Origin of the sequence: Affinundibacterium baiyunense (assembly GCF_018139645.1) — a bacterium.
Taxonomy (GTDB): Bacteria; Pseudomonadota; Gammaproteobacteria; order Burkholderiales; family Burkholderiaceae_D; genus Undibacterium; species Undibacterium baiyunense.
This window is the reverse complement of the sequence record NZ_JAGSPM010000010.1, coordinates 1-57,671: the sequence shown is the minus strand read 5'-3', so window position 1 is coordinate 57,671 and position 57,671 is coordinate 1. Positions and strand designations below refer to the sequence as shown.

The following is a 57,671-nucleotide window of genomic DNA, read 5'->3' as shown; positions in this document are numbered from 1 at the left end:
ATGCCCGGCTTGTCTGGGATTGAGGTCGCGCGTCGAATTGGCAAGGCTGCGCATATCATCTTTATCACCGCGTATGATCAATATGCGATCGAAGCTTTTGATGCTGGCGCGATTGATTATGTACTGAAACCTGTACAAGAAGATCGTTTGCGAAAAGCACTCGACAGAGTACAAGAGAAATTGCAAGCCACACCTACTGATTTGCAGGCGATCTTGAAGAGTCTGCAAGCGGCCACTGCTTCTGCTAAACCAGAAAAAATGAAGTGGATCAAAGCCAGTGTGGGTAAACAAATTAAGTTAATCGACGTCGATGATGTGTTGTTCTTTCAATCTGATACCAAATACACCCGCGTTGTGTTGGCTGAATATGAAGCCTTGCTGCGGACACCATTGAAGGACTTGCTCGACGGGCTCGATAGCGACAAGTTTTGGCAAGTGCATCGATCTACCGTGGTCAATGCCAAAGCGATTGCAGCAGCAGAAAGAGTTGATGCCGAACGTATGCAGTTGTTAATAAAAGGACACAATGAAAAGCTGTTGGTGAGCCGAAATTTTACTTATTTATTTCGCGAGTAAATTCTTTCTCTTGCAAAGTTATGTAAAGCGCTTTTATTGAGGTCAGGCATTGAAACTTACGTCTCAATGCCTACAGCTTTTTATGACAAGTTTTACTTTCTATGCTCTAGATCTTAAAGGTAATCTACCTAATCATTGGTGTATAGAACTTACTCTTGCTAAGAGAATAGTTTAGATCGTTTTTTTCTCTACGTATTAATTTACTTTGGTAAGAAACTCGTCGATTTTCTGTAGCATCCATTGTGGCGCATCCGCCATAATAAAATGCTTCGCGTCTTGCGCAAACGCCATGTTGTTGAAGTCTTTAGGAATGTTTGCTAATTGTTTTTCGTAGGTCGCTTGTACTTGTGCCGCAGGTGTGTACGGTGCGCCATTTTGGAGTGCACCTAAACTGAGTACTGGCACTTGAATGTTCTTTAATGCTGGACGTAAGTCTTTACTTGCCAGTTCACTCATCGCGCGACCCGAAGTCATCGGATCTGAGCGCATCATGTCTTTCGCAATTTGTGCGTGCCAGTCAGCATTGTTTGCCATATTTTTTGCCATTGCCATTGGATCAAAACCAGTATTTTGTGGCGGTGGTGTATTGCCTGACTTTTGCATATTCGCTTGCGCTTCTGCATACATCGCGCCCAAGGCAGGTAAGCCGTCCACATTAATCGCTGCTGCTATTTTGTCGGAGTGATTCGATGCGAGCGAGAGCGCTAGAAAACCTCCTAAAGAATGTCCGATGATGATGGGCTTTTGCAATTTCTGCGCGGCGATATAGTCAATAATCGCTTGTTCTTGAGTCGCGATAAAACCTTTGCTGATCGCAGTGTTCGGTAACGCCTTGGTGCCAGCGAAGCCCGCTAAAGTGAGTACATGCAGTTGATACTTAGATTGAAGATGAGCAACCGTGTCTTTCCAAACCGCGGATGATGAAGCGAGACCTGGAATCAAAATGATCGGGCTACCTGTGCCGCTTACTTCGACGGTGAATGGTGCTACCGCACTGACTGGTGAGCTTGCTGTCTCGCTAGCTTTTTTGTTGGCGTCTAGTGGTGTACCTTGTTGCGCGGTCGCGGGAAGATTGATACTAAGCGCTGTGGTGAGAACGATTGCACTACTGCACAAGATGCGGCGCATGTTTGTGAGTCTTGATGTTGTTTGCATTTGGTAAGTGCAGAATGTTGGCGTATTCATTGTATGTCCTTGTGTTTGTTTTTTAATCTGAATGGCGATTGAAGTGCATTGTAAAGATCAAACAAACACGAAACCAGTGACAAATGTCACCAGTTTTTATGACGATTTACCTCATCACAAAACCTGTCTACGTATATGCAATTTTGTGATGATCGTTATGGACAAGATTTCACGCACTTGAAATTACATACTACCTGAGCGAGGTTTCAAGTAAGTACCCGCTGCGCGACTTGTAAGTACAAGGGAATTCCAAACAATAAATTTAATGGGAAAGTAAGGGCGAGCGACATCCCGATGTATAAAGAAGGATTCGCCTCAGGAATCGCATAGCGCACCACGGCCGGTACAGCGATATAGGAAGCACTCGATGCAAGTACCATCAACAACACCGTATTCCCCAACGAAAGCTGGAAAATCACGCCCATACCGAGCGCCAAGCCTGCATGACAAAGGGGTGCGATGACACCGAACGCAAATACCAGTGGCGATTGTTTTTTTAGGCCTGGCACATTGCGTGCAGCTAACAGACCCATATCGAGTAAGAAGAATGCGAGTAAGCCCTTAAATAAATCGACCGAGAAAGGTCGCATCATATTTTGTCCAGCTTCGCCACTGATCATGCCGATTATGAGTGAGCCTAGCAAAAGTAATTGAGCGCCATCGGTAAAAGATTCATGGAGTAATTTTTTTGCCGAGAGCGAAGGTGGCGTGCCTTGCTTGGCTGGGTTTGCATGGGCTTGCTGACTACGTACGCGATTCGCAATAAAAATCGCAATGATGATGGCGGGCGATTCCATCAGCGCCATCGCTGCTGCCATATGTCCACCATACGTGATCGATTGATGATCGAGTATCTGCGTTGCAGTGATAAATGTCACCGCGCTGACTGAGCCATAAGTTGCTGCTAATGCCGCAGCATCGAAATGCGTAATAAAGCGTTTTAGCAATTGAAACGCGAGTAAAGGGACGATGATCGCTAAGCTGACTGCGCAAGCCAAGCTGATCAATACTTCGCTGGTAAAACCGGTTTTTTCAAGGGCAAATCCGCCTTTTAAGCCAAGTGCCATCAATAAATAGAGCGATAAAAAGCGTGAAATTTGTTGTGGAATTTCTAGATTGGATTTGAAAAATCCAGCCAATAGACCGAATAAGAAAAAGAGAATGGCCGGGTCGCTAAACGTCATCATAAACAAAAGATCCTAGTGTGGTGCGCGTACGGAGCGCAATAGGGCGGCATTGTAGTGATTGCTTGCTATAGAGTAAAATCAATAATGATTATGTAAATCATCGATAACAATCTATGAATATTAGTTTTCGCCAATTAAAGCTTTTACTCGCGGTAGCCGACCATCGCAGTATTACCGCAGCGGCCGATGCTTGCTACATCACGCAACCGACGGTATCAATGCAACTGAAAGCGATGTCGGATGAAGTCGGTTTGCCTTTGTACGAAGTGATTGGTAAACAGGTTTTTTTGACAGCAGCGGGAGAAGCGGTAGCGCAATCAGCGCGCATGATTCGTGACGAGTTTGATTATTTGCAGCAGACTATTAGCGCAATGAAAGGACACACAGAAGGGCGCTTACGCGTAGCAATTGCTAGTACCGCAAAGTATTTTGTGCCACGTATGTTGGGGAATTTTTATAAACAGTTTCCGAATATTGATATTGCATTCGAAGTCTTAAATCGTGACGGTGTCGTCAATCGTTTAAAGTCGAATGCGGATGACCTATACATCATGTCGATTCCACCTGCTGATTTAGATTTAGAGCAGCATCGATTTTTAGAAAATCCGCTAGTAGTAATCGCGCCTATCGATCATCCGCTCGGTGCAAAAAAGCGTATTAAACGCAAGGAGTTAATCGATGAATTATTTGTCTTGCGTGAAGCGGGTTCAGGCACGCGATTAGCGTGTAACGCCTATTTCGCAGAACATCAGTTTCAACCCAAAGTACGTTTAGAGCTTGGCAGTAACGAGGCCATCAAACAAGCAGTCGCAGGCGGTCTAGGTCTCGCTATTATTTCCAAACATGCATTAAGTCAAAATCTCGCATCAGAAGGTTTGCAAATTTTAAAGGTCGACAATTTTCCGATTCATTCTAACTGGTGGATTATCTATCCTAAAGGCAAACGATTATCTCCAATCGCGAAAGTGTTTTTCGAGCATTTACAAGATTGGGCATAATGCGTTTAAGCTTACGCGCTTTCCTTCAGTAAACGTAACAACGCCGCAGTATCCATACGCGCAGCAGCATCGCCACCATCTAATAAACTGTCCGCAAGATCACGTTTTTCGGCATGTAGTGCGAGGATTTTTTCTTCTATCGTGTCTTGCGTTACCAATCGATAAATCGTGACTGGGCGTTGTTGTCCCATGCGGTGCGCACGGTCTGAGGCTTGGTCTTCTACTGCAGGGTTCCACCATGGGTCAAGGTGAATCACGTAATCAGCAGCAGTTAGATTGAGACCAGTGCCGCCAGCTTTTAAGCTGATTAAGAAGATATCGCCGTGACCTGCTTGAAATGCATCAACACGTTTTTTACGTTCTTGTGCTGGTGTGCTACCGTCTAGATATTGATAGGTGATCCCTTGTTGATCTAGCCAATCACGAACTAATGCTAGATGATCGACGAATTGGCTAAACACCAAAGCCTTGTGGCGATTGTCGAGTAATTCTTCAACGGTATGTTGCAAGACCGCGAGTTTGCTGCCACTGATGTTGGCGTTTTTCATTACTAGCTTTGGGTGGCAGCAGAAGCGGCGTAGCTTGGTAATTTCAGCCAGTACTTGCATCGATTGACCTGAAGTCGGATCAATCTGTGCGATTTTATCGATTGCTTCTTGCCTTAATGCCTCATACAGATGGCGTTCTTCGTCGTTGAGTTCAACTTGCAGATTGATTTCTGTGCGTGGTGGCAGTTCGCTTAAGACTTGTGTCTTAGTACGACGTAAGATAAATGCTTGAATTAGTTTTTTCAAATGGGCGCGCGCCGCTTTGTCGCCGCGTTCGATCGGGGCGCTAAATTTATCGATGAAGTGTTCTTTCGATCCTAATAAGCCTGGATTGATGAAGCGGAACAGATTCCACAATTCACCTAAATGATTTTCTACCGGTGTTCCGCTAGCAATCATCTTGAAATCTGCGCTCAAGGCCATGGCAGCTTGGCTGCGTTTGGTCGCGGCATTCTTAATGACTTGTGCTTCGTCTAGCACAATGCTGTGCCAATGCTGTGCTGCAAAGCTTGCTGCATCTTGTTGTAGCATGCCGTAACTAGCAATCACGATATCAAAAGCGCCCAAATCTTGTAGTGAGCGTTCTTGTTGATAAGCGCGAATTTTCAGTGTGGGCGCAAAGCGTGCCACTTCGCTTTGCCAATTCATCGCAACCGAAATCGGCGCGACCACTAAAGCCGGGCCATTTGGTGCGCGATCGATTAACAGTGCTAGCGTTTGTACTGTCTTACCTAAACCCATATCATCCGCCAAGCACGCGCCAACACCCCATTTGGCCAGCCTAGCTAACCATTGGAAACCTTCTAATTGATAGTCGCGTAATTGTGCTTGCAATGTGGATGGCACTTGTGGCGTAAAGTTGGCGAGGGCATCAAGTTTTTCGACTTGCTCACGCCAAGCTTTATCGACTTTGAGTTCGCCAACTTCATCGGCTAGTTCTGCCAGCGCAGGAGCCGCTAAAGAATTGATGCGTATGCCATCTTTTCCACTCAGTTCTGCGAAGTGGCGTAATTCATCCAAGCGTTTACGGAAGCTTTCGGTTAAGGCGATAAAGTCATGTTCACCGATTTTTAAGAAACGTCCCTTAGTTGTTTCTGCCATTTGCATCAATTCTCGCAGCGCCAGCACACGGCCATCATCGAGGGTGACTTCACCACCTGCGACAAACCATTCGCCCTGCTTCTTAATGCTCAAGCGCATATTGCCAAGCGAGCGTTGTCCTTGTAGACGGAAGCGCTCACCTTCAGGCCATACCAATTGCAATTGCTGTTCGGGAATTGCTTTGAGTTGGCTTAATAATTCCAGACATTGCTCCGGCGTTTGCCATTGCCATTCGCGATTGCTTTCTTCTACGCTATCTGCTTCTGCAAAAGCAGGACAGCTAGCGAGGATGTTTTGTAAGGCGGTATTTTCTGCGGCCAAATCACGGCTTGCCTGTACCGTTTTTCCATCAATTTCGCCCAGTACATTGCTAGCACCTTTTGCTGGCATCAACCATGCACCCTGCGCTAAGGGACGCACTAATAATTGCAAACGTAGACCTTCTTTGAGCGGTAGTAAGTGCGCATACAAAGTGGCATCGGCAGCCACCGTATGAATGTGCTGCGCTAATTCTGGCAGATCAGAATGAATCGCTAGATGTGGTGCAATCGCCGCGATCACATCAACCAATTGCGATTTGGCTGCGCTTGGCACCGTCAGTCCAGAACCGAGGATGCTCGCAATTTGTTTGATCTCGGGACTAGAGCTATAAATCGCCAAGCGCGTTGGTGTTTCTTTGCGCGCGACGTAAGCTTGTTGAGCCGTGATTGGCGGTTCTAATTGCAAGCTAATGTGATCGTTCTTTTCTTTGAGAAAAAGAGTCAGCTCGCCTTTGACGATATCGACACGAATATCCGGTGCATCGCTCCAATATACTTGTGGATGATTGATCAGCAAAGGCAAGGCTTTGTCGATGTCGAGAGCATATTCGGCGTGACCGTAGTAGCCATCCAAAGTCTTGCGTACGCAGTCGATCACTTGCTTATCTTGTTCGCTAAGATAAGTCAGGCCTTCTTGCTCCTGCACTAGACGCTTGAGCGCAATTGGTCGGCCCTTACTCCACACACCTTTGGCACTGACTTTTTGTTCGCGCGGTTCGATTATTGCGTGATCACGCAATACGCTTAGCTGCCAGACTAAGCGCGTTTCGGTAGGGGCTTTGTGATTGTCGTTGTTCGTAGTCAGATTTAATTGACTTAAGGCAGTCAGTGCACGTTGCCAAGATTCTTCGCGTTGGAAGCAGCTATACAGCGGTGGTAGTTGGTGCTGCGCATGCCAATCCGCCATCTGCGGCGCATCGCCATAGTGTTTGGCTAATAAAGCATCAGCTTCTGCGGCTAACCACTGGTAACCATGAGTAGCATAGCGTTGATACGCAGCACGCAATCGTTGATGTGCATCCTCTCTGATCGGTTCGCTTTCCCAAAACAAAGCTAAACATTCGAATAAAGTTTCAACCCCAAGTTCACGTTGCAAGACAAAGCGCTTGCTCGTGAGCGGTGTTCCTTTGGCGATATGGTTAGTGAGTGATTCTAATAGATAGTAGGTGAAAGCATCGTTTTGTTTGATGCCATCATCAACTTGCTCTTTCAGCTTTTTGCGATTGTCTGTGCTATCGACCGCGAATAAGCAAACCGTGTATAACAGACCAAGCAGGTCACCCAAATGAACTTTGCGCTTACCTGTGTTTTTCTTGATGATTTTGGTGATCGCTTCGATCTGTTCTAAAGCTAACGCATAGTTGCCACGGCTGATTGCGACCGCGAATGCATGTGTGCTTTGATGCTCATCCAAGCAGTACGCTGTTAATTTTTTCAATGTAGCGAAATCGGCACGCAGCAGTGTTTGCCAGATTAATTGCTCCAGGACTAGTGGAATACCTTCACCCAACTGCGCTAAATTTTCTAGTGCATATTGATAAGCAGCTTGGATGTCACCGGCAGTCCAATTGTTTTGGTAAAACAAATCAGACAGCAAAATACCTTTACTGAACGCGGAGAATTGATTAAAGATCAGTTGACCTGCATTGGTCTTAAACAGTTGCTCAGCTAGTACAGTTTTGTCACCGGTGCGTGCTTCGAAAAATTCATTGCGCCAATAAGCGATTCCATCGATTTCATTAATCAAACAGGAAAAGAATAATTCACGTCGACAAAAAGCCGCGTTTTGCACCTTCCAATGTTTGTATTCTTCCCGCTTACTGAGAATCACGCGAATGCTACTAATCCAAGCATGGATGTCGCTGTATTCCAATAGATGTGCAATCAACGGCATCTGCAAGCCTTCATTCAGCACATAGCCTTTACCGCTTACAGGCGAGACTAATTGCTTTTCATGTAGCACGGCCAATTGATCGCGCACCGCGATCACTCCCGGTACTTCACCCGCTTTTCCAAAAGATTCGCGCCGCTGCAATAATAATTCCAGCATGACATTTTGGCTGAGCGGCGAGTCAAGTAGCGCGAGTGCATACAGAAATGCAAATTCCTGCGCTTTCAGATGATCAAATTGGTGCATTGGCTGAGTGGTTTTGAGGAATTCTGAAAGCAGGATTTTACCTGATTTGTGATTTAAATAAGTTTTGGATCAGCCGAATCATTGGATAGTCATTCAGTAAATGTCATAAGAAAAACATCGTCAAACTTTGTTAAAAAAAATTTTCCTTGTGGAAACTTGACTATACTAACTTGTGATTCAAATTCACGGTAATTGATTCGGTAAGCCATTGAAAACTAATCAGGTAAGAACCTTGAGGCGTTTGCCGTTGAAGGTATCGAGCAATGCTGGAGTCTGCGCATCGTACTGTGGGTGGCGGTGACTCTGTCATGCATGAGGAGGAAATAATCATGAAGCTGAATAACTTAAAAATTCGTTATAAATTAGGATTAAGTTTTGCTGTTGTGATCGCCTTAATGCTGATCGTCTCGGTAGATTCATTTTCTGGCATGAAAAAATTATCTGCTGATATTGAATTGGTCGGGAATGATCGTCTTCCAAAAGTGAAGTTGGCACAAGCCATCAAGAATGCTTTAAATGAGAATGCGCGGAACATGCGTAACATTCTTCTGCTACGAGACGTCGAATCTCAAAAAAACGAATACGATGGTATCGAGAAGAGCAACACGATTATTTCTAATTCAATTGTCGAATTGGAACGTAGAATTACCTCAAAAAGAGGGCAAGGACTGATTAAAAATTTAATGGAAGCGAGTTCTGCATTCAGTGAATCGACAAGCAAGTTTCTCAATCACACGCGCGCCGGCGAATATGACGCGGCCTTGCAATTAATGCAATCCGACATATTGAACAAGCAAGCTCACTATTTCAATACGCTCGATGCGCTAATCGAATATCAAGAGCATTTAATTGCAGATGCGATACAAGAAGGGGAAGCGATTTTTATACGGGAATCGCGTGCCTTGATTTTTATTTCTGTACTAGCGGTCGCGATTGCGACAGTATTGGGTTGGCTATTGAGTCATACTTTGACGACTCAACTTGGCAAGGCGGTTAATTTAGCAAACAAAGTCGCGAACGGTGATTTAAGAACCAACATACAAGTTAACTCTACCGACGAGATTGGTCAATTGTCGTTGGCTTTGCGAGAAATGAACGAAGGCCTTATTAAAATTGTTCAGCAAGTGCGTTCTGGGACGCACACGATTGCGTCAGCTTCGAGTCAGATTGCAGTTGGAAATATGGACCTATCTTCTCGCACCGAAGAACAAGCGAGCTCACTTGAAGAAACTGCATCCTCGATGGAGACGTTGACCAGTATTGTGAAGAAAAATGCAGAGAATGCGTATCAAGCGAGTCAGTTGGCGGATTCTGCATCGGCGGTCGCCACCCGTGGTGGTAAGGTGGTAAGCAAAGTTGTCGATACCATGGACGCGATTAATCAATCATCAAAAAAAATCGTTGACATTATTGGCGTGATCGATGGTATCGCATTTCAAACCAATATTTTGGCATTGAACGCGGCGGTTGAAGCTGCTCGTGCGGGCGAACAAGGGCGTGGATTTGCGGTAGTGGCATCTGAAGTGCGTACGCTTGCCCAACGCTCAGCCACAGCCGCCAAAGAAATTAAAGCGCTGATTGACGATTCTGTTAGTAAAGTCACTGATGGCACGCAGTTGGTCGATGAGGCTGGAAAAACCATGCAAGAAATTGTTACTAGCGTCAAGCGTGTAAATGATGTCATTGGTGAGATTTCAATAGCGAGTAATGAACAAACTGCTGGAATTGAGCAGATAAATATGGCGATATTAAAGATGGACGAAGTCACGCAGCAAAATGCCTCTTTGGTTGAAGAGGCTGCAGCAGCAGCGGAATCAATGCAAAACCAAGCACAGAGTTTGGAGTCAGCAGTGAGCGTATTTAAGCTCGAACAGCAACAAGCGATTGCCGCAAGTAGTGCAAATAGTGCACATACGCCGGCAATAAAACATCATCGCTCACATCCAGCTACAAGTAAGAAGACGACTCTGCGAGGTAAATCGACTTTGCAACTACGATATAGTTGATCGCTGCTATCTTGCGGGTTGATCGTCGATGCGCTGCCATCTGATGTCATTAGTTTATTGTTGATTCGAATAAACTCTCTAAGCCTAGTCATTAACAAGTAACAAAGCATTCATAGTATCAAGGCCTTCATCACTCGGAGGTCGTATATGAATTCTCAACATAGTCGTCGTCAGTTTATTCGTCAATTCGCCGCTAGCACTGCGGTTGCTTCAACTAGTCTCGCTTTAAGTGCATGTGGCGGTGCCGGAATTGCGCCGGTGTATGCGACTTTTGAGCATGGTGTCGCTAGTGGCGATCCCTTGAGTGATCGCGTTATTATTTGGACGCGGGTGACGCCATCGAGCAACTACGATGGCCGAGATTTTGAATTGACCTGGCAGCTTGCAAGTGACGAGCAGTTTTCTAAGGTGATTAAGTCAGGTTCGATTGTGACCAACGCGAGTCGTGATTTCACTGCAAAAATTGACGTGACCGGCTTGAGCGCTAACACCAATTACTTTTATCGCTTCAACTTTGATAGCCGCTTATCGCCAGTGGGTCGTACCAAGACTTTGCCGATTGGTAGCGTGCAACAAGTTAAGCTCGCAGTCGTTTCTTGTTCGAATTATCCGGCCGGATATTTTCATGTCTATGCAGAGATTGCCAAATTAACCGATCTTGATGCAGTGCTACATCTTGGCGACTATATTTATGAATATCCACGCGATGGTTACGCTTCGCAAGATGCGGCGAGTTTGAATCGTCAAGTTGAACCAAAAACCGAGATCGTTACCTTGACGGATTACCGTACCCGCTATGCGATTTATCGTAGCGATACCGATCTGCAAGCGGTGCACGCGAAGCATCCTTTTATTGCGGTTTGGGATGATCACGAGTTTGCCAACGATACTTGGAATGGTGGCGCAGAAAATCACGATCCTGCCAAAGAAGGCCCATTTAGCGCACGTCGTGCTGCGGCGCTGCAGGCCTATCATGAATGGATGCCAATTCGCTTGCCGGATGCGAGTAAAAATGATCGTATCTACCGCTCATTCGATTTTGGTAATCTAGCTTCCTTGCACATGTTGGATACACGACTAATTGGTCGTGATAAGCAGTTATCTTATGCTACGTATATGGGAGCTGGTGGTGCGTTTGATGCGGTAAAATTTAGTGCAGACATGAGTAATCCAAACCGTCAATTGATGGGGGCGGAACAAACCACATGGTTGCAAGCGCAAATGAGTAAATCAACTGCTACTTGGCAGATTTTAGGTCAGCAGATTTTAATGGCGCGTATGAATATTCCAGCACCATTGGTGTTGGGACAAATTAGCTTTTCGGATTACACCACGCTATTAGGAAAAGCCCAACTAGCACCCGCAACCTTAACGTCGAGCGAAACAGCGATACTGGCGCAACCCGCGATTCCATACAATCTTGATGCTTGGGATGGCTACGTAGTGGCCCGCGAGACTGTATTTGCGACCGCCAAAGCATTGGATAAAAACCTTATCTCTTTGGCTGGAGATACGCATAATTCATGGGCGAGTGATTTGCTTGATTTGAATGCAAATGCGATCGGTGTGGAGTTTGGTGTTTCGTCCGTGAGTTCACCAGGTTTTGAAGAATACTTTGCGAAAGAAGATCCGGCGAAAGTAGCAGCAGGATTAGAGCAAATCATTGCGCCATTGGTCTACGCAGAAACGAAAAGTCGAGGCTATATGTTGGTTACGGCCACACCGTCTGAAGCGCGTTGTGAATGGCGCTATGTGAGCACGGTGAAGTCAAAAACATATACCGCTGTGAGTGGTAAAACTCTCAAGGTCTTACCCGGCAAAGCGAACCGTAAATTGTTGTCGACTTGAGTTGCGCACTGAGATAAGTCGTATATGAAGAAGGAAGCGCGGCGGTGGCGATGCTTCCTTCTTTGTACAAGCTGAATTACTTTAGCTTGTAGCCTCGCAGTTTGCCAACAATGCCGGTTGGAAAAAAGTAGACCGACAGAATAAACAAAACACCCAGCCACAGCATCCAACGATCAGGATGAAATATTTGTGCCAAGATAGGAAAATCGACTAGCGATTCAGCGCCTTGTGCCATCAAATTCTTTAAGTAATTTTGTGCAACGATAAATAATGCAGCGCCGATCACTGCACCATATAAAGTACCCATACCACCGATCACGACGATCAATAAAATATCTGTCATCACTTCAAAACTTAACATGGTCTTGGGTCCAACATAACGCAGCCACAGCGCCATTAAAGCACCTGCTAACGCAGCAAGTAAGGCGGCTAAGCAATTCGCCAGCACGCGATACACAACGGTACGATAACCAAGCGCTTCGGCGCGGAATTCATTTTCTCGTATTGCCTGTAAGACGCGACCGAACGGCGAATTGACGACGCGCAGCAAGAATAAAAACAATAATACGCAAACGCTAAATACGATGTAATAGGTAATGATCTTGCCGTCGATGGTACGTCCCCATAAATCATTTTCAAATAGCTGAAAGCCGGGTGTCAGAATTTCTGGAACGCGAAAGGTAATGCCATCTTCGCCACCGGTGAGATCAGACAGTTGTGACGCCAATACAGCAAATGAGGATGCTACTGCCAAAGTAATCATCGAGTAAAAAATAGCACGTACGCGTAAGGCAAATAAACCGATCATCAATGCGAGTGCCACTGTCAAGATCAAAGCGAGTAATACACCGATCATGATGATGCCCCAGCCTGGTGTGCCGGATGATAGTGCTAAGCCAACGCCGTAAGCACCGATGCCAAAAAACATCGTATGTGCGAATGAAACGATGCCGGTATAGCCGAGTAGTAAATCGTAAGACGCGACCAAAATAATGTAGATGCAAATCGTCGCCACGGTATTCAAAGGACGCGCCCCGCTCGTGATGAATGGTGCCGCAGCCAATCCGAAAAATGTCAGCAATAATAAAGCCGATAGCATACGGCTACGCGGTAGATCATCGGACAAGAGTTGACGGAATAGATTCATATAATTTTCGTTCTCTAGGTAAATTGCAGCAAATTTTTACGGCATACGTTTTCTCGCATGCGATTAAGCTCCGCGCCGACCAATCGCATACATACCTGCTGGCCGCCACAATAAAATCGCCATCATCAAAGCAATATTTGATACTAAGGCGAATTTGGGTGCTAAAAATCCTGCGTAATTCGTTACCAGCGCCATCAATAAAGCACCAATAAAACAACCGCCAACCGAGCCTAAGCCACCAATGATGACTACGATGAATACCATAACCATGACTTCACTGCCCATCGCGGCGGTCAGTGTTTCTTTGTACAAGCCCCACATCACACCACCTAAACCAGCGAGTGCTGAGCCGGCCGCAAATACCGCGACGAATAGACGACGAATGCGATAACCCAAGGCTTCCACCATCTCGCCATTTTCAACACCTGCGCGGATTAATAAACCTAGCTTGGTACGATTCAGAATCAAGAACATGGACAAAAAGACGAAGATGCCAACAACTACCGCGATCAATCGATACTTCTCAATCGCTGCATCGCCAATAAAAATCGCGCCACGTAGACTTTCTGGTAGGGGCAAAGGAACTTGTTCAGCGCCCCAGATGACACCGATAATTTGTTCGGCGACGATCATGCCACCCATAGTAATGAGAATTTGTTTTAAATGTTGTCCATACACAGGCATGATGATCAGGCGTTCAAACGCCCAACCTAAAACTGCAGTGACTAACATTGCAACGACAAGGGCTAAACCAAGTACGCCCAGATTCATCCATAAAGAATCAATCTCTAGCCATCCCTTCTTCGGCAATAGCACCATGGTTGCTGCGTAAGCGCCGACGGCGACAAATGCACCGTGACCGAAATTTAAAACATCCATCAAACCAAACACCAGCGTCAAGCCACTAGCCATGATGAAGATCATCATACCCATTGCTAGCCCGGCCACAGTCAAGGTCAGCCATGTGGGAAAACTGCCGATCAAGGGCAGCATCGCCAACGCCAAAACAGGGACTAAAAAAAGAGGCGCTAGATCGCGCGGTTTGCTTGGTAGATCAGGATTGCTCATATACGGTAATTACCTATTGCTTGATGTGACGGCAAATTGTTCTGGCTTTATTGATGGCTAGCCAGCGATAGTCCTAATAATTGTTGCTGTAAGTCTTCATCATCTGCCAGTTCGCGCATGCTGCCGGTATGTACGACACGACCATCATCCATGACGGCTACCGTGTCACCCAAATTTTTCACAAAATTAAAGTTCTGCTCAACCAAAAGTATGGTGGTATCGGTCGCTTTGAGTTCTTGGAAAGCGTCCATCAGGCTTTGAATAATGGCAGGTGCCAAGCCTTTGGTTGGCTCATCAACCAGTAATAATTTGCGCGGCTCTATCATCGCGCGTGCAATCGCTACCATTTGTTTTTGACCTCCGGACAAGTTGCCGGCAGGGTAATTCCAGAACTTTTTTAAAGCGGGAAAGAAAGCAAAAATCCATTCTAGTCGCTGCGTATCCATCGTTCCATTGCGTGCGGCTAAGTGCAGGTTTTCTTTCACGGTCAAATCAGAAAAGATCGCCATACTTTCAGGTACATAGGCAATGCCTGCTTGTGCAATCATTGGCGTTGCTTGCGCTGCGATGTTGTTGCCATCGAACAGAATGCTACCTTGGCTGGCTTTCCATAAGCCCATAATCGTGCGCAAAGTAGTGGTCTTGCCAGCACCATTTCGACCAAGTAAAACCGAGAGACCTCCGCGCGGCACTTGCAAATCGACACCTTGCAAAATGTGGTATTCGCCAATATGCGTATGGACGCCATTCAACGCTAATAGTGGTTGAGCGACTTGGGTTGGATCTATTACTTCAGACATCTTACGCCACTCCCTTACCTAAATACGCTTCTTGCACTATGGCGGATGCCATCACACTAGCTGGTTCACCATCCGCCACCAAGGTGCCATTGTGTAGCACGATGATGCGGTCAGCTAAAGAGCGCACCACGTCCATTTTGTGTTCGACTAAAAGGACGGTTTTATTTTTTTCCGACTTTACTTCTTGGATCAGATTCAACACCACCGGCACTTCATCCACACTCATGCCTGCTGTAGGTTCATCAAACATCATAATCTCAGGCTCTAGAGCCAAGAGGATGGCGACTTCTAGTTTGCGCTTATCACCATGCGATAAGGTAATGACGCGATCTTTGCTGCGGGTCGCTAATGCCACGCGTTCTAAATAATGCTCAGCACGTTGAATTAATTCACGATGACTAGACCACAGGGAAAAAATATTCAAACCAATTCCGGCCCGACTTTGCACCGCCAGGCGCACATTTTCCATTACCGATAAATGTGGAAACAAATTAGTCAACTGAAACGCACGTCCGATGCCAGCGCGTGTCCGTTTGGCTGCACCAAACTTGGTAATGTCTTGACCAAATAAACTAACGCTGCCTGCACTGGCATTCAATTGACCCGAGATCAGATTGAAGTAAGTGGTTTTGCCCGCGCCATTGGGGCCGACGATGACAGTGAGGCTGCCCGGATAAAAATCGGCGCTCACTTGATTGACCGCGACATGACCACCAAAGTGGATGCTCAAGTCGCGGGTACTCAAAGAAGGCGAGCTAACAGTAGATGTGCTGCTGGTTTGCATGTGCTGTGCTATCTAGAATGAACTATCGTTTGTTTTTTACTGGAACAGGAATATCGCTAACAGGAATTTCGCGTACCAATTCCAAAATATCCCATTCGTTTTTCTGATCTTTTTTGATCTTGAAGTGATACATGGTTTGCAGTGCTTGATGATCTTCTTTGCGGAAATTCATCTTGCCTTTTGGCGTATCAAATTCCATGCCTTCCATTGCCGTGATCAATTTTTCTGTATTAGTCGATTTGGCTTTGTTCAAAGCGGTGTACACCGCACTAGCAGCAGCAAAACCGCCGGCGGTAAAGAAATCTGGTGGTGCTTTAAAACGTTTGGTATGTTCAGCGACCAACCAATCATTCATTTTGTTTTTAGGAAAATCATAGTAGTAGTAAATCGTTCCTTGTGTACCCGCGTATGATTTCCATAACTTCATCACCGGCAAAATATTGCCACCCGGTGCTAGATTGATACCAAAGCGCTCTGGTTTGAGATCCGCTAACTTATTCATTGGACTTGGTCCTGCCCAAACGATTTGCAATATGCGTGGTTCTGGTTTGTTTTTTAATGCATCGAAAATTCTTTGCGCAGGTGCGGTGAAGTCTGTGGTGTTTTGTGCAGAAAATTCTTCATGCACGACTTTAGCTTTCGATCCTGCCATCGTCAGCGCTTCTTTTGCCGCTTTAATTGCGTCACGTCCAAACGCATTATCCTGACTTAAAAACGCGATGCTGCCACCAGCTTTAATTGTGCTCGCCGCCGCCAAAGCATCTTGCATAGAATTGCGGCTCGTGCGGAAAATATAACGATTCCATTTGTCACCTGTAATCGCATCAGCAACCGCAGGTTCAACGATTAAGATTTTTTTGTATTCTTCTGCGACTGGCAACATCGCTAATGCCGAGCCAGAAGAAGTGGTGCCGACTGCGATATCTACTTTGTCATCGCCATAAGCTTCAGCCAACAATGCGCGTCCCATATCCGGTTTGCTTTGATCGTCTTTGATGATGACCTTGATTTTCTTGCCGTTGACTTCCATCTTGCCAGCGGTCAGATACTCCAGTCCCATCATAAAACCGGTTTCAGTTTCTTTTGCATACGGTTCTAATGCGCCTGTCTTGCCAGCGATCAGTGCAATTTTAATGTCTTGTGCAATTGCTGCGCCGCTAGCGCTAAGCAGGCTCAAGCCCAAGCCAAGGCTGATCACAACTTGCTTGAGTTCGAATTTGAATGGATTGCCTTTTTTGTGCGAGGTAGACATACGTGCTCCTTTGGTATTTTCTATCGTGATATTTTTATTCAACTTGCTGTAAAAATTTCTGTAAAGCCTGTAATGCTTCGACTTCGGTCAGCATCGGTGCATGACCGACTTGTGGTACTTCAACGTATTGCAATTGCGGGCAAACTTGCTTCATATAGTTTGCTTGTTCAACTTCGAGTAAATCCGAGATCGCGCCGCGCACTAACAAGCAAGGACGATTTTTGCTTAGGCGTTTAAATGCCCAACGTGCTAACCAAGAAGTCGCCTTTAATTTGCCCGTTTTGAGTGGGGTCGCAATCAAAGGATCATACTGCAATTCCAATTCACCCTGCGCATTCTCTGCAAACGCACGATGTGCCCATTTATCCCATTCTTGATCTGTATTGTTAGGGAAGGCAGATTGGTTAATTCGCTGAATATAATGACGCGCTTGTTCCCAAGTGGTGCAATGCATACCGTCACCTGCATAGCCAGCGATTCTGTCTAAGCCTTTTTGTGACAACATCGGACCCACATCGTTCAATACCGCTGCAGCAATCAAGCTGGATTTACGAATTGCCAGCGTCATGGTGATTAAGCCACCCATTGAGGTGCCGATAAAAACCGCACGGCGGATACCAAGTTGCTCGGCTAGACTAACGACATCATTGGCATAGACCCAAGGGTGATAGTGGGCTGTTTTGTGAGCATGTTGCGAACGTCCTCGGCCGCGCACATCCACCGCGATCACACGTCGTCCTTGCTGTGCTAATAGTGGTGCTAGTTCATTAAAATCAGCTGAATTGCGCGTCAAGCCATGAATACAAATAATCGGGAGCTTAGCGGTGGCTGCAGCGGCGTTTGCAACAGTGTGTGCAGCATAATCACGCGCATACAAACGTAAGCCATCTTTGCTAGTGAAATAAACGTCTTTGTAATCGCTCACGATGATCAAGCCCTGATTGAATGTGCAAATAGGAATAGGGAGCTGCGAAGCAGCGAATGAAATTCGTAAAAAAAACGACCAGCCCGTCAGCTCATTAGCGTAATCGCTAAATAACGCAAGCGTTGAGCTGGTCGCAAATTTTCTAAAACGTGAATGAGATTGCCGTGGCTGCATACCAGAGCCACTGCGATATCTCCATTTTAGAAACGATAGTCCAAAGTTAAGGTGTAAGTGCGTGGGTTGCCGTAGAACGCTGTGGTGCTACCTTCACCCAAGGTTGGGAACAAGTAGCCAGCAACTTTGTAACGCACATCGCTCAAGTTTTTGCCGTGCAAACCAACACGTACGCGATTATCTGAGCGACTCCAAACCAAACTTGCATCCCATAATTTGTAGCTGTCTTGATCAAGGATTGGTGTTGGAGTTTCGAACTGATAGGTTTTGCCGCGGAACGCCACACTACTACTCAAGCTGAGTTTGCCGGAATTGCCTAACAAAGCCATATCCCAATCATAGTTGGCACGGACGCTCGCGGTTTGTTTTGGCGTATTTTGGAATACGCGCAAATTAGCCACGTCGATATTGCCTGCACCGATATACTTGGTGTAGCGCGCGTCGATGTAACTGAACATACCAGACATGCTAAACGCATCAGTTAAACGTGCCGTTGCTTCCAGTTCGATACCATCAATTTTGGCTTTACCGGCATTGGTGGTCACCCCTGCGAAGCTATCGTCTTTGCCGTCACCATTGGTATCAATCGCGACTGAACCCGGGATTTGTACGTCTTTGTAATCACTGTGGAAAACTGCGACGTTAGTCAGTACCGTATTTTTTGCAAAGGCGGATTTCAAACCGATTTCGAAAGTGCTGATTTGTTCCGGCAAGAAGCCTTGTTTCGCTTTGTCTAAACTCAGTTTAGAGCCAACCAAATTCATCCGTGGATCAAAGCCACCACCTTTAAAACCTTCAGTCCATGATGCATACACGTTTTGGTCTGCGCTAGCTTTCCAACCTAACGAAACACGTGGTGTGAATTTCTTGTCTTCACGATGCAAATCAGATTTCGTTAAATTGGTATCGGTTCTGAACAAGATTGCCGCAGGGTTACCCATTGCTGGTGAACCTGCTGTACCTAAATAGATTTGACGCAAGATAGTGGCTTCGCGTTTATCGACGGTATAACGACCACCAACAGACAAGTTCAAATCTTTAGTCAAATCAAAGCTCGCATCGGCAAATGCTGCCCATGCTTTGGTATCGATATCACCTTCTGTGAAAGTGGATGTGCCGAGCAAGCGCACGTCAAATTTATTGTATGCATTGGCATCGATGTAGTAGACCCCAGCGACGCCTTGGAATGCTTTACCAGTGTAAGTCAACTGAAACTCTTGGCTGAACTGCTTGTTTTTGTACAGTGCAGGTACGTCAAAATCAACCGTGCCTAAAGAGTCGAAATCAATCGGGGCATACGATTTGTCATGGCGTGAAGAAGTCACCGATTTCAACATCAAATCGGATTCAAGTTGATATTCGACCAAAGCCGATACACCACTTTGTGTCACTTGTTGTTTGTGGCCTAATGCCGTGTTTAAGTTAGCGCGTGAGTCATACACATTGCTCAAGATTGGGGCACCGCTGATTTTGCCGACAGTTAAGCGATGACCGTGTTTAGGATTGGAGTCGTCTTGACTGGTATCGGCGGAAACACGAATGAACAAAGAACTGTTTGGCAAAAACTCGGCACTTAAACGCGCCGCTGTTACATCTTTGTTGTAGTTGTCTTCACCTGTTGTAAAGTTGGTGCCGAAACCATTACGCTTAAATTTCGCCAGTGTGCCACCAACGCGCACAGTCTCTGATAGTGGCGTACTCGCAGTTAATACACCATCCATTTGACCATAGCTACCAACCGAGGTTTTGAGGCGAACATCGGTGTTTGGTCCCATCTTGCGCGTGACATACTTAACCGCGCCACCAATCGTATTGCGACCGTATAAAGTTCCTTGTGGTCCACGCAGTACTTCGATGCGTTCCACATCATAAATATCGGCAACTGCACCTTGTGGGCGTGCCAGATAAATATCGTCGAGATAAATACCAACACCAGATTCAAAGCCAGCCAAAGGATCTTGTTGTCCAACACCACGAATGAAAGAGGTGAGTGTTGAGTTGGTACCGCGTGACGCGCTCATGGTTGTATTTGGCAGCGTTAACACCAAGCCAGTGATATCTGCGACGCCGCTTTTGGATAATTGCTCAGCGCTATAAGCTGTCACTGAGACTGGAACATCTTGCAAGGTTTCTTCGCGGCGACGAGCACTCACCACGACTTTGGAAATTTGTGTGTCATCGTTGGCTTTTGCCGTGGCGTCGCTAGACTGTGCTTGCGCAAAGCCAATGCCACTGCCATAAATGGCGAAGATCGCAGCAGCAGAGCGGCTGAGTAGAACGAGATTACGCTTAGATTGTTTTGAGGAAGTCATGATAAGTCTCCAGAGTTTTTATGGTTTCGAGTCCACCGTTTATGCCATTGGAGTGCAATGAGCGGCCTGTCGAAGCGGTATTACCGTTTTTTTGATTTCAGGTGGTATGCGATTGCATTAACACGGATTGGAGTTTGTATGAATTCAAAGCGCTTAGAAACCCGTCCAATTGCCAACCGACTGTGCATAAATGCACATCAATAAATTATTGATAATTAAAACGCGTCTTGCTGCAAGAGAACGCCATATTTGATCGAATTTGCACGAAATAAGCGCCAAAATTGTGCAGTGCACGCACGTGGTAAGTGCGCAACAAACTGATCAATGCGCTAAGACGGCGCATTTTTCTCTTAATAAAAGAGTATTTTCAACCGAAAAGAAGCTAATTGCTAAACTTATGTGCTTTGATGCACAATCGCGTTACGGTGTTCCACTTTGCATGATTGATGTCGCGGAATCTGGTAATTTGGAACACATGAAGCTGCTTGTGAAATGCTTGCAACTGCGATGTTTTATTGCAACTACCGAAAAATAAGCTAATAAATTACGTCACAGATCATCAACGAAAAAACGGAATGTTATGACTACTTTGCCCGAATGGACCGATCTACGTTTTTTCCTTGAATTAGCGCGTTCGGGCACGCTGTCCGGCACCTCGCGACGCTTATCGGTTGAACACACGACTGTCGCTCGACGCATTGATCGATTGGAAGAACAGCTAGGCGCAACTTTGTTTGATCGTAGCCGCGAAGGTTATCAATTGACAGAAATGGGGCTCGCTTTGTTGCCCCACGCCGAAGCGATGGAAAGCGCGGTCACCGCAGCACAAGATGAATTAAGTGGGGCACAAATTTCTGTACGAGGGATTGTACGTTTGGGCGTGCCCGAGATTTTAGGCTCGCGCGTGATAGCACCCGCGCTAGTCAACTTATTGCAAGCCCATCCTGATTTAAGCGTGGATTTATTATTGCTACCGCGTTTTGCCAACTTAGCCAATCGCGAAGCGGATCTCGGTGTGATGTTAGATCCGCCTAGCACCGGGCGTTATATGGTGACGCGCTTAGCCAGTTTTCGCATGTACATTTATGGCGCGCCATCTTACTTAGCCAAGCATCCACCAATCAAGGAGCATGCAGATTTAATCAAACATGATTTCGTCGATTACGTGCAAGATCGCTTGGCCAGTAGTGGCTTGAATTACATGGGCGAATTGGGTTTTACGCCACATCGTCGTATGTGCTGCACCAGTCTCGCAGCCCAATGCGAAGCCGCCGCGCTTGGTTTAGGATTGATTGTGGCGCCTCCGTATGCGGTGCCCGATGATGGTCGTTTGGTGCGAGTTTTAGAAAAGAATTTTTATGCAGAGCGTTCGTTTTGCTTAGTCGCACCAACCGATTTATATCGCCTACAAAGGGTACGTGTGGTCTGGAATTTATTGCGTGATGTGGCGGAGAAAAATCCGGCTTTATTTATCGTTCCAGAATAAGTGAGATTTGCCGAACGATGCTGACCTTAGCAGACCTTAACTGAGCCGAGTTTGTTGCGGCATCGCTAACACTTTGCCCGCTATTCCTCTTACAATGCGCTCTCCCTAAATGGAGTTTGCTGCATCGTGTTTTCATTTTCTTTATCCACTGCTCGTCTGCGATTGTTCCAAGTGATGCGTTGGTGCCGTTCTCATCCCTTGCGCGCAAGTTTTGCGTTGGTCTTGTCGGCCTTACTGTTGTTGGATCAATTTTTTCCGCCACCGATTCCACGAGATGAGCCCGGCATGGTTGTAGTGGCGCGTGATGGCAGTCCTTTACGTGCTTGGCCCGATGCAGATGGTGTATGGCGCTTTCCTGTTACGCCCGACAAAGTATCAGAGAAATATCTGGATGCCTTATTGACCTATGAAGATCGCTGGTTTTATTGGCATCCGGGAGTGAATCCCTTAGCGCTGACGCGCGCCGCCTGGCAATGGCTAAGACATGGCGAAATTGTGTCAGGTGGATCTACTCTAAGTATGCAAGTGGCGCGTGCCTTGGAACCAGTGCCACGTAGCTTATCTGGCAAACTCAAACAGATTGCACGTGCTTTGCAATTAGAAATGCGCTTGTCTAAACGCGAAATTCTCACTCTGTATTTGAATCATGCACCCATGGGTGGGATTGTCGAAGGCGTGGAGATGGCGAGTCGCAGTTATTTGGGTAAGAGTGCGCATCAACTCTCTGCTGCGGAAGCCGCTTTACTAGTCGTGTTACCGCAAGCACCATCGCGCTTGCGGCCTGATCGTCATCCGGCACGAGCGCAGTTATATCGCGACAAAGTATTAAAACGGATGGCGCAATTGCGGCATTGGACACAAGCTGAAGTCGATGACGCTTTGATCGAAAAAGTGGGAGCGAATCCACCGCGTTTAGCATGGTTAGCACCATTGGCGGCAGAACGATTACGGCAATCAGTAACGCGTCAAAAATTAAAAAACACTACTGCAAGTGGTGCTCAGACGACTATTGTGCAATCGACATTAGATAGAGAAGTACAAACCTTGCTAGAACGTATGTTGGCCGACAAAGTGAATCAACTACCGCGCTTTGTATCAATGGCTGCGATGGTGATGGATAGTAAAACGATGGAAGTGTTAGGCTACGCGGGTTCCGCTGATTTCTCTGATGAGCGTCGTTTTAATCATGTGGATATGGTGCGAGGGATTCGATCCCCTGGTTCGACCTTAAAACCATTTCTGTATGCAATGGCCTTAGATGATGGTTTGATTCATTCCGAGAGTTTATTGGCTGACACCCCGCAATCTTTTAGTGGCTATGATCCCGGCAATTTTCAAGCTAGTTTCTCTGGTCCCGTGAGTGTGTCAGAAGCCTTGCAAAAATCCTTGAATGTCCCCGCTGTGGATTTGCTTGATCGGATAGGCGCGAGTCGCTTTACTGCACGATTGTCGAGTGCTGGATTACGTTTGCGTTTGCCGAAAGATGCCTCGCCCAATCTGAGTGTCATCTTAGGTGGCGCTGGCACCAGCTTAGAAGAATTGGTAGGCGCATATCGTTCGTTGGCGATGGCAGGAATGGCAGGCGCACCGCGAATTACCCCCGATGCGCCTGTGCGCGAGGCACGTATGATGAGCGCTGGTGCAGCATTTATTATTCGCAATATTCTAGAAACCGGTGGACATCCAGACCAACCCTTTGTCGAGGATGGCCCAAGCAGTCCACGTTTGGCGTGGAAAACTGGTACTAGCTATGGTTTTCGTGATGCTTGGGCAGTTGGTGTTAGTGGCTCTTACACCTTGGGCGTGTGGGTTGGTCGCCCCGATGGTACGCCCAATCCGGGATTCTTTGGCGCGAATATTGCTGCGCCCTTACTACAACAGATTGCGCTTGCATTGCCACGCAGTCGCGACTATTTACGCACACAACCTGCCGAGGTCGGCAGTGCTCAGATTTGCTGGCCTTTAGGAACCGCATTTGATAAAACAGCGCCAGAACATTGTCATGTAAAACGTAGTGCATGGATTTTAAAAAACACGATTCCGCCGACTTTGCCAGATCGCTTACGTGCACGCGGATTGCTTGAGATGATTTGGATTGATCCCAAGACACAATTGCGCACCTTGCCAGCTTGCGATGCGCAAGCACGACAAAAAGAAGTGGCACGTTGGCCTGCCTTATTAGAAGCGTGGCTGACACCACAACGACAACAAGATTTGGGTGTCACCGCTTGGTCTGCAGATTGTCCTCAAGCTGGTATAGCTGGTGGTATCAAATTAATGGGACTCAATAGTGGCAGCCGCTTGCGTGCGACACCAGGAAAATCTAGCGTATTCGTCACGCTAGATGCAGTTGGCGGAAGCGGTCGACACTATTGGTTATTAGATGGCCAACAAACTGAAAACGCGAACGGGAAAAAACGTCAAAGTTTTACGATAGACAGCCCCGGCGCGCATCACATCACGGTGATTGATTCACTTGGCCATGTTGATAGCGTGCGCTTTACGCTCGACAAAAAATAAGTTGTGGCGTATTCATTAAGCTGAGACTAAGCAAAAATTAAGCAACGATTCCGCAAAAATTAAGCAAGGTCGTTGAATTGCTAAGCGACTTTGCGAATGCTCGTACCCAATTTCTCCGAGAGTAAGCCGAGGTAATGGGTTTGTGTTTTTAACGAGAAACCCGCCGAGTAGGGATTCATAAAGCCATGCTTGCTACCGATGGCGATTTCGGCATGATAGCCACGTTCGCGTAATTGCTTGACTAGTTGAGCAGGCTTAAAAGCGTTTTCGTGTTCCGCAAAAACAAAGTGCACATTGGCATTTGTTTGAATATCTAAATGATCGCGAATTCTCGAACCATAAAATAAAGTAATGCTCTCTAAATGTTTTGCCTGCGCTGCTTCCGCCAGCCACCAAGCACTAGCTCCGGCGCTAAAGGCGATCACATGTTGTATCCCCGTTCGTCCAATTAATGCCTGTTTCAGTTTATTCGCATAGGCTTGCACACCGCCTTGTGCCAAAAATGCCTGATAAGCGCGTTGTTCATTATCGACGCAAAAACCTTCCTCAAATGGTGAAACGACCAGGCAAGGTAATCCGAGATGGCGCTGTAAGCTAGCGATGGCGGGGGTGTTACCGAAAATGTCGGTAACAATTAAAACAGAAGCGGTCATGGTGTTGAAGCAAGGTTGAAGCTGCGCATACGCTATCAATCGGATAAGCGAAGCGAAAAAAGAGCGCGAAGCTTATCGGGTTGGCGTCATGAATGCAAGTTGAATCGTCGAAACAGTGATGCCGCTGGCTCAATTGGGTGTTGATGCGGCGTGAAATTGGCTTGATTAAGGTGTTTGGTATCGTGCGGGGCTGCTTATTAGCGATCTTATTACTGCCGTTCATCCATCAAAAATTGGATTTCGTCACAAGTCAATCACCTAGCTTGATAGTTTGCGTTGTAATACCGACTTTGACAGTGTGAATATTGGCGATTAGAAATTGGCAAAGTTTTCAATATTCCATATCCAATACTCAATAGATAGGTGAAAGGAGGCAAATGATGAAAGTGCACTTTTATATTGCAGCGCTATGTTTGATCAGTTTGGTACCCGTAACGGCATTAGCACAGACAACTGCGCCAAAGCCAGGCGTGAATGGATCAGCAAACGGTTCAACAAACGGATCTGCAAGCGATAGCCTGAATTTGGTACAGCGACATGCGCAAGCACAAGCCAATTTTGATCAAAAAACTTTAGAGGCGATCACGCATACGCAATATCTTGAAGTATCGCCAGCGGGCGAAGTGGACGAGCGTGCCAAAATGTTGGGCTTTTACGCGCCAGAAAATAAAAAGCAAGTACCTCTAGTTGAAGTATTAGAACCGATCGGACGCGAGATTGGTGACAGCAAATTAATGATCGTTAAATTGCGGTACAAAATGCAGGCGGGAGAACAAGTCAGACAATTTTCTATCCGTGCTAGCTATATGCTGTGTAAAGAAAAGTTAGAGTGGAAAGTTTGTTCGGCGCAGTACACGGGGATTCGTTAGAGCCGAACATCATTGACTAATCACTTGCTTCAGGTTTCAAATTTAATTTAAGATGAACAAGATATAGCAATTGCGCCAACCTGAAACCAATGTTGGCGCAGTTGTGTGCTTAGAAAGTCGATTAAGGTCCTTTCATAACCACTCAAGATTCTTCAAGCTTGATTAAATGTGCTCTCGATAAAGAAAGCGCAAATATAAATCAATACTACTTACTTGAATGTTTTTTAATAAGCTGCGACGAGGATAATCCTCATGCGTCGGATTGCCATACTACTGGCATGATTGGTTTGAATTCCAGACCAAGAAAACAACTATAATCGCGGCTCTCGTTTCTGCGCGTAGTAGTTCTTATTAAAAATCATCAGGGTAGTTATGTATTTTCAATTTTCTCGTTTCATTTCCAAGATCTCCGCTTCGAGTTTGATTCTAAGTTTGAGCTTAGGTCTGAGCCTAGTTTTAAGTTTAAGCGCATGTAATCGCCCATCGGAAGTGGTTGATCCGGCAAACTCTGTCGCTGCTATGCAGAGTACTGATTTGATTGTTGGCACCGGTGTTGCTGCTGAGTCAGGTAAGCAGGTGACCGTGCATTACACTGGTTGGTTGTATGACGCAAAGGCGCCGGGACAACGCGGTCAGCAATTTGATAGTTCAGTCACACGCGGTACGCCTTTTAGTTTTCAACTTGGTGATGGTCAAGTTATTAAAGGTTGGGATCAGGGCGTGCTTGGAATGAAAGTGGGCGGACATCGCAATTTGATTATCCCTTCTGATCTGGCATATGGTCCGCGTGGTCGTGGACCGATTCCTCCTGCTGCGACTTTGGTGTTCGATATTCAATTGATCGCGGTGAACTAGGCGCGGTATTTTGTATCCAAGTAGTGTTTGTGATTGCATCGTGCGGTGCAGATGAATCGTGACAATTGATTATGACTGACGCAATATTGAATGTAGCTTATATAGAAAGTTTCATATGTCAAAAATGAATAAGATAGCCATCGCCTTGGCGCTGAGTTTTAGCGCCCCCGCAATTTTTGCTGCTGAAGTAGGAATTGCGTCGTTTAATTTGGCGTGGATGGGAAGCAAAGACGACTTCAAAAAACATCTTGAAGTTTGTTCTGCGCCACAAGTGAATTGGTGTGAAACTCGCGCCAGAACCATGCGTGATGCGCAGGCACCAACGGCAGAAGAGATTGAGCGCGCCAAGCAATGTCAGGCGAATTTTGAAACGGCTGCTGGTGGTGCTGAAAAGAGCATGCTAGTTGCACCGTGTAATGCCTATCGTCTTAACAGTAATAATTGGCAAAACGCGCATGAGTGGTATGCGCAAAAAGTGAGCGGTTTGGCTGCGACTATCGATAAATTGGTGGTGGACGAGAAGATCTCGATTTTTGCATTTCAAGAAGTTAGCAATCGCGCTGCTATTCAAGATATTTTAGGTAAGCATGCGGCTGATTTTGAATCATGTGTAGCGGAACACAATGCATTTCAAACGGTCGGTTTTGCTTGGAAAAAATCTTTAAGCAAAAGGCCTGTCGTTTGCAAAAACGAAGACTCTTTAGCTATCAAAGAAAAAGCCGATGATCTAAAAGGGATTCGACGTTTGCGCCCTGGTGTGGAATTGAATTTAACGATTGCAGGAAAACCACTGAGTCTTTTAAACGTACATTTAAAATCCTCATGCGCAAATTTAGTAAAAACGGATCGATATCCTGCACGCGAATTAACCGATAACGATGCCGCCTGCAAAATTTTAAATCGTCAAATCGCGCCACTAGAAAACTGGATAGAAACAGTTGCGGCGAAGACACCGATGTTTATCGTGCTAGGCGACTTTAATCGTCGTATTGACGAAGAAGCCGCCGCGAATATTTCTGCCAAAGAAGTGCGTCTTGATGGTTCTGATCCTGCTAGCCCAAATCGCACGGGCACAACCGGAGAAGTGACATCACGCGTGATGTGGCAAGAGATTTCGGACGGTGCACCAAGCCTAGTACAAATCCCATTGGCAGAAGGATCTGCTTGCAAAGGATTTGTCGGCTTAGATCATATTTTGTTTAGTCCGGCATTACATGCCAAACAAACGCAGGGATTTAATTCTATTAAATTACCGGTGGTGCAAGAAGCTGGACAAAAGATCATTTCCAGCGACCATTGCCCGCGCATCGTGAAGATGAAAATCTAAAAAATGATTGGGAGCGATTAATTTTTTCTTAGCTTAGAAAAACTGATCGGCTCCCATGGTCGCATCGCCATCAATACACCAATGCCGTGTCGCTTCTTCAATGGCGATTGCAAACTTTCCGCATGTAATTCTGCAAACTTGCGTTTTAGATGACGTAATTCGGTTTGAAATTTACTCGCCGCTGCCTCGGTCAACATTCCATGCGTGAAGGTGAAATTCTCCATCTCATGATGAAAACGTGAGTTGAGAAAATCTGGCATGCCTTGTTGCCGGAAATAATCACGAATCGGCCCACCTGGTATCCAATCAAAATCGCGGCTGATATTTAAGCGAATCCGATTACCAGGCAGCAAACTAATCAACTTCAATTGATCGAGTTTGAGTAAATGCCGCAGACATTCGGTTTCTGATAAGCGGTAAGTGGCAAGAATATCTGCCATGCTCCAATGATTGACTGCGCACACAGCCACCATCAGCAATACGCTATCAGATACGAGTTCAGTTTCTTGTGCCGTGCTTAAGGTGCTTAATTTCTCGTGACTGAGGCTTGCCTCCTGCGTTAACTCAGCCAAACTAAATCCCAAAAAGTGACTGATTTCGACAATCCTATCGAGTGTGATTGGCGCCTCACTACTTTCACTAAACATGCGCTTGATACTCGCTTCAGATAGTTGTAAAGCTTCGGCAACATCACGGTAGGTTTTTGCCTGTTGCTTCAATTGATACTTAATCGTGTTGAGTAATTGTTTAATTTCAGTCATAGCGTGTTGAGTCGGAGTCGTGGTCGTAGTCGTAGTTGGGATCGCGTTGGTGTTTTTTCGATTAGATACTGAAGAATGCTGGTAATCAGATCATCTAAAAACTGGCCATATTTACCGCTGCATTCCTCATTGCTGTAATCACCCTGTGATGGAATGTGTCGAACTTGAATGGGGCTTACTTTACCATGATGTATCTCGCTTGAATATGTTGAACCACGATCCGTTGAGAGTAGCGTGTTTTGCGACGAATCTTTCGTGATTACTACACTTTGTCATTGATGTTTTGAATTTTGATCAGTTCTTGCGATGCTGCGCATCTTTATTCCTTCTAAACATTTCTGAGTATAGGTGCGCGATGAATAAGCAGTGGCGAATATTACCAATGATTTTAGTGACGATATGTGTTTTGGTCATGCTGATGCATGGTGTGATTTTGCAATACGAGGATTACCATCAATTTGCTGATACACGGCGGTATTTTGCGATTCCCAATACGATGGATGTACTGAGTAATATGTCATTTGGATTGACGGGACTAGTGGGACTATTCGCTACCTACGTACTCTTTCGAAAATCAAATCGGCAGGTACAACATGCAATTCAAACTTCGGCAAATTCAAAGACGCATACTCATCGTTGGCAAGTGAAGGACTTCGCCTATCTAATATTTTTGTTGTCGATTCTGATGACTTGCTTTGGCTCTGCTTATTATCATTGGGCTCCCGATGATGGTCGTCTATTTTGGGATCGTCTACCGATTGCATTGGCTTGCGCCAGTTTGATGGCAGCGGTGCGGATAGAGACGCAACAAATTCGTCCACCGATTTTTGCAATCGCGCATGTACTCTTTATGTTGTTGTTTGCTTTGTTTTCTGTGTTGTGGTGGCAGTACACTGGCGATTTGCGGCCATTTCTGGGATTGCAGATCTTGGCAATTTTGTTGATTCCTGTATGGCAGCATCTTTATCCAACGGCTCGCAGGACGCGATGGGTTTTTTTATGTGCTGTGTGTTTGTATGTGTGTGCAAAAGCGACCGAAATCTTAGATGCCGAGATTTTGCATCTCATCGGTTTTGTTAGCGGTCATACGATAAAGCATTTGCTAGCAAGTGCCGCCGCTGCATTAATTTGCTGGAATTGGCTGCGTGCGAAACTTTAAGTCACGCAAGCAGGTGTCGTAATCGGAGGATAGTCGTATCGCGCGATGAGGTAGCAAAAAATGCTACTTGTCGTAGCGATATATCGTACTTTTTAGATAGCTAAATTGGATCTGCAACTTGCTGCGGGCTTCGTGTTCAAATGGCGCATCTCTGACCTTTTGAATTCGTTCTATGTCCCATTATCGAATCCTGCCACCTGTGTTAGATGCATCACGAGAAGCAAGTGCAAAATATTCCGCAAAGTATAGTTTAAGTACGCAAGAGGAGCTTCGGCTACAAGTGCTGCGTGCAGCAAAGGTGCAGGCAGAAATTCAACGAAGTGCATCGACTAAATTGCCGATACGATTTCGCACTAAGTCGCTGCAATCTTATTTGCGACCATCTTTGCTACCTTCGTTGCTAGTTGTTGCAATGCTTGTTACCTTGGGTGTTTATTTGTTTGTTTAGATCGCAGACGTTTTAGTGCGACGTCCTGTTGGTTAAGGACACGCCGGCTATCGTTAATACACCGCCTACAATCATCGAAATCAGAATTGATTCATTCAATAACAGGGCGCTCAGACTGACGCCAAATACCGGTACCAGATTATTGAAAACCGCAGTGCGTGCTGGACCGATTGTTTTCACACCTTCGTAGTACCAAACAAAACCAATCACGGTACCAAAGATACCGAGAAATACGATAGCGCTGAGTACTTGCCAAGTTAATTTGGCGGTATCTAACATCGGTAATTGATTCACCGCACCCATGCTCAGTAAAAGTAAGCCCCACAAAGAGGCGTAGGTAGTCGCTGCGATTGGCGATAGCCCTTTGAGTGCATGTTTTCCTAGTATGGTGTAAGCGGTCCACGAGCCCACTGCGGCTAACATAAATAGTTCGCCGCTACCCATAGAATGAGAAACATCATGGGCGACACTCATCAGATCACCTCGTGTAATGACAACCGCCGCACCTACAAACGCAATAGCAATTCCTAGCCACTTTGTGAAGCCCAAACGCTCCCGAAACAAGATTGACATCGCTAGTGCCGTCACGATGGGACTTAGGGACACGAACAAAGCACTACGTCCAGCGGGCATGCGCTCTAAAGCCGCTAGAAAGCAAATGTTGTAGAGAAAAATGCCGGTGGCACCAAGGCCAAAGGTCGCATGTTTTTGTTGTCTGCTTAATTTCGGCAAGCCACCTTCAACTCGCCAAGCCAACAACAGTAAAAATACGCAAGCCACTAAAAAGCGACCAGCCGCCGCGATCATGTGTGGGATTTCAGTCGAGACTATGCGACCTGCAATAAAAGTGCCACCCCAAAATAAGGCAACACAGATCAGTTTTAAATAAACCGAGAAGGGGACGGTGTTCATGTGAAATGCTTGATTAAATATTGGCAGACCGAACAAAGCGATACACTTCATCGCTATCCAGCTGGCGAGTCAATTTGCCTTCCAACCACAAATAATGGCAATGCGCTAAAGCTTCGCCAAGAGCAAAGGTCAGTTGATGTGCATCGAGCGCACGCTTAAACATGATGGGCACGATGTCGTGGGCTGATAAAGGTGTCACGCAGGCATCTAACACTTCTTGCAAGCGCTCCGCATGATGATCGCGTAATTGCTGGATACGCGTATGAATGCCAGTAAAGGGCTTGCCATGAGAAGGCAATACCAACGCATCATCTGGCAAATCGGTATATTTTGTTAAGGAGTCGAGGTATTGTTTTACCGGATTCGCTTCTGGCTCCGCGGCAAATACTGAGACATTGGTAGAAATACGCGGCAACACCATATCGCCAGAAATCAGGCAATTTAAATCTGCGCAATATAGCGAAACATGCTCAGGTGAATGGCCAAAACCTGTGATGATGCGCCACGCATGTTCACCAATTATTAGTTCTTGTCCATCTTGTAGACGGTGGTAAGAAGTTGGCACGGTCGGTACTAAGCGCGTGTAGTAGGTTTTACGTTCTTGAATTTTTTCTTGCATTTCGGCAGTGACTAAGCCGTGTTTGCGGAAATGCGGAAACATCGCCGAACCATCTACGCCGGGCAGACCTGCTGACATCATGCGCGCAAATGCGTATTCGCCTGTGCTCATGTAAAGCGGCGCATTCCACAAGGTACACAACCAATCAGCACTGCCAACATGATCGGGATGGCAGTGGGTGGCGATCACGCGTACAACTGGTAAACCTTTGAGATGAGAGGCAAACAAAACTTCCCAGGCATCCCGCGTTGTGTCGCTATTGATGCCGCAATCGACGATCGTCCAACCGTGGATTTTGCCTTGGTCGGTTTGATGGTGATCTTCGATCAACCACACATTGATGTGATTCAGGGCGAACGGCAATCCCATTCTTATCCACAAAATTCCCGGGGCAATTTCTATCGCTTGTCCCGCTTCGGGTATCTGGTTAGCGAGGGGGTAGTGCAATTCTTGTTCTAAGAGATTCATAGCTTTGTGTATGTGATGCAACAGGTGTTCGCTGCAGGGTTGAAGGCCAATACATTAAATTGACGTTTACGTTAACTGCGTTTCAGGTAAGATTCTAAATTCAAAACACAATTGATGTTGGGCTTATCTCGCTATTTGCGAGCATTCACCGAGATTTTTTGGGTGTTTTTAAGATAACTTTATTGTTTGTTTTAATAAAAAATATTTAGCAATGGCAACTTATACAATTACCGAATTAGCAAAAGAGTTTGATATTACACCTCGCGCAATTCGCTTTTACGAAGATCAGGGCTTGATCAGTCCTAGCCGCGAAGGCCCCAGCGGACGCAATCGTGTGTACTCGGCACGTGAGCGCACACACCTGAAGTTAACCTTGCGTGGCAAGCGTTTGGGATTAAGCCTTTCGGAAATCAAGCATCTGGTGACGATGTATGACTCGCCCAAAGATACCGAAGTTCAGCTAAAGAGTTTCTTAGAGGTTTTGGCCAAGCATCGTGCTTCTTTGGAGCAACAACGTGAAGACATCGAAGTGATGCTCGGGGAAATCACCGCGCACGAAGAAGAAAGCCAGCGTTTATTGGAAATTGTTAATAAAGCAAAAAATAACTCCTGAATATTCGTAAATATCTACAAAAACAAGGACTAAATACTTGCAATTGACGTTTACGTTAACGTCAATTGCAAGTATCATTTTTGACTGACGCAAAATGAACTTTTAATTTGTTTTGCCAAATTTTTCGACATTCAGGCGGGCATATAATCTCAAGCTTAGCTTCTACGGACAGTTAGTAGAGTGAGCGAGTCACCGCAGCTTGAAGTCATATCATTACTACCTAGATTGGGGACACTATGTTGCACTTACCAGGTTTAACGTTTGATCACGGCGAAGACATCGCCGCTTTGCGCGAAGCAGTTCAACAATTTGCAGCGGCTGAAATCGCACCGCTCGCAGCCGAAATGGACAAAACAGACCAATTCCCTATGCACCTATGGAAAGCCATGGGCGAAATGGGTTTGCTGGGTATGACGGTTTCCGAAGAATACGGCGGCGCGAATATGGGTTACCTCGCGCACATCATCGCTATGGAAGAAATTTCTCGCGCTTCCGCCTCTGTTGGTTTGTCCTACGGTGCGCATTCTAATTTGTGCGTGAATCAAATTAATCGCAACGGCAATGCAGAACAAAAAGCGAAATACTTGCCGAAACTGATTTCTGGTGAACACGTCGGCGGTTTGGCGATGTCCGAGCCAAACGCGGGTTCCGACGTCGTCAGCATGAAATTGCGCGCCGATTTGAAAGGCGATCGCTACGTCTTGAACGGCAACAAAATGTGGATCACTAATGGTCCAGATGCAGACACTTTAGTCGTGTATGCGAAGACTGATTTGGAAGCCGGCCCACGTGGCATGACAGCCTTCATCATCGAAAAAGGCTACAAAGGTTTCAGCATTGCGCAAAAACTCGACAAACTCGGCATGCGCGGTTCGCACACTGGCGAATTGGTATTCCAAGATTGCGAAGTGCCAGTGGAAAACGTACTCGGTGGCGTTGGCAAAGGCGTCAATGTTTTGATGTCTGGCTTGGATTTTGAGCGCGCTGTGTTGTCGGGCGGCCCATTAGGCATCATGCAAGCGTGTATGGATGTGGTGGTTCCTTACATTCACGAACGCAAACAATTCGGCCAAGCGATCGGCGAATTCCAACTGATGCAAGGCAAAATCGCCGATATGTATTCGACCATGATGGCCTGCAAAGCATACGTCTATGCGGTTGGCGAAGCATGCGTACGCGCAAAAACACCAGAAGCCACACGCGCTTTGCGTAAAGACGCAGCCGGCGCGATTTTGTACTCCGCTGAAAAAGCAACTTGGATGGCAGGCGAGGCGATTCAAACTTTGGGTGGTAACGGCTACATCAACGAATACCCAGTGGGTCGCTTGTGGCGTGATGCAAAGTTGTATGAGATTGGTGCTGGTACCAGCGAGATTCGCCGTATGTTAATAGGACGTGAGCTTTTCGCCGAAACTCTGTAATGACGCATTGATAAATCCGATTCTGGGGGGCATTTCAGCGTTGCCGGTCCTCGCAATATTGACATATTGCTGCGGGCGACGCCTTGAACTGCCTCCCCATAATCGAATTTCTCAACGGTCATTGGTTCGTAGTACGCAATTCTGAAAATCCTTGAACTCGGTTCCTTGCGAGTTTGTGTTGAGAGGTTTTGAAACGGTTGACGCTGATGCCCCAAATCGCCTTTCCTAAATTGTTGTCTTCGCAAATTGCATTCGACATTGCAAGGACCATACTCGACGGTTTTGATAAGCATTACCGCTTGTTCCGTGCGACTACGCAAATGGCGAAGCAGCGTTTTGAACGCGGCGATTGGAAAGCCGCGCAAGAAGATGCGCGTGAGCGGATTGCTTACTACGATAAGCGCGCCAAAGAATGTGTACAGATTCTGGAAGATGAGTACGATAGTGACGATTTGACCGATGAAGTGTGGCGCGAAGTCAAGCTGCATTACATGGGTTTGCTGATCGATCACTTGCGACCTGAGTTAGCAGAGACATTCTTTAATACGGTCTGCACCAAGCTTCTCCATCGCACTTACTTTCATAACGACTTCATTTTCGTTCGACCAGCGACAGCAACTGACTATATCGAGCGCGAAGATACGCCCGCGACCTACCGCGTTTATTATCCAGCAGCCGATGGTCTGAGCTTTAGCTTAAAACGTATCGTCACTAATTTTCAACTACAAACACCATTTGCGCACCTTGATGCGGACATCGCGAAAGTTGAGGCGCGCTTGTTGGAGCAATTTGGTGATGCGCGTTTCGAACCGAATCATCAGCTACAAGTTTTAGCCAGCTTATTTTTCCGTAACAAGGCCGCCTACATCATCGGCAAAAGTATCAACGGCAATCAGGAAATGCCGTTTGTGATTCCCATCATTCACAATAAAAATAGGGAATTAATTCTCGACACGATCTTGTTCGAAAACATCCATATCACTGTCTTGTTTTCGTTCACGCGCGCTTACTTCATGGTCGATATGGATGTGCCATCGGCCTACGTCCAGTTTATTCGCAGTATCTTGCCACGCAAGCCGCGCAGCGAGATTTACACGATGTTGGGTTTGCAAAAGCATGGCAAGAATTTGTTTTATCGCGACTTTCTGCATCACCTCAAGTATTCCTCAGACATGATTGAAGCTGCGCCTGGTATTCGCGGTCTCGTGATGTTGGTGTTTGCGTTGCCATCGTTCCCTTACGTTTTCAAGCTCATTAAAGATAGCTTCCCGCCGCCGAAAGAAACTTCGAAGGCCTTGATTAAAGAGAAGTACCAGCTGGTTAAAAATCATGACCGCGTAGGGCGCTTGGCTGATACCTTAGAGTATTCCGATGTGGCATTTCCGCGCGCACGTTTTTCCGAAGACTTGTTGGCAGAAATTCGTCGCTATGCGCCTTCGATTTTAGAAGTGAATGATGATGAGGTGATTATCAAACATTTGTACATTGAACGCCGTATGACACCTCTTAATATTTGGCTGACTGAGGCAGAACAAAAAGGCGACGACGCAGCAATGGAACATGCGATTGTTGAGTACGGCAACGCGATCAAAGAATTGGTCGGCGCGAATATTTTCCCCGGCGATATGCTGTACAAGAACTTTGGCGTGACGCGTCATAAACGCGTTGTGTTCTACGACTACGACGAGATCGAAACCATCGTCGACTGTAACTTTAGGAACATTCCACAGCCACGCAATGAAGAAGATGAAATGGCGGCAGAGCCTTGGTATCCGATTGCGAAGAACGATGTGTTCCCAGAACAGTTCGGTACTTTCTTGCTCGGCAATGCCAAGGTCAAACGGTATTTTATGAAGCACCATGCGGACTTGCTGACAGCACAGTATTGGCAAGAACGTAAAGATCGAATTGTGAAGGGTAAGGTGGACGATGTGTTCCCGTACCCGCAAGAAATCAGATTTATGAATATGTGAATGATGTAAACCTCTCAGCGTCTCGGTGTTGAGGGGTTCTAAAAAACAATGAACTTTAATTGGAGAAAACCATGAATGATCCTATCGTAATCGTCGGCGCAGCACGTACACCTATGGGCGCTTTTCAAAGTGATTTCGCTTCTTTGACAGCGAGTCAATTGGGTGCGGTGGCTATCAAGGCGGCGGTTGAGCGCGCTGGCGTGAAGCCAGAGTTGATCGAGGAAGTATTGTTCGGTAACTGCTTGATGGCAGGTCAAGGTCAGGCGCCAGCACGTCAAGCTTTGTTGGCGGCGGGCTTGCCGTATTCGACCGGTGCTGTGACTTTGTCGAAGATGTGCGGTTCCGCGATGAAGGCGACCATGATGGCTTATGATTCGATTTTGGCAGGCAGCAATGAAGTCATGATCTCTGGCGGTATGGAGTCGATGACGAATGCACCTTACATCATTCCTAAAGCACGTGGCGGCTATCGTATCGGTCACGGCACGATCATGGATCACATGATGCTCGACGGTTTGGAAGATGCTTATGACAAAGGCCGCTCTATGGGGACTTTTGCAGAAGATTGCTCCAGCAAATATGGCTTCACCCGTGAAGCACAAGACGCCTTTGCGATTGCTTCTGTGACGCGTGCCCAAGCGGCAGCAAACAGTGGTGCGTTCGCCTGGGAAATCGCGCCAGTGACCGTGTCTGGTCGTGGTGGTGATGTTGTGATCGATAAAGATGAAGGCCCATTGAAAGCTAAGCTCGACAAGATTCCAAACTTGAAGCCAGCCTTCAAAAAAGACGGCACCATCACTGCAGCATCTTCGTCTTCCATTAACGATGGCGCAGCAGCCTTGGTCTTGATGCGTGAATCCAAAGCGAAAGAATTGGGTTTAACACCGATCGCTAGAATCTTAGGTCATGCCACCCATGCACAAGAACCAGGCTGGTTCACGACTGCACCAGTGGGTTCCATCGAAAAACTCTACAAAAAAGTAGGTTGGACTACAGCTGATGTCGATCTGTTTGAAGTCAATGAAGCCTTCGCCGCAGTACCAATGGCAGCGATGCATGACTTGAACATCCCACACGACAAGATCAACGTCCACGGCGGTGCTTGCGCACTCGGTCACCCAATCGGCGCATCCGGTGCTCGTATTATCGTGACACTGATCGGTGCATTAAAAGCACGTGGCGGCAAACGCGGCGTGGCTTCTTTGTGTATCGGTGGTGGTGAAGCGACAGCGATGGCAATTGAGTTGGTGTAACGGTTTTACGTTCCCTCTCCCGCAAGCGGGAGAGGGTGAGAGCGGTTCCGATTCAGCAAAGCTGATTAGTGAGTCAAATCATAAGTGTACAAAATATCGGTTTTAAGAAAATGTGCATGTGACTGAAACACCCTCATCCCCGACCCTTCTCCCGCCTGCGGGAGAAGGGAGTTTTAAATGAGTAAGTAGGAAAATCGGAGTACAAGCAATGCCAACAGCCTTAATCATCGGAGCCTCACGCGGTATCGGTCGTGAATTTGCGCGCCAATACAAAGCTGCAGGTTGGCGCGTGATCGCCACCGCGCGTAAGCCCGAAGATCTGGCGGATTTGACCGCGCATGGTTGTGAAGCTATGCCTCTTGATGTGAATAATTTAAACGACTGTGCAGGTCTTGCATGGCGCTTAGACGATGAGAAGATCGACGTCGCAATTTTGAATGCAGGTGTATTTGGCAGCAGAACCAATGGTTTGCAATCGCCGCAGCAAGAAGAGTTTGATCAAGTCATGCACACCAATGTGTTAGCCGCGATGCGCATACTGCCTTTAGTTTTGCCCATGGTCGAAAACGCGAGTGGCAAGTTAGCCGTCTTGTCTTCACGCATGGGTTCCATCGCTCTGCGCGAAAACAATGTGGCATGGTTGTATCGCGCCAGCAAAGCAGCCTTGAATTCGGTCTTGAAAGATGCATCGCTCAGCACGCAAAAAGCCACGTGCATCGCGTTTCATCCAGGTTGGGTGCAAACCGACATGGGCGGCGCAGGTGCAGAGATGAGCGTTGATGTTAGTGTCGCTGGCATGCGCGAAGTGATTACGAAAAGTAGTCGTACGCAGAATGGGCAGTTTTTGAATTATGACGGATCGCCGTTGGCTTGGTAGGTTTTTAAAATTTTAGAATCGAGTAACACATGCAACTAACATCAGAACACGAAATGATCCGCGACGCCGTGCGTAGCTTTGTACAAGAGCGCATCACACCAAATGCTGCACGCTGGGATAAAGAACACCATTTCCCTGCTGAGGAATTAAAAGAACTCGCGGCCATGGGCGCCTACGGTGTTGCCGTGCCCGAAGAATTTGGTGGTGCAGGGATGGACTATTTGTCTTTGGCACTGGTACTGGAAGAAATCGCTGCTGGTGATGGCGGTACTTCTACTGTCGTATCCGTGAATAACTGCCCCGTTTGCAGCATAGGTATGATGTATGCCAACGCAGAACAAAAAGAACAATGGTTACGTCCACTCGCCAGCGGCGAAAAACTCGGCGCATTTTGTTTGACCGAACCGCATGCAGGCAGTGACGCCGCTGATTTGCGTACTACCGCGAGGTTAGAAAAAGGCGGCGAAGGCGACGAATACGTGTTGAACGGCGTGAAGCAATTCATCACCAGCGGCAAGCACGCTGACGTAGCGATTGTGATGGCGGTGACCGACAAAGCTGCGGGTAAAAAAGGGATTAGTGCATTCTGGGTCGATACCAAAACGCCAGGTTATATCGTTGCCAGCCTTGAGCATAAAATGGGCCAGCACTCGTCCGACACCGCACAAATCTTGTTCGAAAACTGCCGCATCCCCGCTGCTAATTTGATTGGCGAAGAAGGTATGGGCTACAAGATCGCCTTGTCTGGCTTGGAAGGTGGCCGCATCGGTATCGCTTCGCAATCAGTCGGTATGGCACGCGCCGCATTTGAGGCAGCCCTGACTTATGCGAAAGACCGTCGGACTTTTGGTAAGCCTATTTTTGAACATCAAGCGGTGCAATTCCGCTTGGCCGACATGGCGACACAAATCGAAGCCGCACGCCAATTGATTTGGCATGCAGCAAGCATGAAAGATGCAGGTAAGCCATGCTTAAAAGAAGCAGCCATGGCGAAATTGTTTGCGTCGGAAATGGCAGAAAAAGTGTGTTCCGATGCGATACAAATTCACGGCGGTTATGGCTATGTCAGCGACTTTCCCGTCGAACGTATTTATCGCGATGTACGCGTGTGCCAGATCTACGAAGGTAGTTCGGATATTCAGAAGATTTTGATTGGCCGTGGGTTGATGGATTGATCGATTGAGTTTACGAAAGTAACTTTTTTGTATGGATAATTTGAGGAGTGCGAATGAGTAATCGCATTGAATACTGGTTTGATTACGTTTCACCTTATGCCTATTTGACCACGCAAGTGATCGAAGAGCTCGCAGCGAAATATGGTCGTGAGATCGAATGGAAACCGATGCTATTGGGTGTGGTGTTCAAGACCACCAACTCAAGTCCATTGACGATGCGTCCGCCTATCATGGCGAGTTATCACCAGCAAGACATGGAGCGCTCAGCTCGTTTCGCAGGTTTGCCGTTTATTTTGCCGAAACCATTTCCGATTAATACGCAAAACACCGCACGCGTTTGTTTATGGATGAAAGAAGTCGCGCCAGAGCGCGTCGGTGAATTTACGCGTGGTGTGACCAAGACCTATTTCTCAGGTCCCGCTGGTTTGAATGATATTGCGTGGTTAGCAGAATATGTAGATCAAATGGGTCTAGATGGCGCAGCGGCTGCTGCCGCATGTAAGGACGAACGCTATAAAGCGCAACTGGCCGAGGCTTGCGAAGAAGCAGTCGGGAAAGGCGTATTCGGCGCACCATGGGTGATCGTCGATGGCGAGCCATTCTGGGGCAATGATAGATTGCCGCAATTAGAAAAATGGTTGGCTACAGGCGGATTTTGAGTTTTTGTAGTGCGGGTGCAACCCGCGCCGCCAGCACGTTCAGCACCTAAGCCGCGCGGGTTGCACCCGCCCTACGAGATGAAGTAGCAAAATTGGAAGAGACATGAAAAAAGGCTACAAACAATTAGTGGAAGAAGCCAACGCGCAGATCAAAACCTATAGCGTGGCCGAAGCACAAGCGAAACTAGCAGATCCGAATGTGCAATTTGTCGACGTCCGTGATATTCGTGAATTGGAACGCGAAGGCATCATCCCAGGCGCCTTCCACGCACCGCGCGGCATGATCGAATTTTGGGTTGACCCAGATTCACCTTATTTCAAACCTGTATTCGGCGAACAAAAAGAATTCATCCTATTCTGCGCAGCCGGCTGGCGCAGTGCATTGACGACGAAGACAGTGCAAGACATGGGCCTAGAAAACGTCGCCCACATTGATGGCGGCTTCGGCGCATGGAAAGCAGCTGGTGCGCCTGCGGCGGTGAAAGAAAGTAAGAAATGAAAGTGCGCAACGTAAAAAATCTCTTGTGTGTTTTTATTGTAATCCTAATTGCACCTTTGGCTGAGGCATGTTCTTCATCGAAAAAATACACTGAGGAAGAACTGTTCACAAAGGCAAAGTCAGTTTTTCGGGCAAGAATTATTGAAACAAAGATTGTACAGTTTCGTAATCCAGACAATCTTTCTGAAGTGGGAGAAGTGGTCGAAGCGAAGTTTGAAGTAAGGGAGATCTTTAAAGGTGAACCACCTCGATCGGGAATCGTTAGAGATATTCCTTATGGGATTGGTAACTGTAGTTTGGGTTTGCTTGCTGGCATAGAGTATGTGTTTTTTCCGGAAGAACATGACCTTGTATCGTTTGGTGGTTCATTTGGATTTGTAAATTCAAATGGGGTAGAGATGAAAAAACGACTAGATGAATTGCGAAGCTGGGGAGAAAAATTTCAGTAAGAGAAGTGGGATATGGAGAAGTCGCAGATTCGGAAAGATGAATTACTGGTGTATTGAGATTGGTCGTCGTGAAGAAGCTCGGAGGTTTTGGTTTTTCCGCTTCTAAGTCGCCAATGATGCGCAACAGAAAATGGAAAAAGAAAGTGTTGTTGTTTGAGCCGAAGGCGAGTTTCAACACTTTCCCATTTTTTGTTGTGCAGCATTGGGAACCCGAAGGGCGACTTAGTGCGGTCGCCTTTTTTGGGTTACCTTTTTTTGCGAAGCAAAAAAGGTAACTGGCTGTCGGGCCACCCCCGACCTGTATGTGTCGAGTTTGTATAGAATCGATTTCGGTAGAGGAAAAATAGGGCTGGTGCAATCTTTGTCACCAAATGGTTGAACAACTACTGAGCCTACGGTGGTAAAAGAGAGGAACAAAGACTAGTGAGTAAGGATTCAAAGAATGTATGTACAAAAATCGCGTTTCTTTTCAATAAGGACGATGTTGCTCAAAGAACGAGAATTCTATGGCGAGTAAATTTCTTTGCGAATGTGGTTATGTAGTAAGAACAAATTCATTTGAAGGGCATGAGATATTTCATTTGATTTCAGATACACAAGTTGACGCTTTAAATAACCCTATCAGCACTGATGACGTATTAGATATGTGGTTCGAATCTCAAGAACTTATTAAATGCAATGGTTGTAATTGCCTTCATTTGTGGGATCAAGTGAGTGAGTCATATGTTCGTTATGTTCGATCAGAAGATTAACCAATTTCGCATTAGATTTTTTAAAAATGTAGCGCGGCTTGCATCCGCCCTACAAAGAAAAAATAGGTAAAACGTGAGTAAAACAATCTGCCCCTGTGGCACAAATAAAGAATTCAATGCATGCTGCAATCGCTATATCAGCGGCGCAGAAGTCGCACCAACTGCAGAAGCATTAATGCGCTCACGTTACACCGCCTACACGCTCAACGACGAAGCGTATTTGCGAGCGACGTGGGACGAAAGAACTTGCCCTCATGAACGCATCACCGATGGTGGCGGAACCAAGTGGTTAGGATTGGAAGTAAAAAAGCACACAGCACAAGAAAAAGAAGCGATGGTGGAATTTGTCGCGCGTTACAAAATTGGTGGCAAAGCCCATCGTTTGCACGAAAAGAGTCGCTTCGTGAAGTTCGATGGTAAGTGGTTTTATGTGGATGGAATTTACGAATAAGAAATGAAAGTTCGTAGTCGTAGAGTCACTGAAATTTGGAATTAAGAATGAATTGAGACACTTATCACGAGTGTAGAAGTTGATACGTGTGATCGTCATTCCCGCGAAAGCGGGAATCCATGTTCATTTGCATCAAAGGCTTGAGATCCACGTGGATTCCCGCTTTCGCGGGAATGACGAAGATTCTAGAAGCTTGCGAGACCGTCACTAAAATAGAAGCTCTGCGCCGCAATCTTTTAAGTATTTTTTGCAGTTTTTCGGATAAAAAATTATGACAACATTAGATTCTAAATTGAACCCTCGCTCTGATGATTTCAAAGCCAATGCAGCGGCGATGCAGCTGATCGTTGATGATCTCAAGGCGAAAATCGCCCAAATCTCTTTAGGCGGCGGCGAGGCAGCACGCGAAAAACATTTGGCGCGCGGTAAGTTGCTACCGCGTGATCGCGTGCAAATGTTGCTCGATCCGGGTACGCCCTTCCTCGAATTCTCGCAACTGGCCGCGTTCAATATGTATAAAGAAAAGAACGATGCGGATGCGGCGCCAAGTGCGGGTGTGATCACGGGTATCGGTCGTGTGGCCGGACAAGAATGTGTGATCGTGTGTAACGATGCCACGGTAAAAGGTGGTACGTATTTCCCGATGACGGTGAAAAAACATTTGCGTGCGCAAGAGATTGCCGAGCAAAACAATTTGCCTTGCATCTATCTCGTCGACAGCGGTGGTGCGAACTTGCCGAATCAAGACGAAGTGTTCCCAGATCGCGATCACTTCGGCCGTATTTTCTACAACCAAGCCAATATGTCTGCCAAAGACATTCCGCAAATCGCAGTGGTGATGGGCTCTTGTACCGCTGGTGGCGCTTACGTGCCAGCCATGAGCGATGAGTCGATTATCGTCAAAGATCAAGGCACGATTTTCTTGGCCGGCCCGCCTTTGGTGAAAGCCGCGACTGGTGAAGTGGTGAGTGCGGAAGACCTCGGTGGTGGTGATGTGCATACGCGTTTGTCTGGTGTCGCCGATCATCTCGCGCAAAATGATACCCATGCGCTGTCTTTGGCGCGCGGCATCGTTTCGCATTTAAATCGTCAGAAGCCACAGACCGTGGTGCTGAAAGAGGTGGAAGAACCGAAATATCCGGCCAGTGAATTGTATGGCGTGATTCCAGTCGATACACGCAAACCTTTCGATGTGCGTGAAGTGATCGCCCGCATCGTGGATGGTAGCCACTTTGACGAATTTAAAGCACGTTACGGCACGACGCTGGTCTGTGGTTTCGCGCATATTCACGGCATGCCCGTCGGTATCGTCGCCAACAACGGCATCTTGTTCTCCGAAGCCGCATTGAAAGGCACGCACTTCATTGAACTGTGCTGCCAACGTAAGATCCCGCTGGTGTTCTTGCAAAATATCACCGGCTTTATGGTCGGCCGTAAATATGAAAACGAAGGTATCGCACGCAATGGCGCCAAGATGGTGACGGCAGTGGCGACAGCAAATGTGCCGAAATTCACCGTGATTATTGGCGGCAGTTTCGGCGCAGGTAACTACGGTATGTGCGGCCGTGCTTATTCACCGCGTTTCATGTGGATGTGGCCGAACGCCCGTATTTCCGTCATGGGCGGCGAGCAAGCCGCGAGCGTGTTGGCAACCGTGCGTCGTGATGGCATTGAGGCCAAAGGCGGTAGCTGGAGTGCCGAAGAAGAAGCGACGTTTAAACAACCGATCAAAGATCAATACGAACACCAAGGCCATCCCTACTACGCATCAGCACGCTTGTGGGATGACGGTGTGATTGATCCAGCGGATACGCGTATGGTGTTGGGATTGGGCTTGAGCGCTGCGCTTAACGCTCCAATACCAGATGCTAAGTTTGGGATATTCAGAATGTGACGTCCACTACGCTAAATCCAATGCTCGGGCGCATTGCGGCGTTGCAAATCCTCGCAATATCGACATATTGCTCCGGTGTGCGCCTTGCACTGCATCCCGATCATTGAATTTTTCGCAGTGTCCGTACCTCCAGAAAAGTTGTAGAAAATCGTAACAAGGAAGTCTTATGTACCAAACCCTCACCCTCACGCGCGACAACAAAGTTGCCACCGTTACCCTCAATCGTCCTGATGTACGCAATGCCTTTAATGAGACGACGATTGCTGAGATCACGCAGGTGTTTAACGAATTAAGTGGCGATACCAGTATTCGCGCGATTGTGTTGGCAGCCAATGGTCCTGCGTTTTGCGCGGGTGCTGATCTCAATTGGATGAAGAAGATGGCGGACTATACGCATGCGGAGAATGTGGCCGATGCGGGTGCTTTGGCCGCGATGCTATCTGCCATTTATACTTGCGCGAAACCTGTGGTGGCGCAAATTCAAGGCGATTGCTATGCCGGTGGCATGGGCTTGGTGGCGGCTTGTGATGTGATCGTTTCTGTCGATACTGCACAGTTCTGCTTGAGTGAAGTCAAGTTAGGTTTGATTCCTGCCACGATTTCACCGTATGTCATCAAAGCCATGGGTGAAAATGCCGCTCGCCGTTACTTTTTAACGGCAGAGCGTTTTGATGCGGCACAGGCTCTGCGTATGGGCTTCGTGCATGAAGTGGTCGCCGCTGATGCTTTGCAAAGCAAAGTGGCAGAGATCGTGAAAGCTTTGGTGACCAATAGTCCCAACGCGGTCGCCCAAGCGAAGGTTTTGGTGTGCGATGTCGGTGGTCGTGAAATTACGCCGGACTTGATTGCAAATACAGTAGAAGGGATTGCCATGATTCGCGCCTCGGATGAGGGTCGTGAAGGCGTGCGTTCCTTCCTCGAGAAGCGTAAGCCGAGCTGGTTGGGGTGATCAAGTATAATGATAGGTTTTGGTTGGATTGCAATTTTAGGGGATTTTTACTCCCTTCTCCCGCAAGCGGCGGGTTTGTAAATTAGGGCAGGGGATGAGGGAGGTTTGGGTTGCTGAAAAGTAAGCGTAGTACTAACACTACAGAATTCTAAAATACCCTCACCCTAACCCTCTCCCGCTCGCGGGAGAGGGGATTAAGAGCAAAACCGTAGGGCGGGTGCAACCCGCGCCGCCTAACCATTGAGCAACAGCGCGGGTTGCACCCGCCCTACAAAAAATGCAGGACTTGAACCGGCGCATTCCGGTAAGACAGCAAGACATAGAAGTAAGCAGTTTGATGCAAAACAGAGAAGTTGGTTTTGAAGAAATCAGGAACAAATTTGAACGCAGTGAATACATCAGCTAGCACATCATGGATAGAGCGCAGTCTGCAAAGCGTGTGGCATCCGTGCACTCAGATGCAGCATCACGAGACTATGCCTTTGATTCCGGTGAGTCATGGTCGTGGCGCCTGGCTGGTCGACATGGAGGGCAAGCGCTATCTCGATGGCATTAGCTCTTGGTGGGTGAATTTGTTCGGCCACGCGAATCCACGTATCAACACAGCACTCAAAGATCAGCTCGATCAATTGGAACATGCGATGTTGGCGGGTTTTACGCACGAGCCGGTGATTCGTCTATCCGAAAAATTGTCGGCCTTGACCGGCGGCGTGCTTGGTCACTGCTTTTACGCCTCGGATGGCGCATCTGCCACCGAAATCGCTTTGAAGATGAGTTTCCATTTTTGGCGCAATCAAGGTCAAACCGAGAAGCAAGAATTTATTTGCCTGAAAGGCAGTTATCACGGAGAGACCATAGGCGCGCTGGCAGTAACGGATGTGGCTTTATTCCGCGATGCTTACGGGCCGATGATCCGCAACGCCCACGTGGTCGCTTCGCCAGATGCGCGCCAGGCACAAGAAGGTGAAACAGCGATGGATGTCGCGCGCCGTGCGGCAGCCGATATGGAACGCTGTTTGCAGGAACGCGTTGGCAAGATCGCTGCGGTGATCTTAGAACCTTTGGTGCAATGTGCCACCGGTTTCGCCATGCATGATCCGGAATATCTACGCTTGGTGCGCGCTTTGTGTGATCAATACCAAGTCCATTTGATCGCCGATGAGATTGCGGTCGGTTGTGGCCGCACGGGCACTTTCTTCGCTTGCGAAAATGCGCAAATTTGGCCTGACTTTGTTTGCTTATCCAAAGGGATCAGTGGTGGCTATTTGCCGCTGTCTTTGGTGATGACGCGCGAAAACATTTATCAAGGTTTTTACGATAGCGATGTGCGTCGTGGATTTTTACATTCACATTCTTACACCGGCAATCCTTTGGCCTGCCGCGCCGCACTGGCGACCTTGGAAATTTTCGAGACCGATGAGGTGTTGGCGCAAAATCGGTTGAAGGCAGCGAGCATCACAGAGGCTTTGCAGCCGCTCGCGCAACATCATCAAGTCAAACATTTCCGTCAGCAGGGCATGATGTGGGCCTTCGATGCCGTGTTTGAGGATGTCAACGCTCCAGCTGCAAAAACATTCTCGCGCCGTTTCTTTACGCAGGCTTTGCAAGAAGAATTGTTGTTGCGCCCGATCGGCAACACCGTGTATTTGATGCCGCCGTATATTGTGAATCAAGAAGAAGTGAGTTTGGTGGGTGAACGCATGCTGAAAGTCTTCGATCAGGTGATGGGAGAAACTGTATGATCTTGCTCGATCAAATTCAAAAAGAATTAGCGGTTTTAGACAGCAAGAGTTTGCGTCGACGTCGACGTCATGCAGAGAGCCCAAGTGCGCCGCGTGTCAAAGTTGATGGCCGCGATATGCTGGCGTTTTGTAGCAATGATTATCTCGGCTTGGCCGCGCATCCAAAGATTATCGCTGCCATGCAAGAAGGTGCTGATCTTTACGGGGTCGGTAGTGGTGCTTCACACTTAATTAGCGGCCATAGTCACGCTCACGCTGTGCTCGAAGAACGCCTTGCAGAATTTGTCGCGCCACATTTGGTGAACGCCAAAGCGCTGTATTTTTGTACGGGTTATATGGCGAATCTCGCCGTGTTGGCGGGTTTGGCAGCTGTCTCGGGTAAAGAGACGGAATTATTTTCTGAATCACTGAACCATGCGTCTTTGATAGATGGCGCCAAATTATCGCGCGCGAAGTTGCATGTTTATCCGCATGGTGATGTCGCGACCCTGCGCAATTTGCTGCAAGCCTCATCTGCTCCGACGAAAATCGTGGTCAGCGATAGCGTCTTTAGTATGGATGGCAATCTAGCCCCCGTGCCAGAATTGCTCGCCTTGTGCGAAGAGTTTAATGCATGGTTGGTGATTGATGATGCCCATGGCTTTGGTGCCTTAGGTGACTATGGGCGTGGCGTCTTTGAACACTTTGATCTGCGTTCGCCTAACCTGGTCTACATGGGCACCTTGGGTAAATCGGCCGGTGTCGGTGGCGCTTTCGTGGCGGCACATGCCGATGTGATCGAATGGTTGGTGAACAAAGCGCGTCCTTATATTTATACGACCGCTGCACCGCCGGCCTTGGCACATGCCTTGTTGACGAGTTTAGACATTATTCAAGGCGAAGAAGGGCGAGCCCGCCGTGCTCATTTGCAGGCTTTGATTGCCCAACTGCGCCGCGACTTGAAGTTGAAGCGTTGGACGCTCATGCCATCAGATACAGCGGTGCAACCGATTGTGATTGGTGACAATGCCGAAAGTTTGAAAGCCGCGGCAAGTTTATACGAACAAGGTTTTTGGGTGCCAGCAATACGGCCGCCAACGGTGCCAGAAGGTACAGCGCGTTTGCGCATTACTTTGTCGGCCGCGCATACGGCAGAAGATTTGGCCTTGTTGATTGATGCTGTGAATGGTTTGGAAGAGTGATGTTTTAGGTTCCCTCTCCCGCGGGCGGGAGAGGGCTAGGGTGAGGGTGGTTCAGGAAGTGCAAAGCTAATTTTAAGATGATTTTTACGAGTCTTTATTTGAAGTTGCTCGAATCTGAAAGCCCCTCATCCCCAACCCTTCTCCCGCTTGCGGGAGAAGGGAGAAAAGCGCGTGTTGTACCAGCCCTACGAGAGTCACGATGTGATAAGTGATTGAGTAAATAAAGATTTAAGCAATGCAAAACAGGACAAAAGATTATTTCATCACCGGCACCGATACCGAGATCGGCAAGACTTTTACGACCGCAGCTTTGTTGCGTGGTTTTGCTGCGGCCGGTTTGTCGACCTTGGGCATGAAACCGATTGCGTCTGGTGCTGAGGAAGTCGACGGTGTTTTGCATAATGAAGATGTGGATAGTTTAGTAGCCGCTTCCAGCATCAAAGCACCGCAGGAAATCGTGGTGCCTTATTTGATGCGCACACCAGCGGCACCGCATATTGTGGCGCAGTTAGAAAACGTGAAGATGGATGTGCAGCATATTCAGCACTGCTATCAGCAAGCACAAGGCCTCGCGGATGTGGTTTTGGTGGAAGGTGTAGGTGGATTTTGTGTGCCGCTCGATGATGATACGAGTACCGTCGATTTGGCGCAGCGTTTGGGTTTACCGGTGATTCTGGTGGTCGGGATGCGTTTGGGGTGCATCAATCATGCACTGCTCACCGCGCAAGCGATTCGCGCTAGCGGTTTGCGTTTGGCGGCATGGGTGGCCAACACGGTCGATACGGAAATGCGTTTCTTTGATGAGAATGTAGAAGCATTACGGCAGCGTCTCGGCGCGCCATGTTTAGGTGTAGTGCCGCGCTTAGCTGCCGATCAGGTTGCGCAAGCGAGTCAGTATTTAGATTTGAATTTATTGAAGTAAGGAAGCAAATATGGATCCAATCATGGAACAAACAGCGGGCATCGGTGATGCAAAAGACAATGCACAGGCGATGACGTTTCAGGTGCCGGTAAAGACTATCACGGCTGAGACTTGGCCAGTTGATGAAGTAATGGCGCTGTTTGAGTTGCCATTCAATGACCTTATGTTTAAAGCCCAACAGATCCATCGTGAGAATTTCCCGAACGGTGATGTTGAACTCGCGACCTTGTTGTCAATTAAAACCGGCGGATGCGAAGAGGATTGCGGCTATTGCCCACAAGCGGCGCGCTACGATACGGGTGTCGAAGCGAAGAAGTTGATGGATGTACGCGATGTGTTGGAAGCGGCCAAAGCGGCACGCGAAAACGGTGCAACGCGTTTCTGTATGGGCGCAGCATGGCGTTCGCCGAAAGATCGCGACATGGAAAAAGTCGAAACCATGGTGCGCGAAGTGAAAGCCATGGGCTTAGAAACCTGCGCGACTTTGGGCATGCTCAAAGAAGAACAAGCACAGCGTTTGGCAGCGGCAGGTTTAGATTACTACAACCACAATCTCGACACCGCACCAGAGTTTTACGACAAAGTGATTTCAACACGTGATTATCAAGATCGTTTGGATACTTTGGGGCATGTGCGTACAGCGGGTTTGAAAGTGTGTTGCGGCGGTATCGTCGGCATGGGTGAAAGTCGTCGCCAACGTGCTGGTTTGATTTCGCAATTGGCGAACTTGAATCCTTATCCTGAATCCGTACCTGTGAATCATTTGGTGCAAGTCGAAGGCACGCCTTTGCATGGCCTCGATCCACTCGATCCTCTGGAGTTCGTACGCACCATCGCGGTAGCGCGTATCACCATGCCGAAAGCCCGTGTACGTTTGTCGGCAGGCCGTCGTCAAATGGGTGAAGCAGTGCAAGCCATGTGCTTCCTTGCTGGCGCGAATTCGATTTTCTACGGCGATAAATTGCTGACTACAGAAAATCCAGAAGCAGAAGACGATCGCGTACTACTTGAAAAATTAGGTTTGAAGACGCGTGGTGTGGTGGAGAAGAAGGCTGGTGGTTGTAGTTAATTATATTTTTTAAACCTCTCAACACAGAGACACGGAGACACAGAGAAGGGCATGAGAAAGGCGAGAAATTTCTTTATGGGAAATCAATATACTTCTTTGAAAACTAAGCATTTCTCCGTTTTTCCTCTGTGTCTCCGTGTCTCTGTGGTGAGTGGTTTTAGTTTCTAAAAATTTTCGAAAGACAAAAATCATGTTTAGCAAAATCCTCATCGCCAATCGTGGCGAAATTGCTTGCCGTGTTGCTGCGACTGCGCGTCGTATGGGTATCAAAACGGTGGCGGTGTATTCCGAAGCCGATGCGAATGCCAAACACGTGGCGGTGTGTGATGAAGCGGTCTTGATTGGTCCGGCACCGGCCAAAGAAAGTTACCTGCGCGCGGATAAGATCGTCGAGGTGGCGTTGGCCACCGGTGCGCAAGCGATCCATCCTGGCTATGGTTTCTTGTCTGAAAATAGTGAGTTCGCCAATGCTTGTGCCAAAGCGGGGATCGCTTTTATCGGCCCACCAGCTTCTGCGATTGAGGCGATGGGTAGCAAGTCCGCAGCGAAGTCTTTGATGGAAAAAGCCAAGGTACCTTTGGTGCCTGGCTATCATGGTGACAATCAAGACCCAGATTTCTTGCAAGGCGAGGCGGATCGCATCGGCTATCCGGTGTTGTTGAAAGCCAGTGCCGGTGGTGGTGGCAAAGGCATGCGCGTGATCGAGAAAGCGGCCGACTTCAAAGATGGTTTGGCATCGTGCAAACGCGAGGCGATCAATTCCTTTGGTGACGACAAAGTTCTCGCCGAAAAGTATTTGCAACGTCCGCGCCATATCGAAATCCAAGTGTTTGCTGATACGCATGGCAATTGCGTGTATTTGTTTGAACGCGATTGTTCGGTGCAACGTCGTCATCAAAAAGTATTGGAAGAAGCACCGGCGCCAGGTATGACAGCAGAACGTCGTGCAGCAATGGGTGAAGCAGCAGTGGCGGCAGCGAAAGCAGTCGGCTATGTTGGCGCAGGTACGGTGGAATTCATCGCCAACCAAGATGGTTCTTTCTACTTTATGGAAATGAACACACGTCTGCAGGTGGAACATCCTGTCACAGAAATGATTACCGGCACCGATTTGGTCGAATGGCAATTGCGCGTTGCCGCTGGTGAAAAGCTACCGCTGCAACAAGATCAATTGCGCATTCATGGTCATGCGATCGAAGCACGTGTGTATGCGGAGAATCCAGAAAAAGGTTTCCTCCCGTCGATTGGCACGCTGCGTCATATGCGCACGCCTGAGGCGGTTAACTTCGAACTCGGTGGCAGCAATGATCCCGCTTCGTTCCGTATCGATTCTGGGGTACGTGAAGGCGATACGATTTCGCCTTTCTACGATCCTATGATTGCTAAGATGATTGTATGGGGCAAAGATCGCAAAGAAGCTTTGGCGCGCATGGCGCAAGCATTGGCGCAATATCAGATTGTGGGCTTGAATTCGAATATCGGTTTCCTCTCGCGTTTAGTGCAAGGTGAAGCCTTCTCTAGCGCCGATTTAGATACCGGTTTGATCGAGCGCCATCATGCTGCATTGTTTCCTGCTGTCGCACCGGCGAATCTATCAACCTTGGCATTCGCGGCGGTGGCATTGATCGCCAGCGAAAAACAAGTCGGTAACGATCCATGGCAGAGCAGCACCGGTTGGCGTATGAACGCGCAGTTGCAACGTGGTTTGCAGTTTGAAGAAGAGCAGGGCACACATTCACTCTCGGTCACCTATGAGCAAGATGGCTGGACCATGGCGGCGAACGGCGCGTCGACACAAGTGCGTTTGGTGTCGCAGGCAGCGAACGAATTGGTATTGGCCATGGGTGAGCAAACCATGCGCGGCACGGTAGTGCGCGATGGTGAGCAGTTCCATGTCTTCACACAAGGTCATCACACGGTTTTGCACTACATTGACGTCATGGCACACGCTGGCGAAAGTGAAGCAGAGGGCGGACGTTTGACCGCACCAATGCCCGGCAAGATTGTCGCGGTGATTGCGAAAAACGGCCAAGAAGTGAAGAAAGGTGAGGCGCTGTTGATTATGGAAGCGATGAAGATGGAACACACCATCTCTGCACCACATGATGGCGTCGTTGAAGAAGTTTTGTATGCGGTTGGTGATCAGGTGACAGAAGGTGCGCCTTTGTTGAATTTTAAGCAGTGATTCTTGAACAGTTATTTAACTCCCCTCGCCCGCTGGCGGGAGAGGGGCGGGGGTGAGGGAGGTTCAGCGATTGTTGAACGTTTTGATATTTAGGTATTCGAGACATGGGCGTAGCATCATGTATGTCGTTGAACGGCCACCCTCATCCCTAACCCTTCTCCCGCTTGCGGGAGAAGGGAATTAGGGCGCATAACAACATGACGGTGTTCAATCCACATCATCCGAGCAAAGTTCCTGACGATCTCAAACAGTACGCCAGAGAAATGCGTCAAAATATGCCAGATGCCGAGCAATTGCTTTGGTATTTGCTGAGAAATCGGAGAATGGCTGGTGCTAAGTTTCGTAGGCAACATCCGGTAGGGCGATACATTCTTGACTTCTATTGTATCGAGAAGAGCTTAGCGATTGAATTGGATGGTGGCCAACATAGTGAACAGCAAGCTTATGACAAAAGCCGCGATCAGTTCTTAACACTGCAAGGTATCGAGGTTCTGCGATTTTGGAATAATCAAATGTTGTCCGAAACAGAGTCCGTTCTTGAAATGATTTATGCTAAGGTCACCCGTTAGTGTCCTGTAGGATTTTACGGTTTTACCCAAAAGCTTCCAACATTCGAAATTGATCGATTAGAAAAATGAACATCATCTATTACGCAAGTGGTGCCGATCCTGAAGTGTGGTTGAAGGCTTTTCGGGCTTATCTTCCTGATGCGCAGATTCGTATCTGGGAAGAGGGTGATGATGCGCCAGCCGATTATGCCTTAGTGTGGAAGCCACCTGCCGCCATGTTGCGTGGACGTACAGATTTGAAAGCGATCTTCAACCTAGGCGCTGGTGTTGATGCGGTCTTGCAATTAGGCGACGCCTTGCCGCAAGGTGTGCCTTTGATTCGCGTCGACGATGCCGGTATGGGTGTGCAAATGGCTGAGTATGTGAGCCATGCGGTGTTAAGGCATTTCCGCCGCTTCGATGAGTATGAAATGCTGCAAGATCAACAGCAATGGCGTCCTTTGCCGCAGCATCGTAAAGACGATTTCAGTATCGGCGTGTTGGGACTGGGGGCCTTGGGAAACCGAATTCTTGATGGCTTGAAAGTCTTTGGTTTTCCTTTGTTAGGCTGGAGTCGGTCGCCGAAGCAGATCGATGGTGTGCAGTGCTTTCATGGTGATGCCGGATTGGATTCCTTCTTGCAGCAGACCAAAGTTTTAGTGCTCATTTTGCCGCTGACAACTGAGACCGAGAACTTGCTCGACGAAAGCAAGCTGTCGCAATTGAAGAAGGGTGCTTACGTGATTAACGTCGCCCGCGGTGCGCATATTGTTGATGCCGATTTATTGAAGCTGATTCAAAATGGACATATTGCAGGGGCGACGCTTGATGTATTTCGTGAAGAGCCGCTACCGCTCGCCCATCCATTCTGGTCCGAAAAGCGGATCCATATCACACCGCATATTTCAGCGTTGACGGTGCGGGACGAGAGTGCCAAACAAATTGCAGGAAAAATCGCCGCGCTCGAGCGTGGTGAAAAAGTTGCTGGCTTAGTTGACCAGTTGAAAGGATATTGAAATGGTCGTATTAGCGAAACAAGTGAATTTGCCTATGCGCGTCAAGATTGTCGAAGTGGGTCCCCGCGATGGCTTGCAAAATGAAAAAGAGACGATTCCAGCGGAAGTTAAAATTGAACTCGTTGATCGTTTGACGAAGGCCGGCTTCGCGAACATTGAAGCCGCTTCTTTTGTGTCGCCGAAGTGGGTGCCGCAGATGGCAACCTCGACGGAAGTCATGGCCGGCATCACGCGCAAAGCAGGCGTCATTTATTCAGCCTTGACGCCGAATATGAAAGGGTTTGAAGCGGCCTTAGCGGCTGGCGCTGATGAAGTCGTGATATTTAGCTCGGCGTCCGAAGCTTTCGCGCAAAAGAATATTAATTGTTCGATTGCCGAATCGATAGAGCGTTTTCGCGATGTCGCTGCGGCAGCGAAGCAGCATGGCATTCGTTTGCGTGGCAGTATTAGTTGCTCGTTTGGTTGTCCGTATCAAGGCGAAGTCACGCCAGAGCAAGTCGCTGATGTGGTCAAACTGATGCGTGATCTAGGTTGCGATGAAATCGATATCGCTGACACCATTGGCGTCGGCACGCCGCGCCACGTGCAAACTGTCATGGACCGTGTGGCACAAGAATATCCTTTAGCGCAAATCTCAGGACATTTCCACGATACCTACGGCCAAGCCTTGGCGAATATTTATGCGGCCATGGAAGTTGGCGTGAGCATTTTCCATTCTTCGGTGGCTGGCTTGGGTGGTTGCCCTTATGCGAAAGGTGCGACCGGCAATGTGTCGACCGAGGACGTTTTGTTCATGATGCAGGGCTTGGGTGTTGAGACGGGTATCGATCTTGATCAAGTGGTCGATGCAGGGCAGTTTATTTCTCAGCATTTGGGCCGCAAAGCGGTCAGTCGCGCAGGGAATGCGATTGCGGCGAAACGTCTTGCTTAACATTTGATGTGCCAAAGTTTTTTTCTTCATCCCCAACTTTAGGTGAACTCGCTGTCGGCAAAGACAATAATTTTAATTTATTGCGTTTGTTGGCAGCATTTGCCGTTCTAATTAGTCATAGCTTTGCCATGCTCGGCCAGCCTGAGCCATTCGCTGCTAGCGTCGGTAAAAATCTTGGTGCGATGGCGGTCGATATCTTCTTTGTCGCAAGTGGATTTTTAGTGGGTGCGAGCCTGATTCGTACTCAGCACCTTGGGGATTATTTACTGGCACGTGCTTTGCGGATTTTCCCTGCGCTGTGGCTGATGTTGTTGCTGACAGTACTAGTGCTCGGTGCAGTGCTCACCACTCATGATGTGAATGCTTATTTTAGCGATTGGCAAACTTGGCGTTATCTTGGGAAAAATTTTTTTTTAATGCTTGGTGTGGAATTTTATCTTCCTGGGCTATTTGAAACGAATCTTCTGCGAGGTATCGTTAACGGTTCATTGTGGAGCATGATTTATGAGCTGAGTATGTATGTCTTGCTGCTACTAAGCTGGGTAATTTATGTCTATGCGAGACGACGTTTGAGCGCTGTGATTGCTCTGTTGATTGCGATGCTTGGTTTAGGGGCGAGTGTTTGGTTGCTTGATCAATTCTACTTGCTTGAGCATTTTCAGCTATTACGTTTTACTTGGTTCTTCTTCATAGGCACAGCCTACTATTTGTTACGCCAACAGATCCGTTTGTCGACGAAGCTCATTAGCGTCATCGTTGTGTGTGGGGTAATTGCTTTAGCGATCAGCGGGCATCATTTTTTGATGTTGTACTATCTTGCGCTTCCTTACTGTCTATTTTATTTTGCCTACGTCCCTAGTGGAAAAATACGTTCATATAATCGCTTTGGTGATTATTCCTATGGCGTCTATTTGTACGCGTTTCCTATTCAGCAGACCTTAGTGTTAATCCATCCTGAATGGAGTGTACTTCTCCTGATAGTAACCGCCGCTGTTCTCACTTTTGCGTGTGCGGTATGCTCGTGGCATTGGCTTGAGCAGCCCGCATTAGCATGGCGTAAACGCTTCTGGAAATGATGTAACTGCCGACGCAACTCCGGTATTACTAAAAAATTTTTACCGGACAATTTGTTGAATTTTCCAATAAATTTCTGGTTAAAATGCGGACTACTTTCTGCATGATCGTTATCTATTTGCAGAAATTGTTTCACACAATTTAGATAACCTAACTAAGTTCACACAATTAAGTTTACTCAACCAAGAGGGAATTAACATGGCAATGGATGTAATCGATTATCAAATTTTTGGCGACGACATGCAATTCGTAGAGATTGAACTTGATCCGCGCGAAGCCGTGGTTGGTGAAGCTGGTTCTATGTTTTATATGGAAGACCAGATTCAAATGGAAACCATTTTTGGTGATGGCTCTGCTTCACAAGGCGGAATTTTTGGTTCGCTATTGGGCGCGGGTAAGCGCTTGATAACTGGTGAATCTTTGTTCACGACGGTGTATTCAAATCAAGGTAATAGCAAACGCAAAGTCGCATTTGGCGCGCCATATCCAGGCAGAATCATTCCTATGCATTTGGACCAGTTAGGTGGAACTATTCTGTGTCAGAAAGATGCCTTTCTGTGTGCAGCAAAAGGTGTTTCTTTGGGCATTGCGTTCCAAAAACGCCTAGGCGCAGGTTTCTTTGGTGGTGAAGGTTTTATTTTGCAAAAACTCGAAGGAGATGGACTTGCTTTTGTACACGCTGGTGGCGCATTAATCGCCAAGGATCTACAGCCCGGCGAAACTTTACGTGTTGACACAGGGTGCGTCGTTGCCTTCACTAGCAACGTCGACTACGATATCCAATTCGTCGGTGGCGTGAAGACCGCATTGTTTGGCGGTGAAGGTATTTTCTTTACGACGCTACGTGGACCAGGACGAGTTTGGTTACAGTCATTGCCGTTAGCTCGTATGGCAAACCGCATCGTCGGTGCGTCATCGATGGGTGGCGGTCGTGGTGGTGAGGAAGGTTCTGTATTGGGTGGATTGGGGAATTTGTTTGAGCGGAATTGATTTATCAATTTCTTTTGCTACAAATCAAAAAGACTGCTAACGCAGTCTTTTTGAAGGGTTGAGACCTAAAATCTTGTCCCTGACCTTATTCTAAAAACCGTCCAATATACTCATTAGAATTAATAAACTGCCCAATGAGGGTAACAGAGTCGGAATTTGGTTGATTGAGTAATTCATTAAAGGTAGCGGGATCAGGAGCACGCCCAAGCAGGCCGACGAAGTCGAGGGTCAGAGAAACCTTGGCCTGTGAAGCGGCTTTGAACTCAGTCGATTCGGTAAAGCTAGCGAGTAGATCGCCGCGGTTAAAGCCGCTAGAGAGTTGATTGACCCAATAGGTTTTACCAGCGGCATCCGCAGGACGGTGTAACACGTTTTGGTAGACCAGATCGATGAACTGAGCATTATCGATGGCACTATATTTTTGCTGGAATTCTGTGCTCGCAACAAAGGCATTGCTGATCGAGGATAAAGACATCCCCGCGTTATATTGTTTGATCCAATAATCAAGACCATCACGATCAGGAATGCGATCAAAAGCCCCAAAGTAGAGACGGGCTAAACTACCAATTCCCTGTTGGAACTCGTTTGATGCCAAGAAAGAAG

General features: G+C 47.4%; 48 protein-coding genes (1 of these 48 running past the window's edge). 33 read left to right on the top strand and 15 right to left on the bottom strand.

Annotation, left to right across the window (positions count from 1 at the left end; translation table 11 throughout):
* Positions 1 to 576, top strand: partial view of a LytR/AlgR family response regulator transcription factor gene (locus KDM92_RS15200; protein WP_212685293.1) — the 3' portion only. 174 nt of this gene lie to the left of the window's left edge; only the last 576 of its 750 coding nucleotides appear in the window; the start codon falls outside the window, past its left edge; the stop codon is at positions 574 to 576.
* Between the two features lie 195 nt (positions 577 to 771).
* Here the strand turns inward: KDM92_RS15200 and KDM92_RS15195 are convergent, their stop codons facing one another.
* Positions 772 to 1,761 (bottom strand): alpha/beta fold hydrolase, encoded by a 990-nt coding sequence (locus KDM92_RS15195; protein WP_212685292.1) that lies wholly within the window; start codon positions 1,759 to 1,761, stop codon positions 772 to 774.
* A gap of 206 nt (positions 1,762 to 1,967) precedes the next feature.
* Positions 1,968 to 2,948, bottom strand: a complete 981-nt coding sequence (locus KDM92_RS15190) for a sodium-dependent bicarbonate transport family permease (RefSeq protein ID WP_212685291.1) — start codon at positions 2,946 to 2,948, stop codon at positions 1,968 to 1,970.
* Between the two features lie 113 nt (positions 2,949 to 3,061).
* On the opposite strand from KDM92_RS15190, the gene KDM92_RS15185 reads away from it, so the two are divergent.
* The gene (locus tag KDM92_RS15185; RefSeq protein WP_212685290.1) at positions 3,062 to 3,946 is read left to right on the top strand and encodes a LysR family transcriptional regulator; all 885 of its coding nucleotides are present in this window, start codon (positions 3,062 to 3,064) and stop codon (positions 3,944 to 3,946) included.
* 11 nt (positions 3,947 to 3,957) lie between these two features.
* On the opposite strand, the gene KDM92_RS15180 is transcribed toward KDM92_RS15185, so the two are convergent.
* A complete protein-coding gene (locus tag KDM92_RS15180; RefSeq protein WP_212685289.1) occupies positions 3,958 to 8,052 on the bottom strand; it encodes a DEAD/DEAH box helicase in 4,095 nt (1,364 codons plus the stop codon).
* 329 nt (positions 8,053 to 8,381) lie between these two features.
* Here KDM92_RS15180 and KDM92_RS18900 point away from each other — a divergent pair, with 329 nt between their 5' ends.
* Positions 8,382 to 10,058: a methyl-accepting chemotaxis protein gene (locus KDM92_RS18900; RefSeq protein ID WP_212685288.1), complete on the top strand. Its 1,677-nt coding sequence runs from the start codon at positions 8,382 to 8,384 to the stop codon at positions 10,056 to 10,058.
* A gap of 147 nt (positions 10,059 to 10,205) precedes the next feature.
* Positions 10,206 to 11,906: an alkaline phosphatase D family protein gene (locus KDM92_RS15170; protein WP_212685287.1), complete on the top strand. Its 1,701-nt coding sequence runs from the start codon at positions 10,206 to 10,208 to the stop codon at positions 11,904 to 11,906.
* Between the two features lie 76 nt (positions 11,907 to 11,982).
* On the opposite strand, the gene KDM92_RS15165 is transcribed toward KDM92_RS15170, so the two are convergent.
* The 7 genes from KDM92_RS15165 to KDM92_RS15135 form a co-directional block, all read right to left on the bottom strand.
* On the bottom strand, positions 11,983 to 13,053 hold the full coding sequence (locus tag KDM92_RS15165; protein ID WP_212685286.1) for a branched-chain amino acid ABC transporter permease: 1,071 nt from the start codon (positions 13,051 to 13,053) through the stop codon (positions 11,983 to 11,985).
* 63 nt (positions 13,054 to 13,116) lie between these two features.
* Positions 13,117 to 14,121, bottom strand: coding sequence for a branched-chain amino acid ABC transporter permease (locus KDM92_RS15160; RefSeq protein WP_212685285.1), 1,005 nt, complete (start codon positions 14,119 to 14,121; stop codon positions 13,117 to 13,119).
* A 47-nt stretch (positions 14,122 to 14,168) separates the two neighbouring features.
* Positions 14,169 to 14,921, bottom strand: a complete 753-nt coding sequence (locus tag KDM92_RS15155) for an ABC transporter ATP-binding protein (protein WP_212685284.1) — start codon at positions 14,919 to 14,921, stop codon at positions 14,169 to 14,171.
* 1 nt (position 14,922) lies between these two features.
* Positions 14,923 to 15,705: an ABC transporter ATP-binding protein gene (locus tag KDM92_RS15150; protein ID WP_212685283.1), complete on the bottom strand. Its 783-nt coding sequence runs from the start codon at positions 15,703 to 15,705 to the stop codon at positions 14,923 to 14,925.
* Positions 15,706 to 15,727: 22 nt separating this feature from the next.
* Positions 15,728 to 16,957 (bottom strand): substrate-binding domain-containing protein, encoded by a 1,230-nt coding sequence (locus tag KDM92_RS15145; protein ID WP_212685282.1) that lies wholly within the window; start codon positions 16,955 to 16,957, stop codon positions 15,728 to 15,730.
* A gap of 34 nt (positions 16,958 to 16,991) precedes the next feature.
* The gene (locus KDM92_RS15140) at positions 16,992 to 17,882 is read right to left on the bottom strand and encodes an alpha/beta fold hydrolase (RefSeq protein ID WP_212685281.1); all 891 of its coding nucleotides are present in this window, start codon (positions 17,880 to 17,882) and stop codon (positions 16,992 to 16,994) included.
* Between the two features lie 200 nt (positions 17,883 to 18,082).
* A complete protein-coding gene (locus KDM92_RS15135) occupies positions 18,083 to 20,368 on the bottom strand; it encodes a TonB-dependent receptor (protein ID WP_212685280.1) in 2,286 nt (761 codons plus the stop codon).
* Between the two features lie 580 nt (positions 20,369 to 20,948).
* On the opposite strand from KDM92_RS15135, the gene KDM92_RS15130 reads away from it, so the two are divergent.
* Both KDM92_RS15130 and pbpC read left to right on the top strand, forming a co-directional pair.
* Positions 20,949 to 21,854 (top strand): LysR family transcriptional regulator, encoded by a 906-nt coding sequence (locus KDM92_RS15130; protein ID WP_212685279.1) that lies wholly within the window; start codon positions 20,949 to 20,951, stop codon positions 21,852 to 21,854.
* 174 nt (positions 21,855 to 22,028) lie between these two features.
* Entirely contained in the window at positions 22,029 to 24,374 is a 2,346-nt protein-coding gene (gene pbpC, locus KDM92_RS15125) for a penicillin-binding protein 1C (protein WP_212685356.1), read from the top strand.
* 80 nt (positions 24,375 to 24,454) lie between these two features.
* Here the strand turns inward: pbpC and KDM92_RS15120 are convergent, their stop codons facing one another.
* On the bottom strand, positions 24,455 to 25,027 hold the full coding sequence (locus KDM92_RS15120; protein ID WP_212685278.1) for a dienelactone hydrolase family protein: 573 nt from the start codon (positions 25,025 to 25,027) through the stop codon (positions 24,455 to 24,457).
* 380 nt (positions 25,028 to 25,407) lie between these two features.
* Between KDM92_RS15120 and KDM92_RS15115 the strand changes: the two genes are divergently transcribed.
* The 3 genes from KDM92_RS15115 (at position 25,408) to KDM92_RS15105 (ending at position 28,078) form a co-directional block, all read left to right on the top strand.
* Positions 25,408 to 25,896 (top strand): nuclear transport factor 2 family protein, encoded by a 489-nt coding sequence (locus tag KDM92_RS15115; RefSeq protein WP_212685277.1) that lies wholly within the window; start codon positions 25,408 to 25,410, stop codon positions 25,894 to 25,896.
* Between the two features lie 372 nt (positions 25,897 to 26,268).
* A complete protein-coding gene (locus KDM92_RS15110) occupies positions 26,269 to 26,751 on the top strand; it encodes an FKBP-type peptidyl-prolyl cis-trans isomerase (RefSeq protein ID WP_212685276.1) in 483 nt (160 codons plus the stop codon).
* Between the two features lie 124 nt (positions 26,752 to 26,875).
* Positions 26,876 to 28,078 carry an exonuclease/endonuclease/phosphatase family protein gene (locus tag KDM92_RS15105; RefSeq protein WP_212685275.1) on the top strand — a complete coding sequence of 401 codons (1,203 nt, stop codon included), beginning with the start codon at positions 26,876 to 26,878 and terminating at the stop codon, positions 28,076 to 28,078.
* 17 nt (positions 28,079 to 28,095) lie between these two features.
* Here the strand turns inward: KDM92_RS15105 and KDM92_RS15100 are convergent, their stop codons facing one another.
* Complete coding sequence (locus KDM92_RS15100; protein ID WP_189345736.1) at positions 28,096 to 28,839, bottom strand: helix-turn-helix domain-containing protein; 744 nt, start codon at positions 28,837 to 28,839, stop codon at positions 28,096 to 28,098.
* Between the two features lie 355 nt (positions 28,840 to 29,194).
* Here KDM92_RS15100 and KDM92_RS15095 point away from each other — a divergent pair, with 355 nt between their 5' ends.
* Positions 29,195 to 29,998: a hypothetical protein gene (locus KDM92_RS15095; RefSeq protein ID WP_212685274.1), complete on the top strand. Its 804-nt coding sequence runs from the start codon at positions 29,195 to 29,197 to the stop codon at positions 29,996 to 29,998.
* Positions 29,999 to 30,170: 172 nt separating this feature from the next.
* Complete coding sequence (locus KDM92_RS15090) at positions 30,171 to 30,446, top strand: hypothetical protein (protein WP_212685273.1); 276 nt, start codon at positions 30,171 to 30,173, stop codon at positions 30,444 to 30,446.
* Between the two features lie 12 nt (positions 30,447 to 30,458).
* Here KDM92_RS15090 and KDM92_RS15085 read toward each other — a convergent pair whose 3' ends face one another.
* Together KDM92_RS15085 and KDM92_RS15080 are read right to left on the bottom strand one after the other, a co-directional pair.
* Entirely contained in the window at positions 30,459 to 31,358 is a 900-nt protein-coding gene (locus KDM92_RS15085; protein ID WP_212685272.1) for a DMT family transporter, read from the bottom strand.
* A 13-nt stretch (positions 31,359 to 31,371) separates the two neighbouring features.
* Complete coding sequence (locus tag KDM92_RS15080; protein ID WP_212685271.1) at positions 31,372 to 32,445, bottom strand: MBL fold metallo-hydrolase; 1,074 nt, start codon at positions 32,443 to 32,445, stop codon at positions 31,372 to 31,374.
* A 211-nt stretch (positions 32,446 to 32,656) separates the two neighbouring features.
* Between KDM92_RS15080 and KDM92_RS15075 the strand changes: the two genes are divergently transcribed.
* The 22 genes from KDM92_RS15075 (at position 32,657) to KDM92_RS14970 (ending at position 57,068) form a co-directional block, all read left to right on the top strand.
* The gene (locus KDM92_RS15075; RefSeq protein WP_212685270.1) at positions 32,657 to 33,058 is read left to right on the top strand and encodes a MerR family transcriptional regulator; all 402 of its coding nucleotides are present in this window, start codon (positions 32,657 to 32,659) and stop codon (positions 33,056 to 33,058) included.
* A gap of 236 nt (positions 33,059 to 33,294) precedes the next feature.
* Complete coding sequence (locus KDM92_RS15070; protein ID WP_212685269.1) at positions 33,295 to 34,479, top strand: isovaleryl-CoA dehydrogenase; 1,185 nt, start codon at positions 33,295 to 33,297, stop codon at positions 34,477 to 34,479.
* 206 nt (positions 34,480 to 34,685) lie between these two features.
* Complete coding sequence (aceK, locus tag KDM92_RS15065) at positions 34,686 to 36,452, top strand: bifunctional isocitrate dehydrogenase kinase/phosphatase (RefSeq protein ID WP_212685268.1); 1,767 nt, start codon at positions 34,686 to 34,688, stop codon at positions 36,450 to 36,452.
* A 71-nt stretch (positions 36,453 to 36,523) separates the two neighbouring features.
* A complete protein-coding gene (locus KDM92_RS15060) occupies positions 36,524 to 37,705 on the top strand; it encodes an acetyl-CoA C-acetyltransferase (RefSeq protein WP_212685267.1) in 1,182 nt (393 codons plus the stop codon).
* 208 nt (positions 37,706 to 37,913) lie between these two features.
* Entirely contained in the window at positions 37,914 to 38,582 is a 669-nt protein-coding gene (locus KDM92_RS15055; protein ID WP_212685266.1) for an SDR family oxidoreductase, read from the top strand.
* Positions 38,583 to 38,611: 29 nt separating this feature from the next.
* The gene (locus KDM92_RS15050) at positions 38,612 to 39,757 is read left to right on the top strand and encodes an acyl-CoA dehydrogenase family protein (protein WP_212685265.1); all 1,146 of its coding nucleotides are present in this window, start codon (positions 38,612 to 38,614) and stop codon (positions 39,755 to 39,757) included.
* Positions 39,758 to 39,810: 53 nt separating this feature from the next.
* Complete coding sequence (locus tag KDM92_RS15045; protein ID WP_212685264.1) at positions 39,811 to 40,416, top strand: 2-hydroxychromene-2-carboxylate isomerase; 606 nt, start codon at positions 39,811 to 39,813, stop codon at positions 40,414 to 40,416.
* A 103-nt stretch (positions 40,417 to 40,519) separates the two neighbouring features.
* A complete protein-coding gene (locus KDM92_RS15040; protein ID WP_212685263.1) occupies positions 40,520 to 40,915 on the top strand; it encodes a rhodanese-like domain-containing protein in 396 nt (131 codons plus the stop codon).
* Positions 40,912 to 41,364: a hypothetical protein gene (locus KDM92_RS15035; RefSeq protein WP_212685262.1), complete on the top strand. Its 453-nt coding sequence runs from the start codon at positions 40,912 to 40,914 to the stop codon at positions 41,362 to 41,364. Before KDM92_RS15040 ends, KDM92_RS15035 begins: the two co-directional genes overlap by 4 nt.
* Positions 41,365 to 42,189: 825 nt before the next feature.
* Complete coding sequence (locus tag KDM92_RS15030) at positions 42,190 to 42,567, top strand: YchJ family protein (RefSeq protein WP_329603166.1); 378 nt, start codon at positions 42,190 to 42,192, stop codon at positions 42,565 to 42,567.
* A gap of 271 nt (positions 42,568 to 42,838) precedes the next feature.
* Positions 42,839 to 44,461, top strand: coding sequence for a carboxyl transferase domain-containing protein (locus KDM92_RS15025; protein ID WP_212685261.1), 1,623 nt, complete (start codon positions 42,839 to 42,841; stop codon positions 44,459 to 44,461).
* 166 nt (positions 44,462 to 44,627) lie between these two features.
* Complete coding sequence (locus tag KDM92_RS15020) at positions 44,628 to 45,410, top strand: enoyl-CoA hydratase/isomerase family protein (RefSeq protein ID WP_212685260.1); 783 nt, start codon at positions 44,628 to 44,630, stop codon at positions 45,408 to 45,410.
* 389 nt (positions 45,411 to 45,799) lie between these two features.
* Positions 45,800 to 47,152 (top strand): adenosylmethionine--8-amino-7-oxononanoate transaminase, encoded by a 1,353-nt coding sequence (gene bioA, locus KDM92_RS15015; protein ID WP_212685354.1) that lies wholly within the window; start codon positions 45,800 to 45,802, stop codon positions 47,150 to 47,152.
* On the top strand, positions 47,149 to 48,333 hold the full coding sequence (bioF, locus tag KDM92_RS15010; protein WP_212685259.1) for an 8-amino-7-oxononanoate synthase: 1,185 nt from the start codon (positions 47,149 to 47,151) through the stop codon (positions 48,331 to 48,333). The genes bioA and bioF overlap by 4 nt, the downstream gene beginning before the upstream one ends.
* A 235-nt stretch (positions 48,334 to 48,568) precedes the next feature.
* Positions 48,569 to 49,255 (top strand): dethiobiotin synthase, encoded by a 687-nt coding sequence (gene bioD, locus KDM92_RS15005; RefSeq protein ID WP_212685258.1) that lies wholly within the window; start codon positions 48,569 to 48,571, stop codon positions 49,253 to 49,255.
* A gap of 22 nt (positions 49,256 to 49,277) precedes the next feature.
* Positions 49,278 to 50,324, top strand: a complete 1,047-nt coding sequence (gene bioB / locus KDM92_RS15000; protein WP_212685353.1) for a biotin synthase BioB — start codon at positions 49,278 to 49,280, stop codon at positions 50,322 to 50,324.
* A 190-nt stretch (positions 50,325 to 50,514) separates the two neighbouring features.
* Entirely contained in the window at positions 50,515 to 52,509 is a 1,995-nt protein-coding gene (locus KDM92_RS14995) for an acetyl/propionyl/methylcrotonyl-CoA carboxylase subunit alpha (RefSeq protein WP_212685257.1), read from the top strand.
* A 197-nt stretch (positions 52,510 to 52,706) separates the two neighbouring features.
* Positions 52,707 to 53,078: an endonuclease domain-containing protein gene (locus KDM92_RS14990; protein ID WP_212685256.1), complete on the top strand. Its 372-nt coding sequence runs from the start codon at positions 52,707 to 52,709 to the stop codon at positions 53,076 to 53,078.
* 65 nt (positions 53,079 to 53,143) lie between these two features.
* On the top strand, positions 53,144 to 54,073 hold the full coding sequence (locus KDM92_RS14985; RefSeq protein ID WP_212685255.1) for a 2-hydroxyacid dehydrogenase: 930 nt from the start codon (positions 53,144 to 53,146) through the stop codon (positions 54,071 to 54,073).
* 1 nt (position 54,074) lies between these two features.
* The gene (locus KDM92_RS14980) at positions 54,075 to 55,004 is read left to right on the top strand and encodes a hydroxymethylglutaryl-CoA lyase (protein WP_230408371.1); all 930 of its coding nucleotides are present in this window, start codon (positions 54,075 to 54,077) and stop codon (positions 55,002 to 55,004) included.
* A gap of 8 nt (positions 55,005 to 55,012) precedes the next feature.
* Positions 55,013 to 56,080, top strand: coding sequence for an acyltransferase family protein (locus tag KDM92_RS14975; RefSeq protein WP_212685254.1), 1,068 nt, complete (start codon positions 55,013 to 55,015; stop codon positions 56,078 to 56,080).
* A gap of 196 nt (positions 56,081 to 56,276) precedes the next feature.
* Positions 56,277 to 57,068, top strand: coding sequence for a TIGR00266 family protein (locus tag KDM92_RS14970; protein WP_212685253.1), 792 nt, complete (start codon positions 56,277 to 56,279; stop codon positions 57,066 to 57,068).
* An 85-nt stretch (positions 57,069 to 57,153) separates the two neighbouring features.
* Here the strand turns inward: KDM92_RS14970 and KDM92_RS14965 are convergent.
* Positions 57,154 to 57,671, bottom strand: a 518-nt coding sequence (locus tag KDM92_RS14965; RefSeq protein ID WP_212685252.1) for a DUF4214 domain-containing protein, incomplete at its 5' end; no start/stop codon positions are given.

Bases quoted from the DNA above. Each gene is read 5' to 3' on its own strand.
- KDM92_RS15195 (WP_212685292.1), bottom strand. From the start codon at position 1,761: ATGAATACGCCAACATTCTGCACTTACCAAATGCAAACAACATCAAGA.
- KDM92_RS15190 (WP_212685291.1), bottom strand. From the start codon at position 2,948: ATGATGACGTTTAGCGACCCGGCCATTCTCTTTTTCTTATTCGGTCTA.
- KDM92_RS15185 (WP_212685290.1), top strand. From the start codon at position 3,062: ATGAATATTAGTTTTCGCCAATTAAAGCTTTTACTCGCGGTAGCCGAC.
- KDM92_RS15180 (WP_212685289.1), bottom strand. From the start codon at position 8,052: ATGCACCAATTTGATCATCTGAAAGCGCAGGAATTTGCATTTCTGTAT.
- KDM92_RS18900 (WP_212685288.1), top strand. From the start codon at position 8,382: ATGAAGCTGAATAACTTAAAAATTCGTTATAAATTAGGATTAAGTTTT.
- KDM92_RS15170 (WP_212685287.1), top strand. From the start codon at position 10,206: ATGAATTCTCAACATAGTCGTCGTCAGTTTATTCGTCAATTCGCCGCT.
- KDM92_RS15165 (WP_212685286.1), bottom strand. From the start codon at position 13,053: ATGAATCTATTCCGTCAACTCTTGTCCGATGATCTACCGCGTAGCCGT.
- KDM92_RS15160 (WP_212685285.1), bottom strand. From the start codon at position 14,121: ATGAGCAATCCTGATCTACCAAGCAAACCGCGCGATCTAGCGCCTCTT.
- KDM92_RS15155 (WP_212685284.1), bottom strand. From the start codon at position 14,921: ATGTCTGAAGTAATAGATCCAACCCAAGTCGCTCAACCACTATTAGCG.
- KDM92_RS15150 (WP_212685283.1), bottom strand. From the start codon at position 15,705: ATGCAAACCAGCAGCACATCTACTGTTAGCTCGCCTTCTTTGAGTACC.
- KDM92_RS15145 (WP_212685282.1), bottom strand. From the start codon at position 16,957: ATGTCTACCTCGCACAAAAAAGGCAATCCATTCAAATTCGAACTCAAG.
- KDM92_RS15135 (WP_212685280.1), bottom strand. From the start codon at position 20,368: ATGACTTCCTCAAAACAATCTAAGCGTAATCTCGTTCTACTCAGCCGC.
- KDM92_RS15130 (WP_212685279.1), top strand. From the start codon at position 20,949: ATGACTACTTTGCCCGAATGGACCGATCTACGTTTTTTCCTTGAATTA.
- pbpC (WP_212685356.1), top strand. From the start codon at position 22,029: ATGCGTTGGTGCCGTTCTCATCCCTTGCGCGCAAGTTTTGCGTTGGTC.
- KDM92_RS15120 (WP_212685278.1), bottom strand. From the start codon at position 25,027: ATGACCGCTTCTGTTTTAATTGTTACCGACATTTTCGGTAACACCCCC.
- KDM92_RS15115 (WP_212685277.1), top strand. From the start codon at position 25,408: ATGAAAGTGCACTTTTATATTGCAGCGCTATGTTTGATCAGTTTGGTA.
- KDM92_RS15110 (WP_212685276.1), top strand. From the start codon at position 26,269: ATGTATTTTCAATTTTCTCGTTTCATTTCCAAGATCTCCGCTTCGAGT.
- KDM92_RS15105 (WP_212685275.1), top strand. From the start codon at position 26,876: ATGAATAAGATAGCCATCGCCTTGGCGCTGAGTTTTAGCGCCCCCGCA.
- KDM92_RS15100 (WP_189345736.1), bottom strand. From the start codon at position 28,839: ATGACTGAAATTAAACAATTACTCAACACGATTAAGTATCAATTGAAG.
- KDM92_RS15095 (WP_212685274.1), top strand. From the start codon at position 29,195: ATGAATAAGCAGTGGCGAATATTACCAATGATTTTAGTGACGATATGT.
- KDM92_RS15090 (WP_212685273.1), top strand. From the start codon at position 30,171: ATGTCCCATTATCGAATCCTGCCACCTGTGTTAGATGCATCACGAGAA.
- KDM92_RS15085 (WP_212685272.1), bottom strand. From the start codon at position 31,358: ATGAACACCGTCCCCTTCTCGGTTTATTTAAAACTGATCTGTGTTGCC.
- KDM92_RS15080 (WP_212685271.1), bottom strand. From the start codon at position 32,445: ATGAATCTCTTAGAACAAGAATTGCACTACCCCCTCGCTAACCAGATA.
- KDM92_RS15075 (WP_212685270.1), top strand. From the start codon at position 32,657: ATGGCAACTTATACAATTACCGAATTAGCAAAAGAGTTTGATATTACA.
- KDM92_RS15070 (WP_212685269.1), top strand. From the start codon at position 33,295: ATGTTGCACTTACCAGGTTTAACGTTTGATCACGGCGAAGACATCGCC.
- aceK (WP_212685268.1), top strand. From the start codon at position 34,686: ATGCCCCAAATCGCCTTTCCTAAATTGTTGTCTTCGCAAATTGCATTC.
- KDM92_RS15060 (WP_212685267.1), top strand. From the start codon at position 36,524: ATGAATGATCCTATCGTAATCGTCGGCGCAGCACGTACACCTATGGGC.
- KDM92_RS15055 (WP_212685266.1), top strand. From the start codon at position 37,914: ATGCCAACAGCCTTAATCATCGGAGCCTCACGCGGTATCGGTCGTGAA.
- KDM92_RS15050 (WP_212685265.1), top strand. From the start codon at position 38,612: ATGCAACTAACATCAGAACACGAAATGATCCGCGACGCCGTGCGTAGC.
- KDM92_RS15045 (WP_212685264.1), top strand. From the start codon at position 39,811: ATGAGTAATCGCATTGAATACTGGTTTGATTACGTTTCACCTTATGCC.
- KDM92_RS15040 (WP_212685263.1), top strand. From the start codon at position 40,520: ATGAAAAAAGGCTACAAACAATTAGTGGAAGAAGCCAACGCGCAGATC.
- KDM92_RS15035 (WP_212685262.1), top strand. From the start codon at position 40,912: ATGAAAGTGCGCAACGTAAAAAATCTCTTGTGTGTTTTTATTGTAATC.
- KDM92_RS15025 (WP_212685261.1), top strand. From the start codon at position 42,839: ATGACAACATTAGATTCTAAATTGAACCCTCGCTCTGATGATTTCAAA.
- KDM92_RS15020 (WP_212685260.1), top strand. From the start codon at position 44,628: ATGTACCAAACCCTCACCCTCACGCGCGACAACAAAGTTGCCACCGTT.
- bioF (WP_212685259.1), top strand. From the start codon at position 47,149: ATGATCTTGCTCGATCAAATTCAAAAAGAATTAGCGGTTTTAGACAGC.
- bioD (WP_212685258.1), top strand. From the start codon at position 48,569: ATGCAAAACAGGACAAAAGATTATTTCATCACCGGCACCGATACCGAG.
- bioB (WP_212685353.1), top strand. From the start codon at position 49,278: ATGGAACAAACAGCGGGCATCGGTGATGCAAAAGACAATGCACAGGCG.
- KDM92_RS14995 (WP_212685257.1), top strand. From the start codon at position 50,515: ATGTTTAGCAAAATCCTCATCGCCAATCGTGGCGAAATTGCTTGCCGT.
- KDM92_RS14990 (WP_212685256.1), top strand. From the start codon at position 52,707: ATGACGGTGTTCAATCCACATCATCCGAGCAAAGTTCCTGACGATCTC.
- KDM92_RS14985 (WP_212685255.1), top strand. From the start codon at position 53,144: ATGAACATCATCTATTACGCAAGTGGTGCCGATCCTGAAGTGTGGTTG.
- KDM92_RS14980 (WP_230408371.1), top strand. From the start codon at position 54,075: ATGGTCGTATTAGCGAAACAAGTGAATTTGCCTATGCGCGTCAAGATT.
- KDM92_RS14970 (WP_212685253.1), top strand. From the start codon at position 56,277: ATGGCAATGGATGTAATCGATTATCAAATTTTTGGCGACGACATGCAA.